This window comes from Lentibacillus juripiscarius, from assembly GCF_042685205.1.
In the GTDB taxonomy this organism is placed as follows: domain Bacteria; phylum Bacillota; class Bacilli; order Bacillales; family Amphibacillaceae; genus Lentibacillus; species Lentibacillus juripiscarius.
Map to the genome: position 1 here is coordinate 1 of NZ_JBHUNA010000034.1, position 57,671 is coordinate 57,671.

Genomic DNA, 57,671 nt, shown 5'->3' on the forward strand with positions numbered 1-57,671 from the left:
TTTATTTGATGAAAATGTAATTTGGCGAAACCGCTTGGGCGACAAACAATTGCACTTTTCTACTAAGTTTCAATGAATAATTCAGGATGGAGACTTTGCGGAGGTGTATTTCTAAATTTATTATAACACAGGCCGGGATCACAAACAAGTGTTCCCGTGAGGGAATAGTATGAAAAAAGTTTATTTTTCCAAGCGAAAGCATCCCACAAGTATTTATTTCGACAAAATTCGGGTGGTGACAGGCACTAGGCCTAAGACCCAAACCACAGGTACCCGCCCCCCAAACCAGCCACCTACACAAATGCACCAGCGACGTTGTAGTCGTTTAAATCAAGGTCAGTCGGTTGGCCAAGTGCTAATTTGGAAAACTCTAATCCCAAATAGGGACCGCTTGTTAAACCAGAGGCGCCAAGGCCATTTGCGATAAGTAAGCCTTCCATATTAGGTACCGGACCAATAATCGGTAAGTATCCCGGTGTGAATGGCCGAAATCCCACTTTTGTTTCCACATACGTACTGGAGGATAAACCAGGAGCTACTTTTAAAGCTTTATCGGTAATTTCGTGTATCCCACCCATCGTTACTCGATCATCATCTCCTGCATTGTTCTCTTGCGTAGCGCCCACAACAATTTTTCCATCGCCAAATGTAAGCATGTATTGATTGTAGGGAGGCATCAAAACAGGCCAGGAGCTAGTATCAGTATGGGGCATTTGCAAATGGACAATCTGGGCCTTTTGCGAGGTCACCAAAAAGTGCATCCCAAGGTCTTCCAGTAATTCCTTGGCCCACACACCGCCTGTTACCAGTACTTGATCAGCATTATATTTTTCCCCATTCACGGATACGCCCGTAATTTTTGAGCCTCTGAACATAAGGGAAGCATCCCCATGAATAAAAGTTGCTCCATTTTTTTCAGCGCCACGAATAAGTGCGTTACGCAAATCGCCCCCGTTGACCCGAGCTGCACCACTAATATGGACCGCCCCATACTCTTCTGATAATGGTGGAAATAATGCTTTCGTTTCAGCAGGAGATAATGCTGTCACTTCTCCCATCTCCGGCGTACTCTCCCGGCGTTCGAGGGCTACCTCCATTTTTTTGTTTAACTTTTCTTCCGTATCAAAAATATTTATAGCTCCGACCCTGGCATAACCAGTTTCCGTTTCCCCATCTGCCCTTAATTGCTGAATAAGCGTGGGGTAGTACTTTGCTCCTTCTTTTACTAAGCGATACCAAGCTTTGTTACGACGATTGGTCAGCCAAGGGCACACAATCCCGGCTGCCGCAGCTGTTGCCTGACCAGGATCATTCCGATCAACCAGCGTCACGTCTGCCCCTTGCTTGGCTAAATGGTACGCTGTGGAAGCCCCGAGAATCCCGGATCCAATTACGATATATGATTGCATGTTTAGCACCTTTTCTATTAGTCATTCTTTTCCTTGTTAAGGAGTCCTAATTTAACCTACCAGAAACAATTATAGCAATAAAACAACCCGAAGCTGAAGCACGATATGCATTCGACAAAATTCGGGTGGTGACAGGCACTAGGCCTACCCACAGGCACGCCCCTACCGCCCTGGCACCAGAGCGTGAAAGTAGCTGCCTGCTATTTTTTTGATTTTTTCTGTGTTTGTTTGGTCAAAGGCGATCAGAAAGCAAGTAGCTGGTCCTGCAGATTTTTCCACGTCCAGCTCACATGTCAATTTGTTCTCGCTTGTCGTCCATTCTCTCCATGTGGATCCAATTCCCTTCGACCCAACCGTTGACACAGCTTTTACCTCTTCCAGTTGACAGAGATGCTGAAACAGCCAAAGTGGCGCAATTTCTTCATGTTGATGGATGACTTCCTCCCCCAATAATGGTGTTCCAATAACTGCATATGCTTCTTCACCTGTCCATTGTTTCTGATCTTCCTGTTTTGTCTTCGTTCCAATGACTGTTATGCCAAGGCCCGACTGCAGGCTGGAAACGTTACTTTCCGTGCTTCCAGTAAGTGGAATGGTATTCATTTTCAATTCTTCCATCACCTGGTCCAGACCACTTTTGTAGTCATGCCAGGCTTCGTCATTTGTAAAATTATGCATGACGACTGTTTGGGGCTCTCCTCCTACAGCAAGGCATTCCATAATGGCAACACGGCAAGCATAATAGCCTACAACTTGATTCGGTGCATTGACTGCATCTTGGCTTTTTTCACCAATTGCACCACTGTTATCAGCAGTAATGACAAGTTCCCCGTCAGCCGTAAATGGTACAGTAACAGGATGACGCATCACACATTTAACTCCTTTTCGGGACACGGACAGGCTCCTTGTCCCGGCAAATCCGTATGTTTTTGGACAGTAAGCCTTTCCCCATGTCCCGTTTATTTCTTTTTGTTGCTGCCGCGGAATACTTTGGCGCTTCGCTCGTATTCGACATCTGGGACATTTAATCGGGCGTTAATGACCCGCGCGGCGGCAAAGAAGTAATCAGATAAGCGATTCACATATTTCAATGGAATGGGTGAAATCTCTTCTTCTGCTTTCATTAACGATACAATCAATCGTTCCGCCCGTCTTGTCACTGTCCTGGCAATATGAATGGAAGCAGAAGCATCCGAGCCGCCCGGTAATATAAATCGTTCCAATTCCGGTGCTTCATCTATCAATTCATCGATTTTTTCCTCCAGGTATGTAATCGGTTCTTCTGTCAATTTATGCTCTCTCTTCGCTGAAATATTGGATAATTCGGAGCCGCAATCAAATAATTCATGCTGGATTTTCTCAAGATCCGTAATAATATCGTTGAAAATGGTTTTATCCAATTCGGAAATAGCCTTTCCGACAAATGAATTTACTTCATCAATCGTTCCATATGCCTCGACACGGATAGCATCTTTTTCCACTCTTCCACCAATGACACTTGTTTTGCCTTTGTCGCCTGATTTTGTATATAGTCGCATTTTCAGCGCTCCCATCCTTTAATTGTTTGTTCAATCCCATACCAAATAACATCCACCCGTTCTGCCCGTCTCACCAACTCCTGATAGGCCCAGCCCGTCACGTCTCTCCAAAGCCGGTCCTGCTTATCGATTGGTACAATGCCTTTGGATATATCAGTCCCAATGATGACAACCTTTCGCCGGCTATCCGATTCCTTCCATTGCAGCCATGGGTCCATGTCATTCATGAAATTTTCAACCAGTTTATCAGCCTGTGAGACAGAATCTATCTTCCTATAAATCCATTGCTCAACACCTTCCACAATCACGGTAAAAGGCAGTTCCGTATGTTCGAATTTATTCGGCAAGCTTCCATTGTATGCGGAAAGCCACAGCGAGTGGTCGAGTGTGTAATATCTTTTGACCCATTGTCGCTTTCCATTGTAGGCACCACCAGTAATGAAGTGCATAGCTTCTTCTCCTTTTAACCGGAATCGCTTTTGTTACACCAGAGCGAAAACGTAGAACAGCCAAACGGTTATCCATAAAACAAGCTCCATCCCTTCTGAAATAGCCCCGAGCGTATCCCCTGTAATGCCGCCAAAATGCTTCTTTATTTTTCCGGAAAGGATATACCCTCCAGCAGCCATCACCAGCATAAGCGTCATGTACGGTACAAGTAAGTCTATGTTCAGAAAGGTGATTCCAATGCCCATGACAAGCAGATAGCCCCCATACACAATCCAGTAAAATCGGCCTGCCCCTTGCTGAAAAAGGTACGCCATTCCATCCTTTCTTGCTGACGGCACAAGTTGCAGATAAGCACCCATAAGCATTTTACCAAGTAACGGTACGAGCATAACCAGGACATAAATCCCTTCCCCCGCCAGTCTTACCAGCTCATAAAAAATAACGAAGCGCCCGGTAAGAAATACGGTAATCGCCAGAACACCAAATGCGCCGGCCCGGGGATCTTTCATAATTTCCAGCCGTTTGTCAACATCTTTGTAGGAAAAATAGGCATCACTTGTATCCATGAGCCCATCCAAGTGAATGCCCCCGGACAAAAGAATCAACAGCAGCCATAAACCAAACGCTAAGATCATATCAGAAAAAGGTGTATACGACTGAAGCACATATAAAACAAAAGCATAGATGGCACCCTGTACGAATCCAAGTAAAGGGAATGTCCTTAATGCATAAGAAAGATAGAAACGATTGATTGGAAGCTCCCTTTTCATCGGGATGCTAGTGAAAAATTGCAAATTGATACAAACACCAATCAAAATCCCCGTTAACCTAGCCCGCATACGTTTCACCTGACATAACAGCTAACAGCTTTTGCCAATCCAAATAGGTCTCCAAGTGTTCAGCCAGTTTGTCATAATCGGGTCCATGATTGGCCGTTCGGAAAGCGGACCGAACCGTCATGCCGCTGCCCGGATCCTTCAAGCTGTCCTCTTCAGCCAAATGATGGTCAATATGCGGAATCACCCCGAGTACAGGGATTCCAGTATATGCCTCCAGCCACTTCCTTCCAGCATGAAAAGAGGAAATGTCACCACGAAATTTATTAATGACCAGCCCCTTTACCCGCTCCCTTTCTTTCTGTGTCATTAATTCCAGCGTTCCCACAACGCTCGCAAAAGCCCCTCCCCTGTCAATGTCTGTAACCAGGAGAACAGGGACATCCGCCATTTCCGCCACAGCCATATTAGCAAGGTCACGGTCTTTTAGATTCATCTCCACAGGACTGCCTGCACCTTCAATAAAAACAAAATCATACTGCTGATCCAGCTGATGCAGCGCTTCCTTTGTTGTTTGCCCCACCAGATTGTCATAGCTTTTTCCATAATCGCCACCTGGAATGTTATCCACTTTTTCTCCCAGAACGATTACCTCTGTCCGCCCATGTTCACGCGGCTTCAGTAGAATCGGGTTCATCCAAACAGATGGAAGAAGAAAAGCTGCTTCCGCCTGCTGGGCTTGGGCAATGCTCATCTCGTTTCCGTCGGGTGTCCGTACAGAATGACTGGACATATTTTGTGCTTTGAACGGTGTAACAGCATACCCTTTATTCGCAAATAACCGGCAAAGACCGGCAGTGAGAATGCTTTTCCCCACATCGGAAGCTGTTCCCTGCATCATGAATCCCTTCATTCCGCTATCCCTTTCTTCTGGATCGGTATACTGTTTTCCACCAAATAGGCAGCATGCGCCCAGCTGACAATGGTTTGATGGACGCTTCCAAGTATGGATTGATAGTTTCGTGTTAATGCCTCTCGGGACGGGATTCCCTGCGTAACCTCATTGGAAACAACAATCAATCCGGCAGCATTTTCCTGAAGACTTGCGATATCCCTTCCTATACAGTCTATCACGTCCGTTGCTGCCACTATATTTTTTTCAAATAAATAATTGGTTACTAGTGTTGTCACACAGTCCAATACAAGCAAATCCTGTTTCGAAAACCGGCCGGCAATGCGTGCTAGCTCATACGGGCACTCCCATGTTTTCCAATTCATCGATGCGCTTGCCCGGCTTTTCTGGTGGCGGGCTATCCGATTGCGCATCTCACTGTCAGAAGCGACACCACATGCAATGTAGTTCAAATGTAAGGTCTGCTTCTTTCCCCATTCTGCAGCTTTTTTCTCGGCGAACGAGCTTTTTCCGCTGCGCACCCCTCCCGAAACAAAGATCAATTTTCCCTTTTCCATTGACGTAAGGCCTCCATCAGCAATTGGTTTTCTGGTAATCATGCTGTCCTCGCTTGATACCGCCGAATTGCCTTTTTCGTTTCGGTAAAAACACTTTTGCCGATCAGTTGACCGAGTTCCGTCGCTGTTCCTGCATAGGGCAATGTCTCCCCGTGCTGGGTTGCAGCGATGAGCATGCTGTCTGTCGACGTTCCCGTGGCGATCGTATCGGTCCTGCTATCTTTTATGTCCAATTCCCTTAATGCCTGCGCCTTTGCTTCTGTTGCGGTCATCATCGCCTGAATAAAAGCTTCTTCCGTTAATTTTCCGTTCACAAACAGCCAAATATTGATGGTTCCGTTCGTTGTCGGTAGAAGCTGTTCGGATGGCCTTGCACTGTCCGTTGCATTCTTAACCCCAGCTGTGACGACAGTCAGGAGGGAAAAGGTTTCTTTTTCCTGAAACCGATACGCAGCATCCTCCAATGGAACGGCAGTCATCATGCCAACGGTTCGTGAAAGGTCAAATCCATGCTGCACAAGATAGTCGCCCATCTCCTGTTTATGATCCGAACAATTATAATCAGTTGTCACATGCCGATTAACAAAGAAGCTATTCCAGCCTAGTCCAGCTCCACACACTCCCGAAGATAAGGTCCTTAACGGCAGTGGCGACGTGAGAGTAATATGTTCCGGCGTCACGTTCAACATGGAGGAATCAATGATAACCTCGCCCTCGCCCGGCCATTCACCAGCTTCGGCAGGGATTAAGTGCATTTGCGGTTTGGCAATCGCCGGATGCGGATGCTTGCTCACCTCGGTTTGGTACACGTCATTGATCACAGACTCTGTCAGCACCCCATCCGGCATATCTAACGCCCTGGTTCGTCCATCATGCATGAGAAGCAACCGGTCGCAATACAGACTTGCCAGGTTGACATCATGAAAAATCGACACAACAGTGAGCTCTTGCTTATGGACACTTCTTTTCAACAAATCAAGCAAATCCTTCTGATAGGCTAAATCCAGATGATTGGTCGGTTCGTCCAGCAGTAATATATCCGGCTCCTGGGCTAAGGCTTGCGCGAGGAACACACGCTGCTGTTCGCCACCTGACAATTCCTGTAAAGAATGGTGCTGAAAACCAGCTATCGTTGTCTGCTCCATAACCGTCTGCAATACGTTTTCATCCTCCGATGTCCACGTTTGAAAAAAACCTTGATGATGTGCATACCTCCCAAGCGCGACCGTTTCCTTTACCGTATAAGGAAACGCATGGGATGTAAGCTGTGGCAAAACGGCCATTTTCCGGGCCAATTCTTTCTGAGAAAAATGAAATAGATCCTTGTTATCCACCTGAATGACCCCGGCCGTACACGGAATCAAGCCACTGATCATTTTCAGCAGGGTCGTTTTCCCGCTCCCATTTGGCCCTAAAATGCCAAAGAATTCGCCCCGGGAAACGGAAAAACTAATATCCTGAATGACCGGCTGCTCCTCATAACCGCCTGAGACATGTTCCAGTTTCAGCATTACAAACCGCCTCTCATTCCATTGCGTTGTTTCATTAAAATAAATGCAAATGCGGGCGCACCGATTAATGCAGTAATCACGCCAATTGGCAAAATAGTCGGCGAAATAATCGTTCGTGATACTAGATCAGTCAGCATTAAAAAACCAGCGCCGATTAAGATCGACAGCGGCAGAAGATGAATATGATCCGGCCCCCATAAACGCCTTGTCAGATGGGGAATCACCAAGCCGACAAAACCAATTGCTCCGGAAACCGCCACTGCCGCACCAGTCAATATGGATCCAGCAACAAGGACCATTAATTTCCGCTTTTGTACATCAACACCCAAGTGCTGTGCCCGTTCTTCTCCAAAAGCGAGCGCATTTAATTCTTTGCTGTTCATGAACAATAACAAGGATCCAAGGATAAAAAACGGGATAATGATACCGATGTGACTCCAGCCTCGCATGGATACACTCCCGAGCAGCCAGCCCATGATTTGCTGCAGCTGGTCACCTGTAAACGCAATAATTAACGAAATAAAGGAACCTAAAAAGGAACTGAAAATAATTCCGGTTAAAATAATGGTCTCCACCCGCATCGCCCGGTCCACCCGTTTGGCAAAAAACAGTACAAGAAAAATCGTCATTAAGGCCGCTGCAATGCTTAAGACCGGTAACGTGTAAAGTCCTAGAAACGGAATCGAAATGTTAAAAAACAACGTGGCAACCGCCCCAACCGAAGCACCGGAAGAGACACCAAGAATGTATGGGTCCGCCAATGGATTTCGCAATAAGCCTTGGAAGACCGCTCCAGCAATGGCAAGCGATCCGCCAACGAAACCGGCAAGCAGCACTCTCGGCAAGCGAATTTCAAAAACAATATTTCGATACATGGAATCAACTTCCTCAGCGATAGGTAAGCGAAAAATCTGTGCACCAATAATCCTCACTATATCGGAAATAGGAATGAAAACACTGCCAATGGATACCGCCGTCAGCAAGGAAATGATTAAGAATGCCAACGACAGCACATAGGCAACTACATAGTTACTCTTCAAATATCTCCGGGTAGACAACCTTTGCAATCTCCTTTGCACCTTCCGTCAGCCGGGGACCTGGGCGACTCACCAGATCAGAAGGAACATCATACACTTGTTCATTCGCCACCGCATTCATGTCACCCCAGCCATCCCGGTTCATGACTTTCTTGACCGGATTGTCCACCGTACTTCCATACGTCGTTACAATCACATCAGGGTTCATTTCCAAAATAGCCTCCGGATCGATAGGTACCCAGCCATCTAGTTCTTTAGCGGCATTATCTGCATGGACAACCTGTAATAGGGCATCGAAAAAGGTGTTTTTACCAGCAGTGTAAATGTCCGGAGCTGGAGAAACTTCAAAAAAGACGGATTTCCGCTCATCTTCACTGACTGCTTCGGCTTTTTCGCTAATGGAAGCAAAGTCCTCTTTCATACCGCTGACTATATCAGCTGCTTTTTCCTCGGTACCCGTAACCTTCCCAATCTGCTTAATCGATTGATACGTCCCTTCAATATCCTGTGCATCATGAACGACAAACACATCAATACCGGAATCACGAAGCTGTTGCAGTCCTTCCTGCGAACTTTCGGCACTGGACGCATGCGCAAGGACAAGATCAGGTTTCAGACTGATAATGACTTCTATATTCATTTCCAGTCCACCAATTCTTTCCTTTTCCTTTACCTCTTCCGGATAATTATCGTGATCGGAGACACCAACGATTTCATCCCCCAATCCAAGCGCAAAGGCAATCTCCGTATTACTTGGAATGACAGAAACAATTCGCTCCGGCTTGTCATCAATCGTCACTTCATTATCAAGGGCATCCGTTACCGTCAACGGAAATGCCGATTCCGCCGTTTCCCCTGTGTCCTCCGTCTGTTCCGAACTATCATTGGTGCTTTGGTCCTGACTCCCCGTGTCCGTACCCCCGGAGCCGCACCCAATTAACAGCCCAGCAGTAAACATGGACACCAATAAAAACAACAAAACCCTCTTCATATAATCTCCCCCAATTTTCGGGACAGGAGGACAGGCCCCTTGCCCCGGTTCCTTCCTTGTTTGACGACGCGGGTTGATAAACCTGTCCCGCATTATCCCGCGTTCGTCACCTGGACAATAAAAAAAACATCTTCACGAGAAATGAAGATGTGTATGTAAAAGGGCAAGAACCACCATAATCAAAAACACTTGTCCCTTTACACCTTCCTATTCCCCGTAGGTTTGGTGCACAAATGGCAATAGGCAGGTCTCCTGGCTTAAGGTCATCACTAACTGCACCTTCCCATACATACAAATGTACAGTGGTCATTGCAGCCAGCTTGCAAATACAGTGACGGGATCGCGTTGGATTCGCACCAACTTCCCTATTATGATTTCGTATTACAGTTCGTGTTCAAAAAGGAGGATAAAAAGGACCGAGAAGTTCAAGGAGGCGCAGCTTTGAGTAGCGGAATGTATGCATTTAATACATGAGCACAAGGAAAGCTTCCCTGAACCCGCATCGCACGCAGGAAAAGTGTATTTCTTTTCCAAGGAACGGAAAAGCAAGCCAACGAAGAAATTCGAAGTGTCATTTTTTACCGGACTATTTGAACAACCTCTTACAGAAATCACCTATACCACTAAACTATTAAATTATCGCTATGACAAAAGTATACAAAATTCTGTACCATTTGTCACTATTTTCGATAGGCGGCGGGATGTGGGACAGACACCCACCTCCCCCCGTCTCATCCTCTTGTTAATACTCTAATAATCGCAATGGCAACACCTGCAACGCCCTCACCGCCAAGCAAACCAGATGATACAATCAACCCGCGTTCCTTGGTATCCTTGTCTTTGTTAACTTTTGATACTATAAAGGCGACTAAACCACCTAAAAATGCAGTACTTGATATATACATCGGTAAATAGATACCTAACCCTAAAACCATTCCGGGTATATTTAGCACATACAAGACTATTCCAATAACTAAACCTGCCCAAAAAGCTGTAACATCAGGCAGTCCTCCCACCATAGTTGAAACAGCATAAGCTTGAGGTGCCGGGAGATCCGTGCCTGGCCCCATTGCACCATATGCCTCATGCATAACAAACAGAACAATAACGGAGACAACCGCTCCTATAATCCCACCAATGGATTCCGATATAATCTGCGCACGCGGATTGGTTCTCAGAATGTTACCGGACTTAAAGTCATTAAGAACATCACCTGTCAATCCACAAGCAATTGCCACAACAGCAGCAATTAAAAATGCTGCGATCACTGTCGTGTCAAGTATAAATGTAATCACCAACAAAATGATAATCCCAAACACTTCCATGGGATTAATACTTGTTTGGCCAGTAACCGATGCAGACATTGCGGTCATAATCCAAATTCCTAAAATGGTTAAAACACTAGCAAGCAATGTCATGTCTGTAAAGGTGGTTAAGAAAAAGGCAACGGCCGCAAACATAATTGGGGACCATTTTAAATTGATGTCACTTTGTTTCACTGCTTTTCCGCTAATCAGTGGACCATATAGTTGCTTGGCTTTAGGTAAAATCCCTTTAAATAGTATTCCTGCACCTGTGCCAACCATCAATCCAATGCCAAGACTATCTTTAAAGGCATTTGCCGCTTCCACATCCGAAAACCAGCCTTGAGCTACTCCAACGGGAATCAGGAAGAAGTACGAAAATACGGATCCCAGGAACCAAACTCCTGTCAAGAAAGGTCCGATTATATAACCGACTCCTAAATTCATAAGCGAAAACCGAAAGCCAAAAAAGATATTGTTTGCAGCAAGAGCCGTCGAGTTCCAAATACCGGGTATCCACCCTAACCCATCCCGAATGGCTGTGAAAATAGCTGCCAAACCAAGCGTGGCAAATAGTGTTTTGGCCTTTGAACCACCCTCATCACCTGTTAAAACAGTTTCAGCTGCTGCCACTCCCATTGGATAAGGCAACTTTTCCTGTTCCACAAAAAATTTCCGAACAAGTGCGGTGAAAATTACACCCATTATTGTTCCTGATAAAGTTACCGTGAGCAGCGTCCAGAAACTGATGCTGACATCTTGATTTAACATCCATAAACCTGGAATCGTAAATGCAAGACCGCCGGCAACCATACTTCCTGCAGACATAGCGGTATGGGTTACATTAATTTCATTTAGGTTCGTCCTGCCAAGCCCCTTTAACACCGCCATTGACAGCAATGCAACAAAAATAATCGGCCACGGTAACGACCCCATTCTTAACGCAACATACATCGAGCTGGTTGTAATAATAATAGAACCAAACGCACCAGTGATGATTCCTCTTATCGTTAGCTGCTCTTTAAATGATGAAGCATAACGGTGACCTTCCCCTGTACCTTCTACCGAGGAATCGGTATAATTTCGCTTCGTACTTTCCATTGTTTTTTCCCCTCTTGATAAATAAAGTGTTTCTCCCAATAGTTCCCTTATTCAAGCTTCAAAACAAAAAAGTACTAAGGACCCGTACCTCTTTGATAAATTCATTTAATACTTCGATAAATTCTAACAAATTCCTGCCCTTAAGATTTATTTATCGATTTCTATTTTAATTTTATAAGAGTTGTTCGACAAAATCCGGGCGGTGACAGGCACCATTTCCTTTTCCCTCCACCTATGTTACAGTATATTCGTATAGCGTTTTCACTAGGGGTGCCTTTTGAAGGCTGAGATTAGAGTGGACTCTAAGACCCTTGAACCTGACCTGGTTAGTGCCAGCGGAGGAAAGTGGAATTCAGCGTCAATTAAAATGGATACATCAAGCACGAAGTTTGGTTGAACCTATGTGCCATTCGTGTTCTGAATATTTTAAATGACCTCCCTTTCTCCTGGCGCGCCAGGTCAACATCAATGAAAAAGGGGAGGATTTTTTATGCGCTTTACTGAATCACTGCGTCAGGCAACAACGGAAAGCTGGGGGCAGAGTTTGAACCACCCATTTGTCCAGGGTATTGTGCGGGGGGATCTGCCGCTAGATACGTTCAAGTTCTACATTCTTCAGGACATTTATTACCTGAAGCATTTTGGCAAGGTGCATGCAATCGCCGCTTCGCAAGCAGAAGATTTTCAAGTGGCTGGTATGCTTGCCGAAAAGGCCAAAATGACGGCGGAAGCGGAGTTGACCGTGCACCATGAGCATGCAGAATTGCTGAACATCACCGATGAGGACATGAACCAGTTCAAGCCGGCGCCAACTGCCTATGCCTACACATCACACTTGTACAGAGCAGCACTTTCCGGACAACTCAGCCAGACCGTTGCCGCCATGCTTCCGTGCTACTGGCTGTACGCAGACATTGGAAAAACCAATCAGGATGCAAAACCCGGCCAGACCATCTATCAAAATTGGATAAATATGTATGCGGATAATTGGTTTCAGACATCAACGCAGGAGCAAATGGACTTGCTGGATCAGCTTGCTGAGGAAGCAAGCGACAAGGAAAAGGAAAAAATCAAAGAACAATTCGTAATCGCGAAAGAATACGAACTTGCATTTTGGGAAATGGCCTACACGAAAGAAGAATGGCTATCGGCCAAAAGCAGTACCGTCTGATTCTTGGCATAAAAATGGCATCCTTAAGCATGGGATGCCATTTTTGTGTACCCCCCCCCCATTGACCGGCCTTTGCTGGAAAGAATCTTATCAAGTGGAATTCGACAAAATTCGGGTGGTGACAGGCACCTCCTCACAAAATTCCCGATATCGCCGGCGCTTCTCCCACTCATTCCCCGGAAAGCAATCCAGGATAATGGCCGTATTCAGAAGACCATGAGTGGACGTGTGCATATAGTACCAGTAACTGCTCCACTGATAACTTTGGGCGTTTGTCACCATGCTGGCGTCCACTGGGTTCAAATGGATGTAACGGCTAACTTTGAGCATCGCCAGTTTCGATTCAGCTAGTCTATCATAATACCGTTTTTCAAAAACATGGCCGGTCACCTTGTTCTTCGTATTGTAATAATCAGCATACTGCTTATTGATGAGTGACATAACTTTGGAAAGAGGTTGTTCTTTGGAGCGTATTTGCAGGTGAAAATGGTTGGTCATCAAACAGTAGGAGATTAATTCAAAAGGAGCTTTCTTATTAATCTGTTGAAGGATGTAAAGAAAGGTTTTAAAATCACCTTCATCATTGAAAAGAGCGTCACGACGATTGCCGCGACAAACGACATGATAAAATGAATCCGGCACCCAAATCCGCTTTTTGCGCCCCATCGGTCCTATACCATCCCTTTCTGTATTTGATATCCAGGGAAAAGCCGCCCCATCCAGCTTCCGGAGTCCCCGCTGATTCATGAATTCCTAGCTTCCCAGTCCCGAACTTATCTGAACTGAGCTGAGGCAAAACTTCATTTGCACGCGATACTATCTGAACCCCCCCCTTACCTTCTCCTATCCCAAATCGATTAAGTATAGGATAAGCTCAAACCTGCCAAAGGTCAAGAACGTTCGTTCGAGGCAAAATTCATTTTAAAACCTTTAAAAAGAGGAACATTTCGGATTTGGCGAACCAACATTCGGTTAAAATCTCAAAATAACAAAAAGCAGCTGGAGAAAATGCCATTTTATGGAGCTTTAATTTTATATGGAATTCGTTCGACGTATTTCGACAAAGCTCGGGTGGTGACAGGCACCTCATCCTACGCTATGATAGAAAATAAAATCGTGGGCATTTATTCCGTAAAGACTTGGGAGGGGGATTCAACATGGAAACATACGTCGCTGTTTTTGATATTGGAACGGCTGCAATTAAGGGGATGCTGCTTGACAAACACGCTAGCATCACGGGAGAGTACACCGTTCTTTTGAATACATATCACGGTGAAAATGGTGAAATCGAACAAAACACGATTGACTGGTGGACTAAAGTAAAAGAAATTGCTAACAAATGGTGGACAAAAATACAGATTGATCCGAAGCAAGTAGAGGTGATTACATTTTCAGGCCAGATGGAAGACGTCATTCCAATTTCTGAGAAGCACCCTAACCAAAGAGCAATCTTATATTTGGATACCCGGGCAGATCAGGAGGCAACTATCATAAATGAAAAGCTTCCAACTATTCACAAAAAAACAGGAAACACTGTTCGTTCTTCTACACCGCTTGCCAAACTGCTTTGGTTTGAAAATCATCATCCTACATTGCATGAAGCAACCCAATGCTATGTGTTTAGCGCAAAGGATTCCGTGATTCATCAATTGACGAACGCCTTTGCGACAGATCCGACAACAGCTGCTACGACTGGGATGATGAATTTAACTACGCAACAATGGGAGCCCGAAATTTTGCAAATGTTTGGTATAAATGCACGCCAGCTCCCGACACTCCACAATTCAGAAGATATTGTTGGACTGGTGACGGAAACAGCTGCTGAAGAAACTGGTTTTTTTGAGTCCACGCCTGTTTTATGCGGGAGTGGGGATGCCGGTGCTTCTACACTTGGAGCGGCAGCGGTTAATCAAGGGGACACTTATTTCTATATTGGGACCACCGGGTGGGCTGCAATTATCCAAGAAGGAATGAGAAGAAATCCAAATATAAATGGTATTTTCAGCCTTGCCCATCTACCTAAAAACAGAACGATTAGTATTGCGCCATTATTAAATGCAGGGAATGTGCATCGCTGGGCCGTTGAAATGTTTGTGGGCAATGTGCAAAAAGACAAATATGCAGTATTTGAGCAACTATTGGAAAACGCAACAGCAGGCAGCAATGGCTTACTATTTCTCCCCTACTTAAATGGAGAACGTTGCCCGGTTCATGACACCGAAGCGAAAGGTGCCTTTTGGGGAATCGGACCAAATACAGAGAAAAGTGACTTAGCAAAAGCTGTGATGGAAGGAATTTGTTTTTCATTCAAACAGATAATCGACGTTCTTGTAGATGAGAGAGACCAAGGCATCCTCACCTTGATTGGAGGTGGTTCAAATAGTACTTCCTGGTGCCAAATTTTAGCCGATATAATAGGCCGTCCCGTACGTGTACCGAAAAACAGTGAATACACACCTGCTTTAGGCGCCGCCTCGTCCGGCTTTGTTAATATCGGCTGGGCATTCGATTATAACGACTTTTGTGAACGATTCTTAGCAACTGCTGATGTGAGAACATACAAACCAATTACGCAAAATTATGAAGTGTATAAAGAAAACTATCAACGGTATTTGAAACTTTATCCTAGTTTGAAGCCGGTTTATGAGTGACGCTGTATGGGTGAAAGATGATTTGAAACGACGAGCGCTTATTCGACAAAACTCGGGTGGTGACAGGCACCTGGCACCCCTACCCAACTTCCCGCTTATCCATCCGGTTGTTTTTCAGGAACATGTAAAACGACGCGCCGAATATGATGACATATCCGATAACACTGAGAATCGTCGGTATCTGGCCGAAAAGCACAATGCTCAGCAGGGCCGAATAAACGACAGTGGAATAAAAGAAAATGGAAATTTCACTGGCTGGTGCAAACTTATAAGCAAGTGTCACGCCGAACTGACCGACCGTGGCACACGCCCCTGCCAGAAGAAGAAGAATCCATTGCTGCAAGCTCATTGGTTCATAAAATACAACCGTGAACGGCAGCAGCACCACCGTTGTGAAAAACGAAAAATAAAAGACAACAGTATAATGTTTCTCTTTGTTTCCCAGTACCCGAAGAAGCGTGTAGGCACCAGCCGCAAACACGGCCCCGAGCACCCCAATGATGTAAGGGAACACCGCCACGGAAAATTCCGGCTGGATGATAAATAGTGCGCCGATAAACGCTATGAGAACGGCAATGACCTGAAACCGGCGAGTTGTTTCTTTCAGGAAAATCGCCGAAAATATGATAAGAATGAACGGACTGAGTTTATTCAGCATCTCCGCATCGGACAACACCAAATGATCGATAGCATAAAAGTTCAATACGATCCCAACCGCCCCAAGTGCCGAGCGGGAAAGCAGCAATTTCTGATTTTCTTTTTTGCCAAACAATCTTTCTTTATGATGCAGGACAAAACCTAATGTAATGGCCGCGGCAACAATGTTGCGAAAAAATGCCTTTTGTGCAGTAGGCAAATCCCCGGATAGCTTCACGAAAGCCCCCATCAGAGAAAAACCTAATGCAGATATTAATAATAGTACAATTCCTTTATTGCGATCCGACATCAGCTGTTCCTCCTGTTGTTTTTTCCTTATTACAAACACCTCATCTATGCTAATACAAAACCCGAAAAATCGAAAGGAATTTGTTCACGGAAACAGTTGGAGAAGCCCCTTTTCCCGGTGTTTGGAAGCGACAACCGAAGAGCCGGCTGAACGATTCGACAAAATTCGGGTGGTGACAGGCACCATATAGACAGACACCCCAAACTAACGTATTATTAAAAGTATTAAAAGTATTTTCATTAGAGGAGGGATTTTTTGCGGATTGTAGTGTTAGGCGCAGGTGCACTGGGGGCTTACTTCGGGGCGCGCTGGATGGAGACAGGAGTCGATGTCACCTTTTTGGTCAGAGAAAAGCGTGCAGCCCAAATACGCGAAAACGGAATCAGACTAAACAGTACGAAAGGGGATTATGTTGCGGCGAATCCACGAGTGGTCACCGATGCCGATGAAATCGAGGCAGCTGATCTCGTGCTCGTCAGCGTCAAGGGGTATCACTTAGATGGGACGCTTGATCAGTTGCGGACGCTAGCGGACAAGGGCGCTTGTGTGCTGCCGGTGTTAAATGGTATGGAACATGTCAGCCTGTTGCAAAAAGAGCTTGGCAAAAAAACGGTCATAGGCGGACTGGCGTTTATTTTTGCAGGATTGAATGACAAAGGGCATGTCGAACATACGGGCAATGCACATCAATTACTATTTGGACCGCTTGACGAATCGCAGAAAGTCATCTGTGACCAACTAGAAGCCATCAACCAGGATGCGGTGATCGACAGCCGGCAGACCGAGGACATTTCACGGGAACTTTGGAAAAAATATATGTTCATCAACGCTTTATCAGGGGTTACAACAGCGGCTAATTTACCAATTGGACCGATTCGCAATCATCCGGAAACGTTCCATATCGTCGAGATGCTCTTGCAGGAAATGAAGCAACTGGCAAATGCGTACGATGGAAAACTCACGGATGCCGACGTTACAGCAGCCAAACAGAACTTGAGCAACCTCGATCCGGAGGCAACTTCCTCCACGCATAAGGACCGCCGAAAAGGCGCAACGCTTGAAGTGGACCATCTGCACGGAGGCGCTGTCAGACTGGCTGAAGCAGTCAATGTGGCGATGCCGTATACCAGGACCGTGCTCGGGCTGGTCAAGCCATTTGAATACGGCGGCGGGAATTAAAATTTTCGGCAGCTAAGGAGGAGTCTGGGGGCTGCGCATCCGTTTGGGCGCGCCCCCTCTCATTTTTGGCGGACATCCCCAAATCAAGGCGGGAACAACCCGCTCTGAGGCTCCATTTCATTCAACTCAACACTTTTCGACAAAACTCGGGGCGTGACAGGCACCCAGCAAACCCACAAAAAAAGCCACCAGTTCTTGCAAACTAGCAGCTTTCCTTGACAATTTCATATAACATTTTTCGACAAAACTCGGGGCGTGACAGGCACCCCCCCATACCACTCTACAGGTTCTGCTCTTTGAAAAGTGTTTGACAGACACGCGGGGCTGTCCAGAATGTGGTCAGCATCAGCAAGGATACAGGAACGGCGGTCACCACAATAAAGGATTGCAGCGCGTCGATACTGGATTCGCCAATTGTTATCAGGACAGTTGCCACAAGTCCTATCAGGAAAGCCCAGAAAATACGCAATGATTTAGACGGGTCACCACTTCCGGTAATGGCCATCGATATCGTCAGTGACATCGAGTCGGTCGTTGTTAGAACGAAGATAATCGTTGTCAATAGAAGTAGAAAGCCGATAATCGTACCAAACGGCAACTGTTCCGCAATGGCAATCATCGCTGCTGGCGGGCCAGCGTTACTCAATGGTTCGGATACAGAACCCGCATTTTGCATTTCCTCGAACATCCCTGTACCGCCAACGATTGTAAACCAGAACGTCGTGACAACAGGTGCAATGACCGCAACAGCCGTCACAATTTCCCGTATCGTACGCCCGCGGGAAATACGGCTGACAAACATAGCCATCATCGGCGCGTAACCAAGGAACCAGGCAAAGAAGAAGACGGTCCATCCGCCAAGCCAAGCCCCGTCACTGCGGAACGTATTCATACCGATGAAGTTTTGTACATATAAGCCAAATGACTCCAGATACGAATCGAATATAAATAGTGCCGGACCAAGTATAATAATAGCCCCAACTAAAAACATAGACAGAATAACATTATAACTGCTCATGATCTGTATACCTTTATGAATCCCAGTAGCTGCAGAAATCCCAGCCACAACAACAACAACAATAATGATTAATGATTGCACATATATATTATTCGGGACACCAAACAAGGCATTCAGACCATAGCCAGCCTGCAAACCAAGAAATCCGATCGGACCAATTGTACCAGCCGCAACCGAGATAACCGAGAAGACGTCCACAAAGGTACCAAGGACACTTTTCTTCAAAATTTTATCGCCAAGAATTGGATAAAGCAATGCTCTCGGCTTTAGTGGCGTCCCACGGTGATAATGTGCATACATCAGTACAAAGGTGCCAAGTGTACCGAGTATCGCCCATGCAAGAAAGCCCCAGTCGACGAAACTAGTAGCAAGTGCAGGTGAAACCGCCTCTGCTGTACCAGCCTCAATACCAGAAAAATGGGGCGGCACCGTTAAAAAGTGACTCAATGGTTCAGCAGCAGCCCAGAATACGCCACCTGCCGCAAGTAATGTACACATAATAATAGAAATCCATTTAAAATTGCTCATTTCCGGTTTGTCCAACTTACCTAAGCGAATCTTCCCATATTTTGAATATCCCAGAAACAACGCAATAAAAAATGTCCCCAACATCAGAAATTGATAAATGGCTCCAAAATAAGTTGCGGACAAATTAAATAAATAATTTACACTTTCTGTAACCATCTCCTGATTAAACCAAGCGAGAATCACAAAGGCCAACAATGCTCCTCCACTTAGAAAAAGAACAGGTTTATCAATGATTTGACCTTTCTTATTCTTACTACTGAAATTCGTCAAAAATGAGTTCCCCCTAATTTTAAAAACTCACATCGCATGAGTGCCTTTTTCTACGCAAGCATACATTTGTGAGAACCAAAGATTAAAAATACACAATGCGTTACAATACAGGGATTAAGAAGACATGTCAAGTATCTGTGGAAATCGGTATGTGTAGAAATCGGCATGTGTCAACTTTTTCCTCAATATCGTTGTGCACCGATATCTCCGGCACTCTGTTTTTGTACGCTCTTCTCCCAGCTAACGCGCTGTCGCTTGGTGGCCGGCAAAGTAGATCATATACACGTGGGCGCTGTTAGGCTGGCTGAAGCAGTTGATGTGGCGTTGCCGGACACCAGGGCCTTGCTCGGGCAGATTAAGCCATCTGAGCACGGCGACGGGAACTAGAATTTTCAGCTGAGGAAGGGCCTGGGGGGAAATGCGGTTGGGTGCCCTCTCACTTCTGGCGGGCGTCTCCTAAGTTTGGGTAGGAACGCCCCACCGTTATATCGATTCACTCGACATCCTTCGACATAATTCGGGTGGTGACAGGCACCTACCACCCACAGGCACCTACCACCCGCCGCCAACACAAAAACAGGGCTGGCACAACAGCCCTGTTCTACGTTCTATTCTCTTGGTACGCCTTCAAGCCATTTGTCTACTTGATCAGGATTATTTTCCATATATTCCCGGACAACTTCTGCCGGATCCTGATCTTCCGCATGAACTTTCGGCATCATTTCGTTAATCATTTCATAGTTTTCATTATATTGCTCCAGCACTTTGTATGCTCTTGGGGCATCTTCTTCCAAACCATTGCGGGCTACCGTATAGATCTGGTCCCCATCCCCGCCGTAAATTTCCTTTGGATCTTCAAGCATTTTCAAATCCATTGTCCCGAAAATCCAATGCGGTTTCCAAAGCGGCACAATAATCGGTTCTTCATTCTCAGCGGCTGACTGGAGTGTTGTAAGCATTGCCGCTTCTGAGCTTGATGTCAGCTCCCAATTGTCGAGACCATACGCCTCAAATGCCTCTTCGGTATTTTGCATAATCCCCGCGCCTGGATCGATTCCGGTAACAGTCCAGTCGACTGACTCACCGAGTTCCTTATTACCTTTCAAATCTTCAATTGAATTAACATCCTTCATGTAACTCGGAACAGCCAGGGCCAATGGTGCCTTATCAAGGACTTGCTTGACTTTAACAATATCTTCACTGTATTTTTCCCAGTACGGAGCATGTGTCGCCGGGAGCCATGCCGATGTATGGAAATCAGTTGATCCATCAGCAACACTGGACCACATCGCTCCTGCCTCTACCTGTTTCAGTTCGACATTGTAACCGACTTCCTCAAGCAGCGCACCCAGCATATGTGTACTAATAGTTTCCCTCGCCCACGCAACGTAAGGCTGGGTTAAATCTTTCTGCCCCAGTTCAGGCCCTTCACTAGTTTCTTCGGATTTCTCATCATTCGAACCATCCGAACTTTCTTCTTTCTCCCCACTGTTACCACCGCATGCGGCTAAAAGCATGGACAGCATAAGAAGCAACGCAAGGACTGTCATACCAAATTTAAATGAATGCTTTCCGAAAATAAAAAAACCCCCTTAAATATGTTATCTCTGCAAAATTAGCCCCTTCACAAGACTGGAAAGGCCAATAACGATAAGCTTGCCCATTTGCTGATCACTACAGCATTTACACCTTGGCCAATACGCAACAATGCCTAACAGCCAAACAATTACCAGCAAATGAGACAGCTATTACTCATCATAACAAAAGAATGGACATCACCTTAAATGAGTATTTTGAAGATATAAAACGTATTTAAAATTATTACGACGATATAGGCTATTAAATTCATTTATTACATAATTCCGTGAAATTATAAGCAAATCTGAATTAATTTGGAATGATGGGACAAAAGGACGGGTTTCTGTCATCTGTCCCGTTGCTAGAAATACTGCCATTAGATTGACACAATGGAAAATACAGCCCGTAAACATATATGCGGTGTTTCGCTTTATCCTTTCTGCTCAACTTTGCTGTTTTATCTTTGACTGATTCCAGTACTTCTTCGACAAAATCCGTCAAAAACCGGGAAGTGACAGGCACCCATACTACAGGCACCCATACTACCAATTAAAATGGTTTAGTGTTAAAATAATTAGTGATAAATAGTTTAACATTAAACTATTTATCATATACTGAAGGAGGGGTAAAATATGGATCGATTAACAGGAAAAGTTGCCATTATCACAGGTGCCGCTCGCGGAATGGGTGCTTCCCATGCCCGCAAATTCATAAGCGAAGGCGCTAAAGTTGTGATAGCCGATATTATAGAAGATGAAGGGAAATCCTTAGCTGAAGAGCTCGGGGACAACGCAACATTCTTTAAGCTTGATGTAACGAACAAAGACAACTGGGAAAGCGTGGTCGCAGCAACCGAAGAAGCTTTCGGCCCGGTAAATGTGCTGGTCAACAATGCCGGCATCAGCATGAATAAATCCATCGACGATATAACCGAGGAGGACTACCGAAAAATTATCGATATCAACCAAGTGTCCGTATTCCTCGGCATGAAAGCAATCATTCCGTCAATAAGAAAAGCTGACGGCGGCTCCATCGTCAATATTTCATCGATGAATGGCATCATTGGCGGTGCAATCGGGTATACCGATACAAAATTTGCGGTCCGGGGAAGCACAAAAGCTGCCGCACTCGACCTGTCGCATGAAGGTATCCGTGTGAATTCCGTCCACCCCGGCGTGACTGAAACACCGATGATCGCACAAGGCGATTCCAAAGACGTTATTCAGGAATTTGCAAAACACATCCCGAACAAACGAATCGCCAAACCGGAAGAGGTATCGAATCTCGTCTGTTTCCTCGCCTCCGATGAATCCAGCTACAGCACCGGCTCTGAATTCGTCGTTGATGGCGGGCTGACAGCACAATAGAAGAAAAGTTTTCTAATATAAAAATGCATGGCCATGGGGAGCTGCAACCCCTAGACCATGCACTTTTTTGCAGATGGGAAAAATACCATTCAAACTATAAAACAATCGCCTCTTGTTCTATTTTTTGTTTATGTTTTAGCAGTTCTCAAATTAAATCCTTAACACCTTGAGAGACACCTTTAAACTTTGACATCATCCAACCTTAGTTCCAAAAGAAAAAAGTACCGCGAATTTAGAAGGCACATGTCATTGGAAAATCCATCACATACGAGGACAAAAGTAAACGGGAAAGAAGTCAATGAAATTGAATTCAACGTGCGAGTCAGTGGTTAAGTTTAGCCTTTCGAAAAAGAAATTTGTAAAAAAGCCATAAACGGAAATGTAAGAGTAAAATGCCCGGAATAGGACAATCGTCACAGGACATAGGTTGTATAAGAAAGGGATGACAGCCTATGAATAACATCCAGATAGCCCGCCCGAATGAGCTGGTATATATTAGTCTAAGATGTATCGAACCAACTGTTGACGGACTAGTAATTCCCCGAGCCCAAATGAATCGTGAGGAAAGGAAAATCTCTGATGAAAACACTTCCTCCATTTTACCAGAAGTAACATTTGATCCATCCAGTGGCAAATACCTTTTGGCAAGTGGCTACACGACATTTTACGCATATCAGCTTGTTCACAATCCGAACACACTAGTACCATGTAAAATTTTTTATCATTTAAGAGAAGATGAACGTTATTTGCTCACATTAGATTGGATGTTTAAGCATCGTATAATAGACTGGTATAATCGGCATGATATCATCATAAAATTGATGAATGAATTCGAATACACTATAGATGATTTGAGTGTGTTTCTAAGTAGGTCAAACGAAGTAATAAAACGTTACTTGGATCCACCGCCACATGTCGAAAGGGAAGCCTCCCGCCAACAAAAAGAAAGTATTATAAATAAAATTAATCTGGAAGCTTTTAAACATGAAGCTAATAAAGATTATCTCTACCATCTCATCCTTTATTTCGGAGTACATATAACAGTTGATCAGCTGAAATTTATACGTTGGATAAGGGGGAATGGTATCAAGTTTGAAGAACGTCATTTAACCTTAGAACAAGAACGGCAGCTAATTGATAGAGCACTAAATTTAAAACAAGATTTTTTAGAACAAATCCGGGTAATGATTAACGAAATGCGAATCAGCAATGGAGATGAACCGATTTTTTAAGGGGGATGAAAATCACAGACTTTACGACTGTAATCTCTAAAACCCCCCCTATGGCAACAATGGCACATGCTCCTTATAGTTCTCCATTAGCTTGCGGTTGCGTTCCTCAGATCAACCAAATTCTCGCGCTCCGGAACAGCGGCGGATGGCTCCCGCGCGCTGCCAGCTTCTCTATCGTCATGCTGATCAGTGTTTGGACAAACAAAACTCCACAACAGACAGGAAGAGCCGTAACGCTTGCTCGTGTATGCTCCCAACAGCATCAGCAAGACATCGCCATTTCACAGTAATTATCAAACGCGATATACGTGATTTCAAATACCACTGGCATGGCTCGATTTACACGCACCAAACAATGCCAAACCTCACAAAAAAACTGCTAGTTCCAAAAACCAGCAGCCTTTAATAATTTTATTTTTCGACAAAATTCGGGCGGTGACAGGCACCAGCACCCACACACTCACAAAACAGCATGCTCCTCTTCCTTCAAATCCGTTAGTAGCATGTGTCCGGGTGCGTGCGTTATCATCATGTCGATGTTGCTATGCATGGCAACCGATTGCGGTGTAACGCCGCATGCCCAGAACACCGGAATTTCATCATCATAAATCGTAACATTATCACCAAAATCCGGTTTATTTACATCCTTAATCCCTATTGCGGCAGGATCTCCAATATGGACTGGAGCACCGTGCACAGAAGGAAACCTTGACGTGACTTGAACGGATCTTATAGCATCTTTCGCTTTCATCGGCCTCATCGACACAACCATCGGACCGCTCAACTCGCCCGCAGCCTCACAAGGGATATTCGTCCGGTACATGGGTACATTGCATCCTTCATCGATATGCCGAATGGGTATGCCATTATCCAGCAGCGGCTTTTCAAACGTGAAGCTGCAGCCGATGACAAAGGAAACAAAATCATCGGACCAGTAACTCGTGATATCCCTAACTTCATCAAACAGTTCACTATTTTTATAGATTCGGTATTTCGGAATATCCGTCCGTAAATCAGCATTAGGCGCTGTTTTAACCGGTACAGGCACACCCTGATCTGTTACTTCCAATAGCGGACAGGATTTGGGATTGCGTACACAAAACAGTAAAAAGTCATACGCATACTTTTTAGGGAGAATAACCAGATTTGCCTGTGTATTTCCCGAATCTATACCAGTTGTAGGCTTCGTCCATTCTCCCCGTCTTATGGATTGACGTATCTTATCCACATCTCCAGCCATTTACATTCTCCTTATTAGTTATGGTAATATCGTGTGTTCAAAAAGGAGGATAAAAAGGACCGAGAATTTCGAGGCGGCGTAGTTTCGAGCATAAGTAAAGCTACCCTGAACTGCATCGCACGCAGGGAAAGTGTTCTTCTTTCCCAAGGAGCAGAATGTATGCATTTAGATACATGAGCACAAGTAACGCTTCACTGAATCCGCATCGCACGCAGGAAAAGCGGTTTTCTTTTCCAAGGAGCGGAGAAACAAGCCAACGAAAAAATTCGATGTGTCATTTTTACCGGACTTTTTGAACAACCTCTATAATCGAGAATTCTGCCTAAGATGTCCGGCACCATCATTAAGTTGCAACATACAAACCCTTCACACCATATGCCAGCACCCGGAAAAAATCTCTCTCTTCTTTTGCTAGTTTTTGTGCCTCATGCACTTTAACCGGATGAAAGCGAATCTTACTACCTGGGGGCAGCTGTGCGATTTTCGGGATATCAACGGAAATGACTGTGGCAATCCGATTATACCCTCCGGTTGTTTGCCGATCTGCCATTAGGATGATCGGCTGTCCATTTGCTGGAACCTGTATCGTTCCAAGTGGCACGGCATCAGACCATATATCCGCACCATTTTTATGAGGTATCTCCGCCCGCTCTAATCGATACCCCATTCGATCGGATTCCGGGCTAATCGTATGCGGTTCGTTATAAAACGTTTTGATTCCCTCGTCAGTAAATCGGTCCGTTTCCGGGCCTGCCACCACCCTGATAGGCGTTTGGTCATGGTAATCGGGAATAGCCTTATAGCTCAGTCCCAGACCAGGACGAGAACGTACATTAAATCCGTGAATAATCATATCTTTTTTAATCACTGTTCCAAGATTTGCCCGTTCATAGGTCGATTTGCTGCCCATCATAACCGGAACGTCATAACCGCCCGCAACAGCCAAGTAGGCGCGCACCCCCGATAAAGGGCGTCCAAAAGCGATCCGGTCCCCTTTTTGAACTTTAAACGACTTCCACATGGGGACTCTTTCGCCATTGACTGTAGGACTCAAATTGGCACCACAAATGGCTATAACGGCTGAGGATAGTACGTCAAGTTCCGGTCCCATCATTGCTATCTCCAGCGCAGCTTCATCCCGCTGGTTGCCAACAAGCAAATTCGCTACTTGCAAAGCAAATGGATCCATCGCCCCGGAAACGACAACACCATATTGTTGGAGACCTTCCCTTCCAAGGTCTTGAATCGTGGTTTGCAATCCTGTTTTCCTAAATTGGAAAAGTGGTTGAGACAATGAACTACGCTCCGACACGTCGAATATCAATCCCTTCCTCATATAAACGCCCACGTAATTGTTCAACAAATTTCAAAGCATGCGGATTATCACCATGAACACAAACCGTATCCGCTTCGATATCAACGGCTGTACCATCCACAGCAATGACCTGGTTATCATAAATCATTTGCAGCACCTGTTGTACCGCTTGGTTCGGATCTGTTATCATCGCTTGTTTTTCTGAACGTGGGGTGAGCGTTCCATTAGGCTGATACGTTCGATCGGCAAACACTTCAGATGCGGTCGTCAGCCCATGGTTTTTTCCGGCACGTATCAATTCACTCCCGGACAACCCAAACAAAATTAGATTATGGTCAACATCCTTCACAGCTTTCGCAATCGCATCAGCAACATCCGCATCAGTAGCTGCCATATTATATAGCGCACCATGCGCTTTCACATGATTCATAGCAACATGATGCACGTGACAAAAACCTTTTAACGCGCCGATTTGGTATGTGACAAAACGGTACACATCTTCCGGGTCAACCTTGATATGGCGGCGGCCAAATCCCTGCAAATCAGGCAATCCAGGGTGGGCTCCGATACCAACGCCATTTCCTTTCGCTGTTCGGACGGTTTCGTACATCGTATTATGATCGCCGGCATGATAACCGCAAGCTATATTGGCTGACGTGATTATTTTCAATACTTCTTCATCAAGGCCAATGGTATAGGGACCGAAACTCTCCCCTATATCGCTGTTTAAGTCAATCTTAAAGCTAGCCATCCTGCATCACTTCCTTTTCGATTTGAAACGTGTTGTGTTGAACTTGTTTTTCGATTCTGTCGTATTCTCGTTCTGAAATGGGTACGAACCTTATTCTGTCACCTGCCGTATATAAAAATGGTTCCTCACGATCCGAGTCAAATAATTTGACAGGAGTTCTCCCGATGATATTCCAGCCCCCGGGCGACGCCAATGGATAGATGCCTGTTTGACCGCCAGCAATTCCAACCGACCCTTCAGGAACATAGCTTCTCGGGTTATCCAATCGTGGTGTAGCCAAATCCTCAGACAATCCCCCTAAATACGGAAAACCAGGCAAAAAGCCTATCATATAGATAAGGTAATCCTCACCTGCGTGTTTTTCAATTACCCCATGTTCACTTAGCCCGCTGTTCCCAGCCACTTGTGCTATATCGGGGCCTGCTTTCCCACCGTACAAAACAGGTATTTTCACAAGTGTCACGGTTTCCTTTTGATATTCCGAATCGCTATACGCCATATCCAGCAACATATCGTGAAGTTTTTCATAGGAAATGAAATAGGAATCGTAATAGACATGGACTGCATGATAGGCAGGCACCCATTCGGTTACACCCTTAACGGCATGGTCACTTAATCGTTTGCAAAAAGCTCTGATTTTACGGTTCAGTTCAGGCGACACGTCTTCGTTAAATTGAATACGAATAGCCGTATCACCTGCTGGCTGGCACGTGATGTTTGTCATAGTGGATCACCTTCTTTACACAAGTGGTTTAACCAAATAGCCAATTGAGGATTCCGAACGATTGAAGCGCTAATAATACTGTAATAGCAAAAATTAACCAACCAGCCACGTTGATCCACGTCCGGTTTACAGAATCACCAAGCACCTTTTTATTATTCATCACAAACATGAGAAGCAGCACAATAACCGGTAAGATCAAGCCATTCGCATATTGTGAAAACAAAATTACCTGAATCGGTTCATAACCCAAACTTGCAAAAACAACACCAATCAAAATAATCGATAGCCAAACCATCCGAAAACGGGCTGATTTCAAATTTCGCTCCCAGCCAAGTGCGCCGGAAGTAGCATACGCTGCTGCCAGTGCCGCTGTCATGGACGACGTGATCCCAGCTGCGAAAATGCCGATGGAAAAAACATACTTCGCCCACGAACCAAGTACTGGCTCCAGCTGAACGGCCATTTGAGCCGGGTTGTCCAGAGCCGTTCCAATTGGAAACGCAGCAGCTGCTGTTAGAACAATCGCTATGGAAATAACCCCACAAATGACCATCGATGCCATGACATCAAACCGACCGTCTTTTATAGCATCTTTGCCTTTCCAACGTTCTTGAACGGTAGACGTCTGTAAAAACAGCGTATAGGGTACAATGGTTGTCCCGATAAGCGATATCACTAATAACCCTGCCCCATCCGGTACTGTCGGAATGAATGTCCCTTCAAATACGGCACCAATATCGGGCCGCACGACAACTGCCGTAATGACGAAACAAAAACTCATAATGAGAATGAGTGCGATAAAGACCTTTTCAATCACCTTATAGTTACCTATCCACAATAACGAACCAGCTGCAATACCAATCAGCAGACTCCACACAGACACAGGAATACCAGTGATCGTCGTCAAACCAATTGCTCCACCGGTGATATTGCCGGTTTCATATGCAGCGTTACCAATCAAAATCGCAGCAATAATCAGGATAACCGTTGCCCCTTTTAGCACCGGATGACTGAACTGCTCCTGCATCACCGTACCAAGTTCTTTTCTGCTGATAATTCCCAGCCGGGTTACCATTTCTTGCAGGAACATAGTGGCAATAATCGAAAATGCCAGCGCCCAAATAAGGACATAACCGAACTCCGCCCCTGTAGCAGAAGCCGTCGTAACCGTACCAGGCCCAACAATAGACGCCGCAACAAGCGTTCCCGGCCCAAGTGTCCTCAGTCTTTCAAAAAACCCCTTTTGACTCATATCCCCACTCCTAGATGTCTATATTTAAAATAGTCTATTTTTATAGATTTATAGTAGCAATTATAAAAGTTTTGTAATTATTATTCAAAGTTTTTTCTTTTGAAAAAGGACATTATAGCACGAGGATAAAAAGGACCGGTCGGCAAAGGGATCGGGCTTCCTGTGTGGGCGCCGATACAACATGTCCTGGGCGTCGGCAGGCTAAGTTCGTCACGTCCTGTGCGTCAAATTTCGAGGCGGTGTAGTTTCGAGCAGCGGACTTCCACAGGATGTGGTGACTTCGACGTTCGACACAGGACGTGTCGGTATTTAGTCGAAGGTCCCCTGTCGATGTGTCATTTTTACCGGACTTTTTTGAACAACCTTTTATATGGCGCAGGTCTTACACCAGCTGTCTTGGGCGTATTGCTCTGGAAGCGGATCAATAAATAGGGGGACTTTCCTCCATGATTGCCGATGTCGTCACAATATTATTGTGGGAAATAGTACCTGGCAAGCCATACGACATTAATAGTTCCATTATTGCTGTCCGCGTTGCTATATTGGTTTTTATCGTTGTAATAAGGGAAAATATTTTTAAAAGGCTTTTAAATATCCTGAAGAACATTTTTGCCAAGAGAAGTGTTTGGGGCTCTTGTGGGCGGGGTGTAACGAAATAGTTTAATTAACGTCTTGCATTTATGCGCAAGGCATCTAATACCTCTTTATTACTCGCTCGAGTAAAATCTATGAAAAGCATCTAAAACCTTACTGAAATCCTCACTATGTAAAACGCCCCTGGGTCTAATGGCCATGGCATTGGTTATAGGATCAACAGTATCCACTTCAGCATACGAGGGCTCGTCCAAACCCGCTCTCTCCCATCTTTGTATAGGTATACGACAGTATATTGAATGAGTACTGCTTCGTGTAACTTTCATCGCTAACGCAACGCCTTTTTCCGGATAAGATTGCAGAATAATGGCAGGGCGTACATTACTTATATCTGTTATCTCGCCCTGCCCGTTTCTCTCTTTAATCGGGACGTCGACTACATCCCCCGCATAAAGTGTAATCACTCTTCCAGCCATCTTCTTTTGCTGGGGTCGTCTCTATCCACAATCATATATCCTTCTTCATCCACTTCTGGAAGGTCCTTCTCAGTTTTTCTCAGGAAATCATTCAAATTTATTTTGTTTTTTTGGGCGTATGCTTCGTTTTTAGTAAGAGGTTTCTGAATGGACTTATGCATATCATTTTTTTCCCCTTTCTTATCATCGCACATACATATCACCACCAAGTATAAAAAGGTGATAAATAGCATATGCACTTCTTTTTAAAATTATACCATAGTATGCTGTGCCTATCCACATTTGGCACTTATTTTATCGGAATTTTTTGAATCATTGCTTATAAAAGCCACGACGTAACGATAAATTGTTTCCCTGTTTCATTCCAAAATAAGTAATCCTAAAGATGCTTATTCTCTATAATCAATCTATTTCTGTTCCTTTCCAGTATTTAGTCATTTTCACTTAAAAAACCACCTGTATAGGACAATCTGCACATGTCATATGGTCTACTGAGGTGAAGAATATGACAACCAAGGCTGTGGTTATCTGTCCACAAAACATTTCAACCTATTATATGGATGAGAATATGAGCGAAGAAAGAGCGCAAACCATTATTCAAGCGGAAAATGCCAAGAAAGATAGGATTATTTCACTTGTAGCAGAAAAAGTAGGGAAAGATCAATACATACTAATTGAGAAGTTTGAGTATTTTGCAGCCCTCAAGAAAATTGAACCATACAGGCGTCAACCCTGTCTTATCTATCCCGGAATCAGCGATATGGAGCGTCTTATTCATATTATCAAGGTAAGCATCCCCTTGGAAAAAGGTATGAGCTGGTGGTTTAAAAATAAGTATGTCATGAGATTGATCGAGGTTCATAATCTGACTCCGAGCATGATTTCAAGCGCAACTGGCCTTGATCTCCCAATAATTAAACGATACATACCTGATAGTCGAATTCCCAAGAACATTTGGGACATTGGCAGCCAAGTGGGAGCAAAGACAGTCCTTGAAAAAATAGCCCGTTCTACGGTGATTCCCAACGAAGTAAAGTTCCTGCTATATGAACATGCTATTGAGGAAAAAGACAGTGCCTACAAACTAACTGGTCCGAAATTTGATCTTATGAAAACATTTTTCTCTTCCTGTCACTTACCTGACTACTTTCTGGCGGATCCTGCTAGGCTTAAGCAGCTTATCAATCAACTCATCGTAACGAACTTTGGGTTGGAAAAACGTATGATGAAATTATTAGATTCTTTTTTAGATGATGGATGGAGAAGCACTTTGTCACGAACATTATTCCTTCCAAAGCCGTGACCGCTTATAACTATTCTTTGAAACAACCAATGGCCTAGATTATATTCTGAACCCAGCACCTATCGTTACCCACCAAGAAAAGTGTCATGCGAAACAGTTGTCGTGCATTATGACAAAACATTAATTTTTTCACACCAATGAAAAAAGAACACACAAAAAAGCTGCCAATTCCATCGAACCAGCAGCTCCTTCGTAATACATTCACCCGATATAACATCATTCGACAAAATTCGGGTGGTGACAGGCACCTAAGCCCCAAACTCCACAATCATCTCGTGCACTTTCGCAACCTCTTCATCTGACATCTGCTGATAGTATATGCCGCCAATCCTGGTGCCCTGGCCGGCCATTTGATAGGTGCTGATGTCCTTGCGAGCACTGCGGTAATTAGACGCGAGGTCACGCATATCAGCAAATTTCATATTAGTCACCATATTATTACCCAGCACGTCCATAATGCCGTCAATCTTATTAACAACATTCAAATTGGCGCCTTCTCGGATAATGCCTTCAATCACTTGACGCTGACGTTCATTCCGCCCCAGGTCGCCTCGTGGATCCTCCTTGCGCATCCGGACATAGTCTAATGCTTTGTCCCCGTTCAGCTGCAGTTCACCAGCGTCAAATGTATGGCCACCCTGTGTGAATGCTCGGTCATTGGTAACAGTAATTCCACCAACCGCATCCACCAACTGCTGGAGACCTTGCATGTTCATACGCACGTAGTAGTCCAGATCGATGTCCAAGAAGTTCTCGACCGTCGCGACGGACATCTCACTGCCCCCAAAAGCATAGGAATGGTTAATCTTATCCATCGTTCCTCTGCCGATAATTTTCGTGCGTGTGTCACGCGGAATGCTGACAAGCTGCATTTGGTTATTATTCGGATCCAATGTCATAACAATCATCGTGTCCGAACGGCCTTTATCATAGGCACGTTCATCAACGCCAAGCAGCAGGATATTAATCGGCTCTTTCTTCTCCACTTTTTGCTTCGTTATGTCGACATCAATACCGTCAATCGGCTTGTGCAACTTAGTGTCCACCGTACTCTGGACATTGTGCAGAATGGAATAGGCATACGCACTCCCGCCACCGATCACGAGAATGACGGCAATGACCGTAATCCATATCCACTTTTTCTTCTTGCCTGTTTTATGTTTACCTTGCCGTGTCGCCATGAACTCACTCCCATTACTGCTGTTACTTTTAAGGATAAGCTAACTTTCACGTGTCATGTCATGTATGCTATTTCGTAAAAGGGGCCCTCTCTTAGCCAAGACGCCCCTAGTTATTCTACCTACTTTATCCACAATACCTATAAGACTATTATACTATATTTCCGCAATAATTTTAATAAAAAATATAACATTCATGACCGTTTTTTTCTATAATCGACTGCCAAATGGAAAGAAGTGTCACGCAAAACCTGTACATGACACTTTTTCCTTTCTGGATTCGATTGTAATAGTAAATTAACTAGCGAGGGCTTGAATTCGTTCGACAGTATTCGACAAAATCCGGGCGGTGACAGGCACTCCAGCAGCCCCCAGTCACCCTACCCTACCTACTCCTGGCAACCTCCTTCTTTTTTTCTAAAAATAGAGAGAGGAACAATCCCGTCATGGCAAGCAAAAAGGCGACGAAAAAGGCAGTTTTCACGCCGGTCAGGTACTCAGGCGGCTGTATTTCAGATCCGGACCCAACGCTGCTGATAAAAGAAATAATAAACGTCAATCCGAGTGATCCTCCAAATTGGCGGGCCGTATTGATAACCGCTGTCCCATGAGGAATCAGCTCATCAGGCAAAGAATTGATACCAGTAGTCATGATAGGCATATTAATCAATGCCACACCACCCATGGAAATCATGAATAAAACCATCGTAATAGCGAAAGGCGTATCGAGATCAAGAATAAAATGAAACCCAAGTGTGCTTAAACTGAGCAAAACAAAGCCAATAATCGCAATGATTTTGCCACCGTATTTATCAAACAACCTTCCTGCAAACAGGGACATGACGGCGAGTGTCAAGGCACCAGGCATCACAATCAGTCCACCATAATAAGCTGAAAACTGCTGAGCGTTCTGCACATACATCGGCAAAATCGTCTCAGTAGATATGAGCAAACTGAACGAAAGGATGGAAACAAACGCAACAAGTGCAAAAACAGGTACTTTAAGCACACGAAGTTCCAAAATCGGTGTCGCGAGCCGCAGCTGCCGAACCACAAATAAAGCCAGAGCCAAGGCGCCGGAAATCAGACTGGCAAGCGTGACCACATCAGCCAATCCTGCCTCCTCCAGTTTATTGAATCCGTAAAGCATGCCGCCAAAACCAACCGTTGACAATAAAATGGATAAGCTATCAATGTCTGTTTTTCGCTGCTCGGTAATATTGCGCATAAACAGGAAAACCAAAAGCAAAATACATGCTGCAATCGGAAGGGTTAGCAAGAACAAAGCGCGCCATTCAAAATACTCAATTAAAAGGCCGGATATAGGCGGACCAATCGCAGGCGCTACGTTAATCACAAGCCCGGCCAGCCCCATCGCATACCCCCTTTTTTCCTTAGGATAAACAAGAAACAAGACCGTCTGCATTAACGGTATCATGATCCCGGAGCCAATTCCCTGAATAACGCGTCCCACTAGCAAGATGGGAAAGGTAGGTGCAATTAAACCAACCAACGTGCCTATAAAAAACAGGAACAAGGCACTCATCATTAATGTCCTAGTTTGAAACCTATCAATGAAATAAGCCGTTATCGGGATAAGAATGGCGGCTGTGATCATAAAACTCGTCGTCAGCCACTGAACATCCGTTGAGTTAATCGAAAACTCATCCATGATTTGTGGAAAAGCCGTAATGAGCAGAAACTGCGTCAGAACGGATAAAAAAGATGCCGACAATGTGATCGCCACCATTAAACGTCTATGTAAGCGTGACAGACTCGTCGAAGTCATCTCCACTGCCCCCTCTGTATGAAACCCCTTATCATCTATCTAAACACTATACTAACATGTAACTTTGAATTTGGAGACCGGGAGTTTTGATTACCGCTGCTACTGAGATAAGACGAATGTGGCATCAAAAGGCCCTTCTAACTGTCATTCCATCGACAAAATATGACAAAGTTCGGGTGGTGACAGGCACCTTCCCAACAGGCACCTTCCCACCCAAACTCACATACCTCCAAAAGCCTGGCTGTACCATTGTCCTGATTGCACCATTTGACGTACTTTCTTTAAACGGAGAGATTCATATTTATTCAAAGCTTGAACTGCCGCACTTCCTTGTTTACCTTTTGCAACATATTCGCCCAAGACAGCAGCATCTTGTAATGATTCATTAAATCCGCTGGCAGTAATCGGTGCCGGCACATGGCCAGCATCTCCAACGAGTGCCATACGCCCGTTCACCAGATTGTCAGGAACGTATTCTTTGATTGGTATGCCTGTAAGATTGCGTGTTTCAACAGCTTGAAGCGCTGCGGATAACCATGGCTCGGGCACAGATACTTGTTCAGCCAGCTCATTCAGTGTTTTTTCCGGAATATCAGGCCCATGCAAAGAATGCTGTACAACCGTTCCTTCCACGCATCCAAGACGACGCAGCAAATCATTTTGCGTATTATCGTACCAAGTACATCCAATTCGCCGATTCACTGAATTGAAGGAGCCGTCCTTCCCCTCAATGATAGAACCGATAAAAAGGCCATTGAGCCCATTTAACATCCTAACACTTGGGACATTATTGCCAGGACGAACGTTTTTAGGTAAGTCTTTTTCATGGATAGCAGCTAACCACACAAGGTATCCCGCAAATGTGGCATCCGGCTTGTGTGGTGCAACATGCCGCCGTACCACACTGCGGTGACCATCCGCACCAATCAAAATATCCCCGCAGATTGTCTCACCCTTATCCGTCACAACCCAAGCCGCGTCATCGTCCTGATGAATCGTTTGAACGCGCGTATCATAACGTAAGTCAATTCTAGAATCATCTTGGGCTTCCGATCGCAAACGGGACTCTATAGATGACCAAAACTGTATAGACTTCATTCCGCCTGAACCGCCTAAAACCAGTTTTTTCAAGAATTTTGCGGTTTTCGTCCGATTAAATACCCCGTCATCAACTTGAAGCCCACCTCCACTACGTCGATCCTCCCCAGCTTTCTCCAAAATGGTCACATGTAATCCTGCCCGCGCAAGTGCAATTCCTGTCATGAGCCCAGAAAGCGATGCACCGACAATGACGGCAGATTCGTCTATAACGTTTTTCACAAATACATCCTCCCAGTTATTAATGACTAGGTTTAATGAGTGAATTTCGTAATTCACAGCACTCACATGGTGTTTATAACAAAATAGAAATACACAATGTTGCAGGGAAAAGGATTCTGGCAAATCCTTAACTTAATTATAGCAAACACTTGAGGGAACTGAAGAATTTTGATTTCCAATATTGCAAAAAAGTTGAGTATTAATGGATGGCAAGGTTCCATTCCCATCTGCCCCGGAAAAACAACAAGGCATATGTACACCGGGATATACGGTCAAATCGTAGACATTTGGCTGGAGGACATTTCCTTTTTAAATGGACATACAACAAAGGGCTGGCAGCTCTCTGTACTTTTTCTTTGGCATGTTAATTGCGATTAGCATGTCCGACCATAAAAAAATAACCCCTTATATGCTGTGGCAAGCGCAAGGGGTTATTTAACTAACTCCCATGTGAAACGGATGGGTTCAGCTTCGAGACTAACTTCATCTGGTTGTCAGAAGTATACTTCATTTGGGAAGTGATAGGCACACACTATTTGAACAGTCTATTTAGGTTAATTTCAAAAGACGTAATGGTCTTGGAAATAGCCACGTCGCCTATATTCATCAAATCAAACTGCACTTCATTATTATGATCTTTGGCATATAGCATTATGTGATTCTTTATGGGGTCAACAATCCAATATTCTTTGACGCCATTATTCATATAAAGGTTCAATTTCGTAACCATATCGTGTGACCTGCTTGAAGGACTCAAAATTTCTATAATGAATTCAGGAGGCCCCACAAATTAAACAACTAAATGGCTTTTTTCACTTTTTCTGCCACGTCATCAGGAACCCATTTTGTCCAAATATCAGGATGTTTTTTCATCCACCATGTGGCGGCTTCCTTCGCCTCTGCATCATTTTCATTCATATAGACAAGCGCCTCGTTGGTCAGTTCATTGCTTGTTTGATAATTTTCAAGGAATTTGACGATATCTGGCGCCGTTTCTTCTAACTTTGCATTGATGGCAATCGGAACATCCTGGTCTGGAAACGCCGTGCCATAATTTTTATTCCAAGTCTCAGCATCATAATCCGGCTCCTCGAGCAGCGTCATATCATATTTTCCTAACACCCAGCTTGGTGAATAAGCATAACCGACCCAAGCTTCCCCCGCTTCATAAGCCTTCGTCAATGACACATTCAAACCAGTACCTGAGCCCGGATCCACATACTCGAAGGTTTCAGAAAGATTATACGTCTTCATTTTTTGCTGAAACGGCTTCGCAGCCCCCCACATAGAAGGCGCACCAATTATCTGCCCTTTACTCTTATTGGAAGACTTTTTGAACAGATCCTTATATTTCGGTAAATCTTTGACGGATTTCAAATCTGGTGCCACGGGCTTAATACCACGTTCCTTGTCGCCCTCAATAACATATGTAGGGACAAAATAACCGCGTTTGGTATCACCGAAGTTCACACCAACCTGTTTGACTTTTCCATCGTCGAGTGCCTTATCATAGGCATCCCCCATCTTATCTCCCCATATTTCCATCGTCACATCAATATCACCATTTTCCAATCCCTTTAAGCCAATCGACATCGATGCGGTAGTCACTTCCGTTTGATAACCATATCCTTCTTCCAAGACTGTAGCTGCTACCTGATTGTGGAAGCGAATACTGTTCCAGCCCAGATCAGAAAACACAATTTTTTCTTTCGTATCTTTGCTATCATCATTTCCACTGGTAGCATTCGTTTCTGACCCACAGGCCGCTAATAGTACAACCGCAAAAACTGACACGTACAATAATATAGGCTGAAGCGTTTTGATCCATTTAAACATTAAAAGACATCATCCTTTACATGAGTATTAGTTTCATTGAAAAATATCCTAGGGAACGGCCAGGCGTTATTCGACATATTTCGACTAAATTCGGGTAGTGACAGGCACCGCTAAAAACAGGCACCGCTAAAACATACGCGGTACTTTTTTCAATGCTACACTTTCATCTGCCAACGCCTCTGGATCGACAGCTTTTTGCTGCTGAATCATTCGTCTTACGGGCAAGGCGTTTTTCGGCTGGTTGGCAAGGAATGCGGCTTGAGCGATATTCTGATCATCCAGGTATAAGTAAGTAAACGCATTCGAGTCGATCGAGCCCCGCAAAACGGTTTTGGACCATTGCGTTGCATGGCCGAAATATTGGAACCGGCTGCCGTGTTGGTCCGACCAGAAATACGGTGTATACGAATAGGGTGCCGATTGCGAATGTATCATATTTTGGGCGACAATCTTGGCATGGTTGACGGCATGATCCCAATGTTCCACATGAATGGGTACCCCGTTGTAAGGCCATACCGTACAGTCCCCCGCAGCATAAATGTCAGGGATCGATGTTTCACCGTATTCATTAACAACATAACCGCCTTCTGCCTGTAATTGTGGGTGCGACAACGTCGTATTCGGTGTTACCCCCACTCCTATCATGACCGCTTGACACGGAATCCGCCGTCCCCCAGCTGTTACCGCTTCCTCAACGGTTGTTTCCCCGTTAAACTGTGTGATCGAATCGCCGGTAATCACCTCGACACCGTTACGTCGATGCATATCCAGCAAATATTCCGATACTTCCCGGCCAATGATTGCCTCCATCGGGTACGAGGACCTTTCCACAATCGTTACGTTCATTCCCAACTGTTTCAGCGAAGAAGCCAGTTCAGCCCCAATAAAACCGGCCCCAATAATAACGACTTCCTTCACATGTTGCATATGTTGTTTCATGGCTATAGCATCAGCCATCGTTCGTAAGTAAAAAATTCCTTGAAGGTCATCGCCCGTGATCGACAATGTGCGTAATTTCGATCCTGTCGCGAGCAAGAGTTTGTCCCATTCATAGGAGGAACCATCTTTAGTATCGATGGTTTTACGAACGGGATCGATGGCAACTACCTCCATACCAAGCTTCAAATCTATGTCCAATCTTTCATAAGTCCCGGGATCCCGTAATAGCATACTTGCTTTATCGGTCTCCCCGGTTATCCATTCCTTCGATAAAGGCGGGCGGTCATAAGGCATCTCTTTGTCACAGTCCATCAGCACAATCCGCCCTTGATACCCTTCTTTACGCAAGCTTTCAGCGGCATGCACGCCTGCAATACCAGCTCCGATAATAACCGTTGTATGTTCAACAGACAACTTATCATCCCCTTCCCTTGCTGACCCATACGGATCCGTCAGCCTCGATCGCCTCATAAACTTGTAGCGGGGTTTCCGCCGGCCCTTCCAGCACGGACCCGTCACGAATATCGAAACAGGCAAAATGCAGCGGACACGTCAGACACGTTCCATCCAACTCACCGTCGGCCAGCTCAGCATGCGCATGCGTACAGATTCCTTGTGTGGCATACACGTTTCCATCACCCCGGCCGACAACAATTATCTCCGTTTCTGTTTCACATTCAATCAGATCACCTTCTTCAAGCTCCGAACTTGAACAGACATACATATACGAATCATCTAAAACGAGATTGGACCCTTCTAAATGTGGCATTTCTATCACCCCGTTTTTCATTCTTTTTTTCTCGTACGCTTGTTTGCCAAAAGCAATAACCTATGAGTTAAAACCAGTTTACTGGTTCCGGCTTCAGGTTTTGAAATATATGCTTCGTTTCCTGATATTCTTCCAGTCCCGTTTTGCCGAGTTCACGGCCGACCCCCGACTGTTTGTAACCGCCCCATGGTGCATGCGGGAAGTATAGGTTCACGTCGTTGATCCAGACAGTACCCATCCGCATTTTCCGGACACAGCGTTCAGCTTTGTCAATATCATTGGTGAAAACACCGCCGGAAAGGCCGTAAATGGAATCGTTCGCAAGGCGGACTGCTTCTGCCTCGGTCGAAAATTTTTCCACGGTAATAACCGGGCCGAAGCCTTCATCCTGCACAACACGCATATCCGTCGTGCACCCCGTCAATACGGTCGGCAAATAGAAAAATCCTTTTTGCAGCTCCGGATCGTCAGGATAATCACCGCCGACAGCAACCGTGGCACCTTCTTTTTTACCATTTTCAACATAATGGGCCACTTTATTTAAATGTTCCTTAGAAATGAGCGGCCCCATTTGGGTTGATTCATCAAAACCGCTGCCAAGCTTAATGTTCTTCACTCGGTCGACAAGCTTATTGACAAAGTCATCGTGAATACGTTCTTCTACCATCAGACGGGTGCCTGCAGAACAGATTTGCCCGGCATGGAAAAACACCGCATTCATCGCCTGGTCGACAGCTGTTTCAAAATCAGCATCGGCAAAGACAATATTCGGATTTTTACCGCCAAGTTCCAATGCCAGATTTTTTACATTGGAGCTTGCAGCCTGCATAATCCGTTTGCCTGTTTCAATTCCGCCTGTGAATGAAATCAGATCGACATCATTATTCGCAGACAGCTCAGCACCAACGGAATCACCGGGGCCAAGCACCAGATTGACAACACCTGCAGGAACGCCAGCTTCTTCCATTAATTCAAAAACTTTGACCGACGTCAGCGGCGTAATTTCACTCGGTTTCATAACGAGTGTGTTCCCCGCCGCCAGTGCCGGTGCCAACTTCCAAGAAGCCTGCAGCAATGGGTAGTTCCATGGCGTTATTTGACCACAGACGCCGACAGGTTCATGGACCACCCTGCTGGTTGAATGTGGAATAGGCGAATCGATTATCTCCCCGCCGTCCTTGTCCACCATTTCAGCAAAGTAACGGAAAACACCGGCGATATCATCCATGTCACCACGGCTTTCCTCCACGGTTTTACCGGTGTCGAGTGATTCGAGCTCAGCCAATTCTTCGTGGTCTCGCTCGATCAGTTCAGCAATGGTACGAACAACCTTTCCGCGCTCAGCAGCAGGGATGCCGGCCCACGCCGCCTGGTCAAAAGCCTCCCGAGCTGCCGCAATCGCAAATCTCGCATCCTGCTCATTGCCTTCCGCTGCCGTTGCAATGACTTCCTGATTGTAAGGATTTATAATTTCTCTTGTTTCGCCGGAACTGGATTCTACCCATTCGCCGTTCATAAACATCTTTTTCATACGTTCACCTCACGCATCCTCTGGCAGATTCATTTGTATACAACCACATGGTCATCCTCAATCGTAACGTTGAAACGGCGTAATTTCTTTTGCGGTTCAGCCAGCATACAACCGTCATTTTTTATGTCATATTCGAGCCCATGCCACGGACAACGGAGGATTTCGCCGTCTCTAATATATTCATAGTTTCCGTGAACATCCGTCCGTTTGGTATCACCACACAAGGCCCCTTCCGAGAGCGGGGCACCCTGGTGCAGACATCGATTGGCATAGGCGTAAAATTCACCATCTTTTGTGCGGCAAATAACAATCGGAACCTTCCCTAGCGACGCACTTCTCATCTTGCCAGGATCAATATCTTCTTTTTTGCACACAACTTCCCTCATCGTTTCACACTCCCTGTCAATTGAGGCAATTTAGGATAAGAAGCCCTTGCATTTTCGGAATAAATTTTTTCCTCCAGTGTTGCATCCAGCTTAGGAAGCGCCTCAAGCGGGGAATCGTAATCCCAATGCGGGTAATCCGTTGCAAAACAGATCATATCCTCGGACCCCATCTGATCCACATACTGCATAAATTCTTTCTCGGTCATTTCTTCCACAGGCTGTGTTGTGAAACGAACATGTTCCTGCATGATGCGACTCGGCATTCGTTTGACCCAAGGAATCTCATGCCGAAGTTCTTTATACTGCTGATCCATCTTCTTCATTAAATGTGGGGCATGCGTGAATCCGCCCTCGATCATAATAAGATTCAAGCCAGGGAATTTATCAAACACACCGTTAAACACCATATTGGAGACTTCAATCATATGCGCCGTTGGCAACATGGTATGCCACTCGATGAAATAACGCGGCCAGCCCCCAAAATGGGTAGGTGGTTCATTATGGTGCATCCCAATCGATAAATTATGGCGCTCAGCTGCTTCATAAATCGGGTGATAATATGGATCTCCCCACGACCGGGTATCAATCGGCAGCAAAATTTGCACCATTTTAGGATGCGGTCCGACCCGTTCTATTTCACGAACCGCCTGCTGCGGATCCTGTGCCGCAATATGAACGGAACCATATAAACGGTCATCCTTTTCCAGCCAATTCTCAATTTGCCAATCGTTATAAGCGCTCGCTAACGCAGTTCCCATTTCATACCAGCCGTGCATCGACGACGGAGACGGATCTAAGGCACCGGTTAAAATACCGTATTCATGTCCCTCCGCGTCGAGCAACTGCTCCTGCATAAAACCGAGATCCGTCCCGGCAGCGCCCCCGTCTGGTGTTATAGCATCCGCCCGGTCAACACCGGCGACCGTTGGCTGTGTATAGGGCATATGTTTTTCCTGCATCCAATGGTTATCTGTAATATACCGTCTCCATGGATTATCTAAGTAAGGGACAAGCTCCGCATAGGTCGCCCTTTCGTGAATATCGGTGTCGATAATACGACGTTGCTTCTGCCCCTTTCTGATAGGCTTTTGCGACATTTATGATCACTCCTGTTTTATTCTTAAGGAAACATTAAATTGAATTAGTTAATCCATGCGCATGAACTAAATATAGTTTACAAAAGCCTCTAATCACTGACAAATCCGATTTCGGAAACTGAGTGACCTCAGTGAAGCTCAGTGAACTTCAGTGAAGCTCAGTGAGCTATTTCCTCCAAAATTGTGTGTGAAATTTGAAAAACATTTTTTGCATAAACTTTTAGTTGAATTTGGACAGTTTGCTCGGAACCAGAGATCTGGATCTATTTACTTTCTTTTTCCATATGATAAGCTAATCACTATACGAAATTTTTAATGATGGTATCTAGGACAAGGAATGCTTCGGCAGCTATGCATCACACAACACTAGTGCTAGTGTTAGTAAAATAGTTTAGTAGCGTTTCATTCTTTGGAGTTATGCAAAACGGATCAAATAGAAAACAGCCTAATAAAATGCACAGAGGATTCATAAACGGGGGGTTTTACATGAATATAGACACCTTTAAAATGTTTTGCTTGGTTGTTGATATGGGCAGTGTCAGTCAGGCAGCAAATTTGTCATTCGTCTCGCAGCCGGCTGTTTCCAAGCAAATACAGCATTTGGAGAGCGCATATGGCGTTCTGTTATTTGAGCGAAAGGATGGCAGGCTGTCAGTCACGAAAAACGGAGAACTACTTTACCCTTATGCAAAATCAATTGTTGATGAATACAACAGATCGCAGGAGGCTATTCAAGAAAAACGCGACTACGCCAATACAAGACTTACGATAGGAGCTAGTTTTACGATTGGAGAATACTTGCTGCCCAGTCTAATGGGAAAGTTTAAAAAGAAAAATCCCGAGATTAAATTATCTTTAACCATTAACAACACCCCCAAAATAGTAGATGAATTATCCAATGATGTGTTGGACCTTGCACTAGTTGAGGGCGTTGTTCAGAACGAAGATTTATTGGCAGAAAGTTTCGCGGATGACGAATTAGTTATGATTCATCCACCCGATCACCCCTGGAACAACCGCAAGGAAATTGACGTTGACGAGATTACTCACGAAAGAATGCTTTGGAGAGAACCAACTTCCGGAACAAGATTAATTATAGAAAAGATCCTAAAGGACCATAACGTTCTTGATAAAATGGAAAACTACATGGAATTGGGAACGACACAAGCAATTAAAAGTGCTGTTGAGTCCGGTCTTGGGGTAAGTATTGTTTCAAGATTAACGGTAGCTGAGGAAATTAAACAAGGAAGGCTTAAAGAAACTTCTATACGGGGAGCAAACTTAAAACGGGATCTATGGTTAGTGCGTAAAAACCAGCAGTTCTATAAAAATAATGTGGTTTCATTTGTTAATTTTATCAGTGATTAGGTATTCCTATTCGTTATAACCTATGATTATATGTAACTATACGCTTTCCATTTGTTTTGTTAAAGTAAAATAACAATAACGTAAAACATGGAGAGAGAGAAAAATGACCATAACGACATCAGTTGCTTTGCTTATTACAGGTATTTTGGCGGGATCTTATGGAACAGTTGTTGGAGCAGGTGGAGGTTTTATATTTGTCCCCGCCCTTTTGTTATTTTTTAACATGAAACCCGCTCTTGCTGCAGGGTCAGGACTAGTCATTGTACTTATTAATGCTTTATCAGGTGTAACAGGATATGCCAAACAAAACAGAATCGATTATAAAGCAGGTATACAAATAGGAATGGGGGCTATTCCCGGTTCTTTTATTGGTGTGTGGCTGCTCCAATTTCAATCATCCCAATCCACAGCCTTCTTTTGGATTTTTGCAACTACCCTTATATCATTAGGAATATTTTTGTTTATAAAGAATTTCCCATCGAAAAACAAAAGTAAAATTGCACAAGAAACCAAACAGAATGCTGCACATCCCATTTTAAGTAACAAATGGTTTTTACCTATTGGCGTTTTTTTAGGAATACTTTCAAGCTACTTAGGAATCGGCGGGGGATGGTTACTTGTACCAATTTTAATTTATATATTCCGCTTTCCGACACATATCGCTACCGCAACATCGATTTTTTCATTATGCCTATATACATCAACAGGTGTTTTATTGCAAATCTTCTATGACCATGTGAATTGGCTAACTGTACTATGGGGAGGATTGGGCATCATAATTGGTGCTTATATAGGTGTGCGTATATCCAAGAAAATCTCAAGTAAGGTTATCATCCAGATGCTTTCCATTCTATTAATTGTAATGGGAGTCCGTTTATATTTTGGTTAAGCTTACAGTGAAAAACACGTTAAAAATGGACACTGCCAGGATTTACAACAAAGGGCTGATGTCCGACCATAATAAATAACCCCACATATGCATTGGCAGGCGCATGGGGCTATTTAACTAACTGCCATGTGAAACGGATGGGTTCAGCTTCGAGACTAATTTCATCTAGTTATTATAAGTATACTTACTTCGGGAAGTGACAGGCGCCCGTCCTAATTGAACAGTCTATTTAGGTTAATTTCAAAAGACGTAATGGTCTTGGAAATAGCCACGTCGCCGATATTCATCAAATCAAACTGCACTTCGTTATTGTGATCTTTGGCATATAGCATTATGTGATTCTTTATGGGGTCAACAATCCAATATTCTTTGACGCCATTATTCATATAAAGATTCAATTTCGTAACCATATCGTGTGACCTGCTAGAAGGACTCAAAATTTCTATAATGAACTCAGGAGGCCCCACGTATTCACTCTCCGTAAAGTTTTCCGGATTGCAAGTAACAAATAGATCCGGAACGACTTTTTTCTTGGCTTCATCATTCGCATGATCAAATAATACATCGGTCGGAGCGGAAAATACGCTGCAATCCTTTCCCTTGAGTGAATTGTAGAGTTCTCCGTGTAAAAAAGAGGAAATTTCTTGATGCCTTATACATGGAGACGGGGACATATAAATGACGCCATCAATATACTCCAATATGTCATCCGCTTCTATCCTTAACTTCTCGAATTCTTTATAGGTACTGTGCTTTTTATTCCAAAAACACATCTAAAACACCATCCTTGTTTCAATTATGTCAATTCAAACAAAAAAAGAAACTATGTCGTATGTGTGGATCAACTTGGCACCACAAGTCAAAATCCTCGGGCTACTTGGCTGGCAGCTGGGATAATCGATTTCAAGCCGCATCGTACTATAGATGAGACCATTCTTTCTGTTGCAAAATAGAAAAAGTGTCATGCCGAACCTGTACATGACACTTTTCCCTCTCCCTATCGACAAAATCCGGGTGGTGACAGGCACCACAACGACACCATTTCACATTTTTATTTCCCGGGTAATATTTTAGGGGAATATGTCATTGGAACGGTCGTTGGAACAAAACTAGCTAACTCGAAGGTTATCAAAGATATTCAAAGTGCTCTGGGATTTTCATCTTTGTAACGTTTGACATCTTTCTTCCCCCTTGTTTATTTTTGCATGAAACTAGCTTGTCCCCTATATTATCTGACCATTATCGATAAAATCGAAAAATATAGATTGGGATTGTTGTAGAAAAAGCATTTACTAGACCCGCCATAACCTGTCTTTATCGCTTCAGTACAGGATGTGATTACAACCGTACCTGCGTCTTGTCTATGTAATCTGTCTAAAACTACGTGCTTTCCAAGGTAGGGGGCAGTACCGATAAATGACCGTTTATTCCCTATAATCGACTGCCAGATAGAAAAAGTGTCATGTTGAAACTATACATGACACTTTTTCTTTTCCCGATTCGATTGTAATAGTAAACGACACTGTAATATTAACGGGCTTCCATTTTATTCGACTGGATTCGACGAAATTCGGGTGGTGACAGGCACCTCCTAGACAGGCACCTCCTAGAAACAGGCACCCCCTACAACCCTACGCATCCAACACCATAATATGAACAGCTTTAACCGGACCGTGCACACCGACAACCATGTTCATTTCAATGTCTGCGCTGTTGCTCGGTCCGCTTATGAAGTTAATGTACGAGGACACATTCTGGCCATCCTCGACTTGTTTGTGGATCCGCTCCGTGGCTTGCGTCATCCTTTGTACAATAGAAGACTTTGGAACAATGGCCGCATACGTTGTCGGCAGCAGACTGACGGCCCGGGCGATATGTTTGTCATTAAACTGGGTAATCGTACCGGATTCCGCCAGACTCACATCACTGAACAGGAATCCGATATTGGCCGCTTTCGCGTTTTCGATATTTTCCTTGCCCTGTTCTGGATCCCACTGATGCACACCGTTTTTAGCCAATACATCCGTCAATCCGTACGTTCCAAAACGTTCATCATCCGTTGAAACCATTGGCGCTCCCCCATACGTTTCCATCACATGTTCCATCATTTCCGGGAGCTGCTGTTTCGTCGTTTCCAGGACGTGTGTATCTTTCTCCTCACTGTTTTTCTTAAATAGCCCGCAAAGTTCATCCGCTGTTTTATCCTGATACACATCCCATTGCGGCTGGTATTCCCATTCAGGAAGCGGCACGTCCGTGTTGCGCTCCCTTCCGAGCTGTTCAGCGATATGGTTTAAGAATGAATCCTTATTTTGAATCGAACCTTTAGCCATCACCGTTTCCCCCTTCCTTATGCTGCTTGAACCACTTCCGGAAATTGTCTTTACCCGGCGCTGGGAATTCCCGGATTTCCGTCCATAGTTTCATCGGACCGGGCCCTTTTGATATCGAACCGTCTTTCACGAGCGGTTTGGCAAACGTTGGTGCCCCTTTTGTTGCAACCTTGTACAAGGATGGTGTGCTTGCACCGATGCCAAAAGCTGACATGGCCGCCTTTTCACTCTTGGCCGGATAACCCTGCTCAACATAATTTTCGCGGTGCCGAATCAAATGTTCATGCAGCGGAATTTTAACCGGACAAGCCTCCGTACATGCAGCGCAAAGGCTGGATGCATAAGGAAGTTCTCCGTATTCTTCATAACCGCCGATAATCGGGGAGAGAACAGCTCCGATAGGTCCCTGGTAAATCGAACCGTACGCATGACCGCCGATATGCCGGTAAACCGGGCAAACGTTGACACAAGCGGCACAGCGGATGCAGTGCAACGCTGACTGAAATTCCGTCCCCAATGCGTTCGATCTGCCGCCGTCAACAATCACGAGGTGGAATTCACTCGGACCGTCTATACTGTCCTCTTCCAATTCAGGAGTCACATTGGTTACATACGTCGTGATTTTTTGCCCGACGGCGCTTCTGCTCAAGAGATTGACCATTACATCGAGTTCTTCCCACGACGGGACCAGTCTCTCCATCCCCATGACACTAATTTGCGTGTCGGGAAAACTTGTCACCATGTTGGCATTGCCTTCATTGGTAAGAAGGGCGACAGAACCGGATTCCGCTACACCAAAATTACAGCCAGTAATCCCGATATCTGACTGCATAAACACATCACGCAGCTGGCTCCGAGCAAAAGCGGTTAATTCTTCTGGCTTATCGGTTCCGGTGTAACCAGCCTTTTCCTGTAAGGTATCACGAATCTGTGATTTGTTTTTATGCAGAGACGGTACAACAATGTGCGACGGCCTATCCTCCTCTTCCGCTTGTAAAATATACTCCGCCAGATCGGTTTCATGCACCTGGCAGCCGACATCTTCCAGCGCCTCGTTCAGCCCGATTTCCTCTGTCACCATCGATTTCGCCTTCGTGACATTTTGGGCATTTTTTTCTTTGGCAACCTGTTGTATGTAGGCATTCGCCTCTTCCGCCGTTTTAGCAAAAAAGACATGGCCTCCCCTTTTGGCGAAGTTTTCACTCATAAGGTCAAGGTAGTAATCCAAATTTTCCAATGTATGCCGGCGTATTTCCTCCCCGGCATTGCGCCACGCTTCCCAGTCACCAATCGCTTCATCGCCCTCTGTCGCGGCAAGTTTTTTACCCCTTAAACCATCTTGTGCCGCAGCCATCGACTCTCTCATAAAGTCGTCATCCAAAGCATCGTCCACACGGTCAAAAAACGGCTTATCACCGATTTTCATTGCCATAACCATCGCCTCCTTTACGCACGAGCATTTAAAATCTGTGCAATATGTTTTACTTCGACCGGTTTCCCTTCACGGTCAATCCGTCCTTTTATATTCATCAGACACCCGCCATCAGCTGTAATCAGAACGTTCGCACCGGATTCCTCAACATGACGCACTTTTTCATCCACCATCTGCTCGGAAATCGGCCCCATTTTCACAGCAAACGTCCCGCCAAATCCGCAACAGTCATAACTGTTTTCCAGTGGCAGCAGCTCCAGTCCTTTGACGTTATTCAGCAGCTTGAACGGTGAATCCGTTTCCTTTAGTAAGCGCATCATATGGCACGATGTATGGTAGGTGGCTTTTGCCGGATAATACGCACCAACATCCTCCACCCCGAGCACATTCACGATAAACTGGGTGAGTTCATACGTTTTATCAGCAACCTTTTGCGCCCTTTCCCGCCAAGCCTCGTCTTCCTGGAATAGCCCGGGATATTCCTTAAACATTCCCGCACATGATCCGGATGGCGTCACAATATATTCCGATGCTTCGAAACTGGCAATCATTTGCTTTGCTGCTTTTTGCGCCTCTTTCCTATAGCCACTGTTGTATGCCGGCTGCCCGCAGCAAATCTGTCCCTCAGGAAAATCTATTTCACAGCCAAGCCGCTCCAACACTTCCACCATGTCCTTGGCGACGTCCTGATAGAATAACTCTCCAAGGCACGTTACAAATAATGATATTTTCATCGTCATCCTCCCCATTCAAAATTTCCTAGTTGAACGATCAGCATCTCAGCCCATACGATCAATATGCGTAAACAAATCCTGATTGACTCTTTCTAAATGATCATACATATACTTGCGTGCATTTTCAGGTTCCCTATTTTTGATAGCCTGATAGATTTGTTCATGTTCGGCATATAATTGTTCCGACCGATTCTCCGAATACAGCAGTACTTTCCTCGTTTCATATATTGTTTCAGAAATGAGATCGGACACACTAGCTATCAAATTGATGAGTAACCGGTTATGTGTTGCGTGGGCTATTGCCACGTGAAAATCCATATCGGCGCTTGATGCCAGTTCTTCGTTCCCCATCGCATTCCCCATCACTACCAGGGCCTTTTCGATTGGTATTAAATCTTCTTCTTCCAGGACTTCAGCAGCCAGTTTAGCTGTTCCCACTTCCAATACTTTTCGAAGCTCATACAGTTCTTTCACATCATCTTTCTTCATTAGAAAGGCTGTTGTGACTGGTAATGCGAATTTGGAAGGATCGAACGTCTTTACATACGTTCCTTCCCCTTGTTTCATCTCAAGAATCCCCATCGAGCGTAATCCGCTTAATGCTTCACGGACAGCGGATTTGCCAACTTCAAAATTATTCGCCAGCTGCTCAACAGATTCTAATTTATCCCCGGGCTTTAATTGCTCATTCTTTAGCATATCTATAATAGACTCCGCAATCTCTTCATAGATCTTTTTCGTTTGTATCCTCTTATAACGCATGTCGTTCAACTCCTAATCATTTGATTTCATTTTACTGAAAAAATGAAGTTGAAAAAACCCTTTAAAAGGTGAGCCTTATCAAAAAATACTTATGAAAACAAAGCCCGCAACACCAACCAGCAAACCATAAATAAAAGCCGGAATTAACGTTTTACGAATAATATCTCCTTCTTTACCGGACAAGCCTACAGCAGCACTTGCCGCAACTACATTATGTACACAGATCATATTTCCTGCACCTGCACCAATCAGCTGTGCCGCCAATACGGTATTGACATCCAGCCCTATATCCGTTGCAACATTGAATTGGATTGGAGAAAACGTTAATGTTGAAACCGTCGCACTCCCTGTGATAAAAACGCCCAGTTCCCCTAGAAAAGGTGCAACAAATATCCAAATAGAACCAAGCGAATCAGCCAAAGACTCCGCTATATATTGTGGCATGCTAACTAAATCATTCATATTCATGCCTGAGTTAACAAAGACTTGAACCATTGCCAAGGTTGCAACCAAGGAAATCGCTGTCATTTTCATAGATGATAAGGATTCTTTTGATGCCTTTGCAAATATTGTTAATGACTTGCGCTGAATGAAAATAGCAACGAAAGCAGCAAGTGTTAGGATCGTGCCAGGAGAATACAAAAACTCCCAATCTGACGTAATGCCTTCTATTCCTAAAATATTCGACCATGTAAGGTCAATCGCTGACATAGCGAAGTCTTTAAGCCATGGCACAATACGTGTGAAGAGAAGCAGGATAACGACAATAATATAAGGTGACCAAGCAGTCACAATCCCCATATCTGATTTTTCAGGGCTCTCTTGAAAATCATCGCTTAACGCCAGTTTCCATTCTGTTTTCGGCAATAACCAACCTTTTTTCGCTGTATATGTAGCGACAACCAAACCTGTCAGCGAAGCAAGAATCGATACAAACTCATGACCAACCACGGCCGCGTACAATAAAGCAGATCCTGTATACACTACGCCAATGACCAAAGTCCATGGTAAGAGAGCAAATGAATCCTTGATCCCCTTACCAAAAAAGCTCGTCAATATAGCAATTAAAATGAATGGAATAAACGTCCCTGCAAAAATGTCCATTGTTGTCACAGAGACAGCTATGTTCTGAAAAAATGTCTCCCCCGCATCAGGGATATTACTCAAACCAACCGCGACAGGTGTGCCAACAGCTCCAAAGGCGACCGCTGTACTGTCGGCTACTAATGCAATGGTTGCCGCAGCCAAAGGTCCAAAACCTAATGCAAACAATAATGGCCCGGTTACCATCGCAGGCGCTCCAAAACCTGCTGCCCCCTCAATCAATGATCCAAACAGAAAAGCAACAATGATCACTTGTACACGCATATCCCCAGAAATACTTTGAAATCCTTGATTAATTCGATCCACTGCTCCAGTTTTTTGTAGGGTCTTTAATAAAGCCAAGGCGCCAAATAATATCCATAGTATCGTTAATGCTTTATGGCCTCCCTGCAATAATGAGGATGTAACAACATTCCCCTCCATGCCCCAGACTGTCAGCGCTAACAAAATAACAATAACAGCACTAATCGACATGCCCTTAGCTGCCGGCATTCGTAATATAACCAAAAAAAGAAATGGCGCAATGATTGCACTGAAGGCTATAAGTAAATACATGAATCAGTTCCCCCCTTTTAGGTTTTAACTTCTCCTTCAAATAAAACGATTACAAAGTTAGTGATAAGGTCATCTGATGACCACACTACTAATCTGCCATATTAGCCTATTTTTTTCAATGATTTTCGACAAAAAAAAGGGGTATATTTTCGCCAACTAGATTAAATAAGCGAACAGTGCCAGGCACTGTTCGCTTATTTCGTCCGTTCGAAAAATTCGACAAAGTTCGGGTGGTGACTGGCACATACAAACAAACGGTTTTTAGTTGGAGTCCAACTCTGAAATTCTGCTTCTGAACTCCTTCAGAATGTCATATTCAGTATATCCCTCGGAAATAATGTCTTCTAGGATTCCTTCAGCGATAAAAAAAGATTTGTTTGGGTTCGTTTTCCTTTGTCGCTTGGAACGATTGGCATGGAACCTTCGAATGATAGCCTCGTTTTCTTTTTGTAGCTTTTGTTGATTGTTTGACGGTCCAACTTTAGCCAAAGGCAAATTAAGACGCCTTCTTTTCGGTTCATTCATCTTTTTATCACCACCTAATTTTAATTAAACAAAAACCCGTAAAAAGAGCATTATTACAGTATTTTGCACGGATTGTATCCATGCCTTTTTTTAGCTGGCCACCAAATATTTCCTAAGTATGCCCAGTAAATTAAGGATTTGACGTTGTTCACGGGTTATCTCTGTCCCCAGATGGAAGTATCCTTTTTAGTAGATTATTGGAATGCAAATAAATGAAGAAGTAATCGAAGTAAAAACAGGGGTGCTTTGAAGATAAATAAATTATCTATTAGCCTTAATTCGACAAAACAAACCATATTCCTGCAAAACAATAAAAAAATATTTAAAAACAGAACGCAAATCAAACCTTGTTGTATATCCACAGTATCAAACGGAAAGAAACTCAAGAAAATTTTCCATGGTCATCACCTCCTTTCGTAATCGACTGCCAAACAGAAAAAGTGCCATGCAAAACTGCACGTGACACTTTTCCTTTCCAAATACGATTGTAATAGTGAAATACGTTGGGAAAGGTCAGGTTTCATTCGACATAATTCAACAAAATCCGGGTGGTGACAGGCACTAGCCCGACAGGCACTAGCCCAATGATTTTCGACAAAAAAGGGGTATATTTTCGCTGGCTGAACTGAAGTAAACGAGAAAGAAAAAAGACAGGAAGTAAAGTTATCCTGTCTTTCCTAGCTTCTTATATTTTTCACTGCGTCTCGTGCCTCAATTGCACTATTTCGGACTCTTACTTTCTCTGAGTAAGAGAACAGTTCCTGGTACTGTTCGCTACACTATTCACTTAACTCGGGAAGTGACAAGTACCCTACCCTTTCCGTTCCCATCGGTTTAACCTTTCCATCATATCCTTATGTCGTTTTTGTTCTCTCGTCTGTCCTCTCCATTTCGTAATTTTCCCGGGTACTGGATAAATATTTGTTTTCTTACTGTCAAGTTCTGATCCTTTTTCATCTGACATAGCTTCGGTCTCCTCAATTATTAATTTAATTATTATATCCTATGCCGGGTGGAAAAAATTATATACATCAAAACGTTAAAAAGCCCTCCGGAAATAACCTTTCCTAGAGGGCTTTTAATTTATAGTTGTTTTAATGCTTATGGCGCAGCTTTTCCATATTTTTTGTATAAATTGTTTTTGATGCCTCATCTAACTTTGTCGTTGGGATGTTTCGCTTATTTGAAAGTTCAAATAAAGGAGTTGCATTCTCTTGTGATCGGTTTGTTCGAAATCCTGGATTTGCGGATCCCTGTATCGCTCTACTAGACTGTTTTGATTTCCGACTACCTGCATCTCTCAAATTTTTTGGTTGAATTTTTGTATCTATTTCATCCATGAGAATCCCCCCCTTTTATTTCACCTAATATAATTATACCCGATAATGATCATCAATAACAACAAGTTAGTAATCTCAGATTTACCATCCCTTTATAATCGTTTGTGGTAATTGGTTAGTTGGGATAAACCGCGGAACCTTCTTCAAGGCGCTAATTGAACCAATTCTGAGAAATAATTTAATTTATCCTGCTGGTTTTCAGCCATCAAATCATTCTTTTGTATGTATTCTTTAATGTCATCATGTGATCCAAACTCTGTTTTCCATATCTTTCTTATGGTTGGAATGGAAAACACAGCAATATCTACAAATATTATCACCGCCGCCCCCATTAATAAATACTGCCAGTCGCCCTTATCAATGAGTTGAAAAAATGCTAGTCCCCCTACCATTATTGCAATCGGATCTTCTGGTAGCTAATCCCCTACTTATCTTTCTGGGTTTCCTTGAAATATTGAAGTAGGGGGTCTTGCTGCCCGTTAAGGAGGGATAAGTGACCGTTTGTTTTCTATAATCGACTACCAAACAGAAAAAGTGTCATGCTGACTTGTACATGACACTTTTTCTTCTCCCGAATCGATTGTAGTAGTGACACAATATTTAAAGGTGGGCTTTTATTTCATTCGACAAGATTCGACGAAATTCGGGTGGTGACAGGCACCTCAATTCCAATTCCGCGGAATAGCTTCTTCCCATGTTTTGCGGAATATTTCTTCTCCATTTAGCAGTGCGACCATGGTGTTGGTCAAATAAAACGATGTGGCGTCGCTGGACATAGTACTGTCAGTGAGCAATTTGGTATCCCAATCATCACGGCCAACAGTCAGTTCCCATTCACATCGAATATTGGCTGATAGCGGATCGCCGGATGATATCGTGAACGTATTTTTGTTTTTACTGCCATGCCGGATTCCGTTCATCGGCAATAAACGTTCTCCCTCATCCGAAAAATCTTTTAATTGCCAAGTATCGGTTACCGTATCATGCACAACATCACGCGTTCTTTGTTCCGCTCGCAAAATTTCCCTGTCGATTACTTTGGCGGTTTCCGGATTTTCAAATGAAACTTGAGCATCCGCCTCCGGTCTTGAAGTGCGTACCGGTAATGACAAATTCGTTCCTTCACCAGTCAGCACATTCAATGTAACCGGTTCAGGGGATGGCCATGCCTGTGGCCAATACGTTGGTGCCACCGAAAGTTCCAGTCGGTGTCCAGCCGGAATATTCTGTCCGAGTGCATCCAACTTAACCGTTGCTTCATAAACGTCGCCAGGCTCGAGTGCCTCCGGGTGTTCATGGGAATGAAGATGGTTAAGATTAAGCATGCCCCAGCTGATTAACGTCAATTCGCCTGTCGGTGCCTTATCGCAAAGCTTGACCGCTACAAGCGCATTTGGCTGATCGGAAGTGAACGTCATGTGGAATGTCGGTTCACCGAGCAAATCGACGCTTTCCTCAAATGGATCCGTTGTAAATACAACCGTTTTACCATTTTCCAAACGTTGGTCTGCAGGTAAATCCCCCGGCTCCCCAAAAGGACAATAGACACCCGCATACATCCCATGTTCCTGGACACTCGGCACAACAACGGCTTGCTCGTCCGACACACGATTTTGCAATCTGCCATCTCCGCTCGGCCAAAAATATTTTTCAGTTACCTGTGCGGATGGCCAGCTCTCATCAGCAACCCATTTTCCTGGTCGTTCATCGTAATTCACTTGCGGCAGTTCACTGTTTTGAATCCATGAGATTAATTTCGGATCATCTTTTACCCCGGTGTCCACGCCTTTCAGCCATTGATCCCACCAGCGCAGGCATTCCTGCAAAAATCCAATTGCCGGTTCAGGGGTGGCAACCTCAGGAAATTCATGTGCCCATGGTCCAATCAGTCCTTTCGCATAGGGGAGGTTTTCCAATAGACGGAACACCCTATCTGTATAGCCGTCCTGCCAGCCGCTCACTGTAAATACCGGAATATCAACCTTGGAATAATCTTCACAAATCGAACCATGCTTCCAGTAGGCATCTCTCGCCTGATGACGCATCCATTCATGAACATAAGGCGTCGTGTTTAAACGCTCCAGCCAATTATCTTTCCAGCTTTCCCCCACCACTTCCGGGTCCTGGGGTCTTGCACTGTAGGCAAACATCGTGGATGCCCACCACAGCATATCGGAAGCCAATATATTGCCACCACGGTAATGGACATCATCCGCATAACGGTCATCCGTGGAACATAATGAAATGACTGCTTTTAAAGCCGGATGCTGACGGGCGGCAATTTGCAAGCCATTAAAACCGCCCCAGGATTTGCCGATCATACCAACATCTCCAGTGGCCCATGACTGCTTGCCGATCCAGTCAAATACTTCCAGAGCATCGTCTTGTTCCTGTTTTAAATATTCATCCGGCAAATGGCCATCCGAGTTGCCAGTACCCCGGATGTCCACTCGAATACTGGCGTAACCATGACCGGCAAAGTAAGGATGCCGGATGGAATCGCGTATTGCGGTGAAATCATCCTTTCGGTAAGGCAAATATTCCAAAATTGCCGGAACCGGATTCGTTTCCGCATCAACCGGCAGCCAAATGGTTGCGGCAAGGCGACTGCCGTCTGACAGTGGAATCCATACATGATCTATTTTTTTGATTTCTCTTGGAAAATCCGTCTTAATTGTTCTGTGGTCTGAATCTGCTACGTTAAAAACCATAAATGTTTCAACCCCTCCAAAAATACTGTCGATGTTCCCAGCGATCATCGATAGAAGCCAGGAGTAACCCCAATTGTTTAACCACGTCCATATTCGTACGTAATCAAGTGTTTTTTCTCCGGAACGACAACATCGATGATACTTCTCCTAATAAAATACATGGTTTGTTTTGCCGCTTCTTCTTTTGTATAGCTTTTCCTGAGGTTAAGCAAATTCATCATCATGCCAGTCCAAATGACCATCGTTAAATCAGCGATGTATTCAAGGTCTGCTTCTTTAATAAATCCTTCGTCAGTTGTCTTATGAATGAATAATGCGCTTCTTTTTGCAATATCGTGATGCGTAATAATGGATTGTACCTCGTCTGATAAGTCAATCAGCTCATTTGCATAAACCTCATAATACATCTTCATCATTTCTTCAGGAATCACACCGAGATTTTCAATGTACAAAAGATAGTAAACCTCTGGAAGTTCAAAAGAATGACGGCAAAAACATTCCCACACGTACAACCATTTTTCAACGGTATTATTGCCTTTTTCCATGTAATTGGGCAAATCGTGTACATATGCAGTGGTATAACGCATCGCCGCAAAAAACTTCAAATGAGACAGGTCCCGAAAATAATTATAAGCAGTTGAACTCGTATACCCAGCCCGATCAGCAATTTCTCTTATTTTAATATTATTCAGGCCCTTTTCCTCCATTAATTCCGATGCCGCATCCAGAAAATATCGCCACATTCGGGCTGTCTGAATCTTTTTCCTTTCGTTTGCCATCACTAATTTTCCCTCCCAGCTTCCGTTTACATAGGCACCGACATATGATCAGGACATACTCAGGCAAGTCGCTTTTTCGTTTTGCGTTCAACTGTCCCTAGTGCCAAATCGGCAATAATTGCGATAAGCGTAGCTGGAATGGCTCCAGCATAAATTTTGACATCAGATTGCAAACTAATCCCTGAAACAATCTCCTTACCAAGTCCACCAGCTCCAATATAAGGGCCAATAGTTGCTACCGAAATCGCGATAACTGCAGCCAGACGCAATCCCGCCATCAAGTAAGGAATAGATAAGGGGAATTGTATCTTAGCCAGCAGCTGCAACGGCGTCATACCAATACCTACTCCGGATTCAATGACGCTATCATCCACTTCCCTGATACCAACATACGTATTTTTAACGATTGGTAAAAGAGAATAGAGAAACAGTCCTATGACAATGGTTTTGAACCCAAACCCAAGATAAAGCATCAGAATCGCCAGCATGGCAAGGCTCGGTATCAACTGTAAAACGTTCGTAATTGAAATGATAATCGGAGCTAATCGTTCAAACCGTGCCGCTAGTATGCCAAGAGGAACACCGACAACAAGGGAAAGCCCGATACCATAAACAACCATCAGAATATGTTCCAGTGTTAGCATCAGTAATTCATTGTAATTCTCAGCCATATATGTGACTAATTCAGTGATAAAAGTCATCAGCATCACCTTTCCCCATTAATCAAGCATTCCTTTTTCCTGCAGAAATTCTTTAGCCACTTCCTTTATTTCACGTTTTTCAATATCCACTTCATAAATCATATCCGTCATTTCTTTTGTACTAACCGTATCAACGAGTGACTTAAGAACATCATTAATCTTATCATGCTCGTCTACAACGTCATTCGCCGCTACAAGGGATGCTTCATAGGGCGGGAAGAAATTCTTGGTATCTTCTAACACCTTCAGATCATATTCCTTTAATTGCGGATCAACTGTATAAACGGTAACGACATCCAATTCCCCATTGTCGATCCCTTCGTACATAAGCGCAACATCCATACCACGTGCATCGCCAAACTCATAACCATATGTTTTTTTGAAGCCGCTGTAGCCGTCGTTGTCACGTTC

The 57,671-nt window shown here is 44.4% G+C and carries 56 protein-coding genes and 2 riboswitches (1 of these 58 running past the window's edge); of the genes, 9 read left to right on the forward strand and 47 right to left on the reverse strand.

Annotated elements, in window-relative coordinates:
- Window positions 1-293: 293 nt before the first annotated feature.
- The 11 genes from ACFSUO_RS13835 to ACFSUO_RS13885 form a co-directional block, all read right to left on the reverse strand.
- Window positions 294-1,409, reverse strand: a complete 1,116-nt coding sequence (locus ACFSUO_RS13835) for an NAD(P)/FAD-dependent oxidoreductase (RefSeq protein WP_382395090.1) — start codon at window positions 1,407-1,409, stop codon at window positions 294-296.
- Between the two features lie 162 nt (window positions 1,410-1,571).
- A complete protein-coding gene (locus tag ACFSUO_RS13840) occupies window positions 1,572-2,276 on the reverse strand; it encodes a hypothetical protein (protein ID WP_382395200.1) in 705 nt (234 codons plus the stop codon).
- A 92-nt stretch (window positions 2,277-2,368) separates the two neighbouring features.
- A complete protein-coding gene (locus tag ACFSUO_RS13845) occupies window positions 2,369-2,947 on the reverse strand; it encodes a cob(I)yrinic acid a,c-diamide adenosyltransferase (RefSeq protein ID WP_382395092.1) in 579 nt (192 codons plus the stop codon).
- A 2-nt stretch (window positions 2,948-2,949) separates the two neighbouring features.
- Window positions 2,950-3,396 (reverse strand): bifunctional adenosylcobinamide kinase/adenosylcobinamide-phosphate guanylyltransferase, encoded by a 447-nt coding sequence (locus tag ACFSUO_RS13850; protein WP_382395094.1) that lies wholly within the window; start codon window positions 3,394-3,396, stop codon window positions 2,950-2,952.
- A gap of 33 nt (window positions 3,397-3,429) precedes the next feature.
- Window positions 3,430-4,236 (reverse strand): adenosylcobinamide-GDP ribazoletransferase, encoded by an 807-nt coding sequence (locus tag ACFSUO_RS13855; RefSeq protein ID WP_382395096.1) that lies wholly within the window; start codon window positions 4,234-4,236, stop codon window positions 3,430-3,432.
- Window positions 4,226-5,086: a cobyric acid synthase gene (locus ACFSUO_RS13860; RefSeq protein WP_382395098.1), complete on the reverse strand. Its 861-nt coding sequence runs from the start codon at window positions 5,084-5,086 to the stop codon at window positions 4,226-4,228. The genes ACFSUO_RS13855 and ACFSUO_RS13860 overlap by 11 nt, the downstream gene beginning before the upstream one ends.
- The gene (locus ACFSUO_RS13865) at window positions 5,083-5,643 is read right to left on the reverse strand and encodes a bifunctional adenosylcobinamide kinase/adenosylcobinamide-phosphate guanylyltransferase (protein ID WP_382395100.1); all 561 of its coding nucleotides are present in this window, start codon (window positions 5,641-5,643) and stop codon (window positions 5,083-5,085) included. The genes ACFSUO_RS13860 and ACFSUO_RS13865 overlap by 4 nt, the downstream gene beginning before the upstream one ends.
- A 38-nt stretch (window positions 5,644-5,681) precedes the next feature.
- Window positions 5,682-7,154 carry an adenosylcobinamide amidohydrolase gene (locus ACFSUO_RS13870; RefSeq protein WP_382395102.1) on the reverse strand — a complete coding sequence of 491 codons (1,473 nt, stop codon included), beginning with the start codon at window positions 7,152-7,154 and terminating at the stop codon, window positions 5,682-5,684.
- Window positions 7,154-8,221 carry a FecCD family ABC transporter permease gene (locus tag ACFSUO_RS13875; protein WP_382395104.1) on the reverse strand — a complete coding sequence of 356 codons (1,068 nt, stop codon included), beginning with the start codon at window positions 8,219-8,221 and terminating at the stop codon, window positions 7,154-7,156. The genes ACFSUO_RS13870 and ACFSUO_RS13875 overlap by 1 nt, the downstream gene beginning before the upstream one ends.
- The gene (locus ACFSUO_RS13880) at window positions 8,184-9,182 is read right to left on the reverse strand and encodes an ABC transporter substrate-binding protein (RefSeq protein WP_382395106.1); all 999 of its coding nucleotides are present in this window, start codon (window positions 9,180-9,182) and stop codon (window positions 8,184-8,186) included. The genes ACFSUO_RS13875 and ACFSUO_RS13880 overlap by 38 nt, the downstream gene beginning before the upstream one ends.
- 225 nt (window positions 9,183-9,407) lie before the next feature.
- A riboswitch (cobalamin riboswitch) is annotated at window positions 9,408-9,586 on the reverse strand.
- A gap of 327 nt (window positions 9,587-9,913) precedes the next feature.
- On the reverse strand, window positions 9,914-11,587 hold the full coding sequence (locus ACFSUO_RS13885) for an OPT/YSL family transporter (protein ID WP_382395108.1): 1,674 nt from the start codon (window positions 11,585-11,587) through the stop codon (window positions 9,914-9,916).
- Between the two features lie 256 nt (window positions 11,588-11,843).
- A riboswitch (TPP riboswitch) is annotated at window positions 11,844-11,948 on the forward strand.
- A gap of 129 nt (window positions 11,949-12,077) precedes the next feature.
- Here ACFSUO_RS13885 and tenA point away from each other — a divergent pair.
- Window positions 12,078-12,758 (forward strand): thiaminase II, encoded by a 681-nt coding sequence (gene tenA / locus ACFSUO_RS13890; RefSeq protein ID WP_382395110.1) that lies wholly within the window; start codon window positions 12,078-12,080, stop codon window positions 12,756-12,758.
- A 90-nt stretch (window positions 12,759-12,848) separates the two neighbouring features.
- Here the strand turns inward: tenA and ACFSUO_RS13895 are convergent, their stop codons facing one another.
- A complete protein-coding gene (locus tag ACFSUO_RS13895; RefSeq protein WP_449280321.1) occupies window positions 12,849-13,424 on the reverse strand; it encodes a transposase in 576 nt (191 codons plus the stop codon).
- A 491-nt stretch (window positions 13,425-13,915) separates the two neighbouring features.
- Here ACFSUO_RS13895 and ACFSUO_RS13900 point away from each other — a divergent pair, with 491 nt between their 5' ends.
- The gene (locus tag ACFSUO_RS13900) at window positions 13,916-15,409 is read left to right on the forward strand and encodes a xylulokinase (RefSeq protein ID WP_382395114.1); all 1,494 of its coding nucleotides are present in this window, start codon (window positions 13,916-13,918) and stop codon (window positions 15,407-15,409) included.
- A 79-nt stretch (window positions 15,410-15,488) separates the two neighbouring features.
- Here the strand turns inward: ACFSUO_RS13900 and ACFSUO_RS13905 are convergent, their stop codons facing one another.
- Window positions 15,489-16,355: a DMT family transporter gene (locus ACFSUO_RS13905; protein ID WP_382395116.1), complete on the reverse strand. Its 867-nt coding sequence runs from the start codon at window positions 16,353-16,355 to the stop codon at window positions 15,489-15,491.
- A gap of 255 nt (window positions 16,356-16,610) precedes the next feature.
- Here ACFSUO_RS13905 and ACFSUO_RS13910 point away from each other — a divergent pair, with 255 nt between their 5' ends.
- Window positions 16,611-17,534 carry a ketopantoate reductase family protein gene (locus tag ACFSUO_RS13910; RefSeq protein ID WP_382395118.1) on the forward strand — a complete coding sequence of 308 codons (924 nt, stop codon included), beginning with the start codon at window positions 16,611-16,613 and terminating at the stop codon, window positions 17,532-17,534.
- A 280-nt stretch (window positions 17,535-17,814) separates the two neighbouring features.
- On the opposite strand, the gene ACFSUO_RS13915 is transcribed toward ACFSUO_RS13910, so the two are convergent.
- Window positions 17,815-19,350 carry a BCCT family transporter gene (locus ACFSUO_RS13915; RefSeq protein ID WP_382395120.1) on the reverse strand — a complete coding sequence of 512 codons (1,536 nt, stop codon included), beginning with the start codon at window positions 19,348-19,350 and terminating at the stop codon, window positions 17,815-17,817.
- Window positions 19,351-19,958: 608 nt separating this feature from the next.
- Complete coding sequence (locus ACFSUO_RS13920; protein WP_382395122.1) at window positions 19,959-20,900, reverse strand: glycine betaine ABC transporter substrate-binding protein; 942 nt, start codon at window positions 20,898-20,900, stop codon at window positions 19,959-19,961.
- A 660-nt stretch (window positions 20,901-21,560) separates the two neighbouring features.
- Here ACFSUO_RS13920 and ACFSUO_RS13925 point away from each other — a divergent pair.
- A complete protein-coding gene (locus tag ACFSUO_RS13925) occupies window positions 21,561-22,295 on the forward strand; it encodes a glucose 1-dehydrogenase (protein WP_382395124.1) in 735 nt (244 codons plus the stop codon).
- Window positions 22,296-22,747: 452 nt separating this feature from the next.
- Window positions 22,748-23,527, forward strand: coding sequence for a hypothetical protein (locus ACFSUO_RS13930; protein ID WP_382395126.1), 780 nt, complete (start codon window positions 22,748-22,750; stop codon window positions 23,525-23,527).
- Between the two features lie 86 nt (window positions 23,528-23,613).
- Here the strand turns inward: ACFSUO_RS13930 and ACFSUO_RS13935 are convergent, their stop codons facing one another.
- From ACFSUO_RS13935 to ACFSUO_RS13960, 6 genes are all read right to left on the reverse strand, one after another.
- A complete protein-coding gene (locus tag ACFSUO_RS13935) occupies window positions 23,614-23,790 on the reverse strand; it encodes a hypothetical protein (RefSeq protein WP_382395128.1) in 177 nt (58 codons plus the stop codon).
- 197 nt (window positions 23,791-23,987) lie between these two features.
- Window positions 23,988-24,767, reverse strand: a complete 780-nt coding sequence (locus ACFSUO_RS13940; RefSeq protein WP_382395130.1) for a putative hydro-lyase — start codon at window positions 24,765-24,767, stop codon at window positions 23,988-23,990.
- A gap of 343 nt (window positions 24,768-25,110) precedes the next feature.
- Window positions 25,111-26,025, reverse strand: coding sequence for a 5-oxoprolinase subunit C family protein (locus tag ACFSUO_RS13945; protein ID WP_382395132.1), 915 nt, complete (start codon window positions 26,023-26,025; stop codon window positions 25,111-25,113).
- A gap of 40 nt (window positions 26,026-26,065) precedes the next feature.
- Window positions 26,066-26,833 (reverse strand): LamB/YcsF family protein, encoded by a 768-nt coding sequence (locus ACFSUO_RS13950; RefSeq protein WP_382395134.1) that lies wholly within the window; start codon window positions 26,831-26,833, stop codon window positions 26,066-26,068.
- Window positions 26,826-27,557 carry a 5-oxoprolinase subunit PxpB gene (gene pxpB, locus ACFSUO_RS13955; RefSeq protein WP_382395136.1) on the reverse strand — a complete coding sequence of 244 codons (732 nt, stop codon included), beginning with the start codon at window positions 27,555-27,557 and terminating at the stop codon, window positions 26,826-26,828. Before pxpB ends, ACFSUO_RS13950 begins: the two co-directional genes overlap by 8 nt.
- A gap of 28 nt (window positions 27,558-27,585) precedes the next feature.
- A complete protein-coding gene (locus ACFSUO_RS13960) occupies window positions 27,586-28,809 on the reverse strand; it encodes an Nramp family divalent metal transporter (protein ID WP_382395138.1) in 1,224 nt (407 codons plus the stop codon).
- Window positions 28,810-29,255: 446 nt separating this feature from the next.
- Between ACFSUO_RS13960 and ACFSUO_RS13965 the strand changes: the two genes are divergently transcribed.
- Window positions 29,256-29,468, forward strand: coding sequence for a hypothetical protein (locus ACFSUO_RS13965; RefSeq protein ID WP_382395140.1), 213 nt, complete (start codon window positions 29,256-29,258; stop codon window positions 29,466-29,468).
- A gap of 48 nt (window positions 29,469-29,516) precedes the next feature.
- Here ACFSUO_RS13965 and ACFSUO_RS13970 read toward each other — a convergent pair whose 3' ends face one another.
- Together ACFSUO_RS13970 and ACFSUO_RS13975 are read right to left on the reverse strand one after the other, a co-directional pair.
- Entirely contained in the window at window positions 29,517-29,879 is a 363-nt protein-coding gene (locus tag ACFSUO_RS13970) for a type II toxin-antitoxin system PemK/MazF family toxin (RefSeq protein ID WP_382395142.1), read from the reverse strand.
- Complete coding sequence (locus tag ACFSUO_RS13975) at window positions 29,864-30,073, reverse strand: hypothetical protein (protein WP_382395144.1); 210 nt, start codon at window positions 30,071-30,073, stop codon at window positions 29,864-29,866. Before ACFSUO_RS13975 ends, ACFSUO_RS13970 begins: the two co-directional genes overlap by 16 nt.
- A gap of 311 nt (window positions 30,074-30,384) precedes the next feature.
- Between ACFSUO_RS13975 and ACFSUO_RS13980 the strand changes: the two genes are divergently transcribed.
- On the forward strand, window positions 30,385-31,182 hold the full coding sequence (locus ACFSUO_RS13980) for a hypothetical protein (RefSeq protein WP_382395146.1): 798 nt from the start codon (window positions 30,385-30,387) through the stop codon (window positions 31,180-31,182).
- A gap of 248 nt (window positions 31,183-31,430) precedes the next feature.
- Here ACFSUO_RS13980 and ACFSUO_RS13985 read toward each other — a convergent pair whose 3' ends face one another.
- The 10 genes from ACFSUO_RS13985 to ACFSUO_RS14030 all read right to left on the reverse strand — a co-directional run bounded on the left by ACFSUO_RS13985 (window position 31,431) and on the right by ACFSUO_RS14030 (window position 42,027).
- Window positions 31,431-32,363, reverse strand: a complete 933-nt coding sequence (locus ACFSUO_RS13985; protein ID WP_382395148.1) for an LCP family glycopolymer transferase — start codon at window positions 32,361-32,363, stop codon at window positions 31,431-31,433.
- A gap of 382 nt (window positions 32,364-32,745) precedes the next feature.
- Window positions 32,746-34,149 (reverse strand): MDR family MFS transporter, encoded by a 1,404-nt coding sequence (locus ACFSUO_RS13990; protein WP_382395150.1) that lies wholly within the window; start codon window positions 34,147-34,149, stop codon window positions 32,746-32,748.
- Between the two features lie 219 nt (window positions 34,150-34,368).
- Window positions 34,369-35,469, reverse strand: coding sequence for an FAD-dependent oxidoreductase (locus ACFSUO_RS13995; protein WP_382395152.1), 1,101 nt, complete (start codon window positions 35,467-35,469; stop codon window positions 34,369-34,371).
- 532 nt (window positions 35,470-36,001) lie between these two features.
- A complete protein-coding gene (locus ACFSUO_RS14000) occupies window positions 36,002-36,199 on the reverse strand; it encodes a Uma2 family endonuclease (RefSeq protein ID WP_382395154.1) in 198 nt (65 codons plus the stop codon).
- Between the two features lie 68 nt (window positions 36,200-36,267).
- A complete protein-coding gene (locus ACFSUO_RS14005; protein WP_382395156.1) occupies window positions 36,268-37,305 on the reverse strand; it encodes an ABC transporter substrate-binding protein in 1,038 nt (345 codons plus the stop codon).
- Window positions 37,306-37,431: 126 nt separating this feature from the next.
- Window positions 37,432-38,658, reverse strand: a complete 1,227-nt coding sequence (locus ACFSUO_RS14010; protein WP_382395158.1) for an NAD(P)/FAD-dependent oxidoreductase — start codon at window positions 38,656-38,658, stop codon at window positions 37,432-37,434.
- 4 nt (window positions 38,659-38,662) lie between these two features.
- A complete protein-coding gene (locus ACFSUO_RS14015; protein ID WP_382395160.1) occupies window positions 38,663-39,013 on the reverse strand; it encodes a Rieske (2Fe-2S) protein in 351 nt (116 codons plus the stop codon).
- A 67-nt stretch (window positions 39,014-39,080) separates the two neighbouring features.
- The gene (gene betB, locus ACFSUO_RS14020) at window positions 39,081-40,544 is read right to left on the reverse strand and encodes a betaine-aldehyde dehydrogenase (protein ID WP_382395162.1); all 1,464 of its coding nucleotides are present in this window, start codon (window positions 40,542-40,544) and stop codon (window positions 39,081-39,083) included.
- Between the two features lie 29 nt (window positions 40,545-40,573).
- Entirely contained in the window at window positions 40,574-40,930 is a 357-nt protein-coding gene (locus ACFSUO_RS14025) for a Rieske (2Fe-2S) protein (protein ID WP_382395164.1), read from the reverse strand.
- Window positions 40,927-42,027 (reverse strand): amidohydrolase family protein, encoded by a 1,101-nt coding sequence (locus ACFSUO_RS14030; RefSeq protein ID WP_382395166.1) that lies wholly within the window; start codon window positions 42,025-42,027, stop codon window positions 40,927-40,929. The genes ACFSUO_RS14025 and ACFSUO_RS14030 overlap by 4 nt, the downstream gene beginning before the upstream one ends.
- 486 nt (window positions 42,028-42,513) lie before the next feature.
- Between ACFSUO_RS14030 and ACFSUO_RS14035 the strand changes: the two genes are divergently transcribed.
- On the forward strand, window positions 42,514-43,395 hold the full coding sequence (locus ACFSUO_RS14035) for a LysR family transcriptional regulator (protein ID WP_382395168.1): 882 nt from the start codon (window positions 42,514-42,516) through the stop codon (window positions 43,393-43,395).
- A gap of 103 nt (window positions 43,396-43,498) precedes the next feature.
- Window positions 43,499-44,284: a sulfite exporter TauE/SafE family protein gene (locus ACFSUO_RS14040; protein WP_382395170.1), complete on the forward strand. Its 786-nt coding sequence runs from the start codon at window positions 43,499-43,501 to the stop codon at window positions 44,282-44,284.
- A gap of 212 nt (window positions 44,285-44,496) precedes the next feature.
- On the opposite strand, the gene ACFSUO_RS14045 is transcribed toward ACFSUO_RS14040, so the two are convergent.
- The 14 genes from ACFSUO_RS14045 to ACFSUO_RS14110 form a co-directional block, all read right to left on the reverse strand.
- Window positions 44,497-45,057: a Uma2 family endonuclease gene (locus ACFSUO_RS14045; RefSeq protein ID WP_382395172.1), complete on the reverse strand. Its 561-nt coding sequence runs from the start codon at window positions 45,055-45,057 to the stop codon at window positions 44,497-44,499.
- Window positions 45,058-45,915: 858 nt separating this feature from the next.
- Window positions 45,916-46,617, reverse strand: a complete 702-nt coding sequence (locus ACFSUO_RS14050; protein WP_382395174.1) for a LutC/YkgG family protein — start codon at window positions 46,615-46,617, stop codon at window positions 45,916-45,918.
- Complete coding sequence (locus ACFSUO_RS14055) at window positions 46,610-48,049, reverse strand: LutB/LldF family L-lactate oxidation iron-sulfur protein (protein WP_382395176.1); 1,440 nt, start codon at window positions 48,047-48,049, stop codon at window positions 46,610-46,612. Before ACFSUO_RS14055 ends, ACFSUO_RS14050 begins: the two co-directional genes overlap by 8 nt.
- Before the next feature lie 14 nt (window positions 48,050-48,063).
- Complete coding sequence (locus ACFSUO_RS14060) at window positions 48,064-48,783, reverse strand: (Fe-S)-binding protein (protein ID WP_382395178.1); 720 nt, start codon at window positions 48,781-48,783, stop codon at window positions 48,064-48,066.
- Window positions 48,784-48,828: 45 nt separating this feature from the next.
- Window positions 48,829-49,545 carry a FadR/GntR family transcriptional regulator gene (locus tag ACFSUO_RS14065; protein ID WP_382395180.1) on the reverse strand — a complete coding sequence of 239 codons (717 nt, stop codon included), beginning with the start codon at window positions 49,543-49,545 and terminating at the stop codon, window positions 48,829-48,831.
- A 78-nt stretch (window positions 49,546-49,623) separates the two neighbouring features.
- Complete coding sequence (locus tag ACFSUO_RS14070; protein WP_382395182.1) at window positions 49,624-51,204, reverse strand: L-lactate permease; 1,581 nt, start codon at window positions 51,202-51,204, stop codon at window positions 49,624-49,626.
- 261 nt (window positions 51,205-51,465) lie between these two features.
- The gene (locus ACFSUO_RS14075; protein WP_382395184.1) at window positions 51,466-51,729 is read right to left on the reverse strand and encodes a hypothetical protein; all 264 of its coding nucleotides are present in this window, start codon (window positions 51,727-51,729) and stop codon (window positions 51,466-51,468) included.
- An 811-nt stretch (window positions 51,730-52,540) separates the two neighbouring features.
- Window positions 52,541-52,693 carry a hypothetical protein gene (locus tag ACFSUO_RS14080; protein WP_382395186.1) on the reverse strand — a complete coding sequence of 51 codons (153 nt, stop codon included), beginning with the start codon at window positions 52,691-52,693 and terminating at the stop codon, window positions 52,541-52,543.
- A 130-nt stretch (window positions 52,694-52,823) separates the two neighbouring features.
- Window positions 52,824-53,069 (reverse strand): hypothetical protein, encoded by a 246-nt coding sequence (locus ACFSUO_RS14085; RefSeq protein WP_382395188.1) that lies wholly within the window; start codon window positions 53,067-53,069, stop codon window positions 52,824-52,826.
- A gap of 143 nt (window positions 53,070-53,212) precedes the next feature.
- On the reverse strand, window positions 53,213-53,461 hold the full coding sequence (locus tag ACFSUO_RS14090; RefSeq protein WP_382395190.1) for a type II toxin-antitoxin system SpoIISA family toxin: 249 nt from the start codon (window positions 53,459-53,461) through the stop codon (window positions 53,213-53,215).
- Window positions 53,462-53,731: 270 nt separating this feature from the next.
- Window positions 53,732-55,780 (reverse strand): CocE/NonD family hydrolase, encoded by a 2,049-nt coding sequence (locus tag ACFSUO_RS14095; RefSeq protein WP_382395202.1) that lies wholly within the window; start codon window positions 55,778-55,780, stop codon window positions 53,732-53,734.
- Between the two features lie 77 nt (window positions 55,781-55,857).
- The gene (locus tag ACFSUO_RS14100; protein ID WP_382395204.1) at window positions 55,858-56,559 is read right to left on the reverse strand and encodes a TetR/AcrR family transcriptional regulator; all 702 of its coding nucleotides are present in this window, start codon (window positions 56,557-56,559) and stop codon (window positions 55,858-55,860) included.
- Between the two features lie 59 nt (window positions 56,560-56,618).
- On the reverse strand, window positions 56,619-57,230 hold the full coding sequence (locus ACFSUO_RS14105) for an ABC transporter permease (RefSeq protein WP_382395192.1): 612 nt from the start codon (window positions 57,228-57,230) through the stop codon (window positions 56,619-56,621).
- Between the two features lie 48 nt (window positions 57,231-57,278).
- Window positions 57,279-57,671, reverse strand: partial view of an ABC transporter substrate-binding protein gene (locus ACFSUO_RS14110; RefSeq protein WP_382395194.1) — the final stretch only. 516 nt of this gene lie beyond the right edge of the window; the window shows 393 of its 909 coding nt (coding positions 517-909); its start codon lies beyond the right edge, outside the window; it ends in the stop codon at window positions 57,279-57,281.

Excerpts from the sequence above, each read along its gene's own strand:
- ACFSUO_RS13835 (WP_382395090.1), bottom strand. The coding sequence starts at position 1,409 with ATGCAATCATATATCGTAATTGGATCCGGGATTCTCGGGGCTTCCACA.
- ACFSUO_RS13840 (WP_382395200.1), bottom strand. The coding sequence starts at position 2,276 with ATGCGTCATCCTGTTACTGTACCATTTACGGCTGACGGGGAACTTGTC.
- ACFSUO_RS13845 (WP_382395092.1), bottom strand. The coding sequence starts at position 2,947 with ATGCGACTATATACAAAATCAGGCGACAAAGGCAAAACAAGTGTCATT.
- ACFSUO_RS13850 (WP_382395094.1), bottom strand. The coding sequence starts at position 3,396 with ATGCACTTCATTACTGGTGGTGCCTACAATGGAAAGCGACAATGGGTC.
- ACFSUO_RS13855 (WP_382395096.1), bottom strand. The coding sequence starts at position 4,236 with ATGCGGGCTAGGTTAACGGGGATTTTGATTGGTGTTTGTATCAATTTG.
- ACFSUO_RS13860 (WP_382395098.1), bottom strand. The coding sequence starts at position 5,086 with ATGAAGGGATTCATGATGCAGGGAACAGCTTCCGATGTGGGGAAAAGC.
- ACFSUO_RS13865 (WP_382395100.1), bottom strand. The coding sequence starts at position 5,643 with ATGGAAAAGGGAAAATTGATCTTTGTTTCGGGAGGGGTGCGCAGCGGA.
- ACFSUO_RS13870 (WP_382395102.1), bottom strand. The coding sequence starts at position 7,154 with ATGCTGAAACTGGAACATGTCTCAGGCGGTTATGAGGAGCAGCCGGTC.
- ACFSUO_RS13880 (WP_382395106.1), bottom strand. The coding sequence starts at position 9,182 with ATGAAGAGGGTTTTGTTGTTTTTATTGGTGTCCATGTTTACTGCTGGG.
- ACFSUO_RS13885 (WP_382395108.1), bottom strand. The coding sequence starts at position 11,587 with ATGGAAAGTACGAAGCGAAATTATACCGATTCCTCGGTAGAAGGTACA.
- tenA (WP_382395110.1), top strand. The coding sequence starts at position 12,078 with ATGCGCTTTACTGAATCACTGCGTCAGGCAACAACGGAAAGCTGGGGG.
- ACFSUO_RS13895 (WP_449280321.1), bottom strand. The coding sequence starts at position 13,424 with ATGGGGCGCAAAAAGCGGATTTGGGTGCCGGATTCATTTTATCATGTC.
- ACFSUO_RS13900 (WP_382395114.1), top strand. The coding sequence starts at position 13,916 with ATGGAAACATACGTCGCTGTTTTTGATATTGGAACGGCTGCAATTAAG.
- ACFSUO_RS13905 (WP_382395116.1), bottom strand. The coding sequence starts at position 16,355 with ATGTCGGATCGCAATAAAGGAATTGTACTATTATTAATATCTGCATTA.
- ACFSUO_RS13920 (WP_382395122.1), bottom strand. The coding sequence starts at position 20,900 with ATGACAGTCCTTGCGTTGCTTCTTATGCTGTCCATGCTTTTAGCCGCA.
- ACFSUO_RS13925 (WP_382395124.1), top strand. The coding sequence starts at position 21,561 with ATGGATCGATTAACAGGAAAAGTTGCCATTATCACAGGTGCCGCTCGC.
- ACFSUO_RS13930 (WP_382395126.1), top strand. The coding sequence starts at position 22,748 with ATGAATAACATCCAGATAGCCCGCCCGAATGAGCTGGTATATATTAGT.
- ACFSUO_RS13935 (WP_382395128.1), bottom strand. The coding sequence starts at position 23,790 with ATGCTGTTGGGAGCATACACGAGCAAGCGTTACGGCTCTTCCTGTCTG.
- ACFSUO_RS13940 (WP_382395130.1), bottom strand. The coding sequence starts at position 24,767 with ATGGCTGGAGATGTGGATAAGATACGTCAATCCATAAGACGGGGAGAA.
- ACFSUO_RS13950 (WP_382395134.1), bottom strand. The coding sequence starts at position 26,833 with ATGGCTAGCTTTAAGATTGACTTAAACAGCGATATAGGGGAGAGTTTC.
- pxpB (WP_382395136.1), bottom strand. The coding sequence starts at position 27,557 with ATGACAAACATCACGTGCCAGCCAGCAGGTGATACGGCTATTCGTATT.
- ACFSUO_RS13960 (WP_382395138.1), bottom strand. The coding sequence starts at position 28,809 with ATGAGTCAAAAGGGGTTTTTTGAAAGACTGAGGACACTTGGGCCGGGA.
- ACFSUO_RS13965 (WP_382395140.1), top strand. The coding sequence starts at position 29,256 with ATGATTGCCGATGTCGTCACAATATTATTGTGGGAAATAGTACCTGGC.
- ACFSUO_RS13970 (WP_382395142.1), bottom strand. The coding sequence starts at position 29,879 with ATGGCTGGAAGAGTGATTACACTTTATGCGGGGGATGTAGTCGACGTC.
- ACFSUO_RS13975 (WP_382395144.1), bottom strand. The coding sequence starts at position 30,073 with ATGTGCGATGATAAGAAAGGGGAAAAAAATGATATGCATAAGTCCATT.
- ACFSUO_RS13980 (WP_382395146.1), top strand. The coding sequence starts at position 30,385 with ATGACAACCAAGGCTGTGGTTATCTGTCCACAAAACATTTCAACCTAT.
- ACFSUO_RS13985 (WP_382395148.1), bottom strand. The coding sequence starts at position 32,363 with ATGGCGACACGGCAAGGTAAACATAAAACAGGCAAGAAGAAAAAGTGG.
- ACFSUO_RS13990 (WP_382395150.1), bottom strand. The coding sequence starts at position 34,149 with ATGACTTCGACGAGTCTGTCACGCTTACATAGACGTTTAATGGTGGCG.
- ACFSUO_RS14000 (WP_382395154.1), bottom strand. The coding sequence starts at position 36,199 with ATGGTTACGAAATTGAACCTTTATATGAATAATGGCGTCAAAGAATAT.
- ACFSUO_RS14005 (WP_382395156.1), bottom strand. The coding sequence starts at position 37,305 with ATGTTTAAATGGATCAAAACGCTTCAGCCTATATTATTGTACGTGTCA.
- ACFSUO_RS14015 (WP_382395160.1), bottom strand. The coding sequence starts at position 39,013 with ATGCCACATTTAGAAGGGTCCAATCTCGTTTTAGATGATTCGTATATG.
- betB (WP_382395162.1), bottom strand. The coding sequence starts at position 40,544 with ATGAAAAAGATGTTTATGAACGGCGAATGGGTAGAATCCAGTTCCGGC.
- ACFSUO_RS14025 (WP_382395164.1), bottom strand. The coding sequence starts at position 40,930 with ATGAGGGAAGTTGTGTGCAAAAAAGAAGATATTGATCCTGGCAAGATG.
- ACFSUO_RS14030 (WP_382395166.1), bottom strand. The coding sequence starts at position 42,027 with ATGTCGCAAAAGCCTATCAGAAAGGGGCAGAAGCAACGTCGTATTATC.
- ACFSUO_RS14035 (WP_382395168.1), top strand. The coding sequence starts at position 42,514 with ATGAATATAGACACCTTTAAAATGTTTTGCTTGGTTGTTGATATGGGC.
- ACFSUO_RS14040 (WP_382395170.1), top strand. The coding sequence starts at position 43,499 with ATGACCATAACGACATCAGTTGCTTTGCTTATTACAGGTATTTTGGCG.
- ACFSUO_RS14045 (WP_382395172.1), bottom strand. The coding sequence starts at position 45,057 with ATGTGTTTTTGGAATAAAAAGCACAGTACCTATAAAGAATTCGAGAAG.
- ACFSUO_RS14050 (WP_382395174.1), bottom strand. The coding sequence starts at position 46,617 with ATGGCTAAAGGTTCGATTCAAAATAAGGATTCATTCTTAAACCATATC.
- ACFSUO_RS14055 (WP_382395176.1), bottom strand. The coding sequence starts at position 48,049 with ATGGCAATGAAAATCGGTGATAAGCCGTTTTTTGACCGTGTGGACGAT.
- ACFSUO_RS14060 (WP_382395178.1), bottom strand. The coding sequence starts at position 48,783 with ATGAAAATATCATTATTTGTAACGTGCCTTGGAGAGTTATTCTATCAG.
- ACFSUO_RS14065 (WP_382395180.1), bottom strand. The coding sequence starts at position 49,545 with ATGCGTTATAAGAGGATACAAACGAAAAAGATCTATGAAGAGATTGCG.
- ACFSUO_RS14070 (WP_382395182.1), bottom strand. The coding sequence starts at position 51,204 with ATGTATTTACTTATAGCCTTCAGTGCAATCATTGCGCCATTTCTTTTT.
- ACFSUO_RS14075 (WP_382395184.1), bottom strand. The coding sequence starts at position 51,729 with ATGAATGAACCGAAAAGAAGGCGTCTTAATTTGCCTTTGGCTAAAGTT.
- ACFSUO_RS14080 (WP_382395186.1), bottom strand. The coding sequence starts at position 52,693 with ATGTCAGATGAAAAAGGATCAGAACTTGACAGTAAGAAAACAAATATT.
- ACFSUO_RS14085 (WP_382395188.1), bottom strand. The coding sequence starts at position 53,069 with ATGGATGAAATAGATACAAAAATTCAACCAAAAAATTTGAGAGATGCA.
- ACFSUO_RS14090 (WP_382395190.1), bottom strand. The coding sequence starts at position 53,461 with ATGGTAGGGGGACTAGCATTTTTTCAACTCATTGATAAGGGCGACTGG.
- ACFSUO_RS14095 (WP_382395202.1), bottom strand. The coding sequence starts at position 55,780 with ATGGTTTTTAACGTAGCAGATTCAGACCACAGAACAATTAAGACGGAT.
- ACFSUO_RS14100 (WP_382395204.1), bottom strand. The coding sequence starts at position 56,559 with ATGGCAAACGAAAGGAAAAAGATTCAGACAGCCCGAATGTGGCGATAT.
- ACFSUO_RS14105 (WP_382395192.1), bottom strand. The coding sequence starts at position 57,230 with ATGGCTGAGAATTACAATGAATTACTGATGCTAACACTGGAACATATT.